This window comes from Stenotrophomonas sp. 21LCFQ19, from assembly GCF_056861425.1.
The window spans coordinates 233,343-288,590 of the sequence record NZ_JBSPUF010000002.1 but is presented as its reverse complement, the minus strand read 5'-3'; the positions used below and the strand labels follow the sequence as shown (position 1 = coordinate 288,590).

General features: G+C 64.2%; 58 protein-coding genes and 4 tRNA genes (1 of these 62 cut by a window edge). 20 read left to right on the top strand and 42 right to left on the bottom strand.

Going from position 1 to position 55,248, the window contains the following annotated elements; all coding sequences use genetic code 11:
- A protein-coding gene (gene rne / locus AC13FW_RS03525) for a ribonuclease E (protein WP_482988197.1) crosses the window boundary here: on the top strand, positions 1-99 show its 3' portion. Its footprint begins 3,144 nt before the window's first position; only the last 99 of its 3,243 coding nucleotides appear in the window; its start codon lies beyond the left edge, outside the window; its stop codon occupies positions 97-99.
- A gap of 717 nt (positions 100-816) precedes the next feature.
- On the opposite strand, the gene AC13FW_RS03520 is transcribed toward rne, so the two are convergent.
- The 3 genes from AC13FW_RS03520 to ispG form a co-directional block, all read right to left on the bottom strand.
- Positions 817-1,464, bottom strand: coding sequence for a response regulator (locus tag AC13FW_RS03520; protein WP_282268171.1), 648 nt, complete (start codon positions 1,462-1,464; stop codon positions 817-819).
- A gap of 316 nt (positions 1,465-1,780) precedes the next feature.
- Positions 1,781-2,470 (bottom strand): phosphatase PAP2 family protein, encoded by a 690-nt coding sequence (locus tag AC13FW_RS03515; RefSeq protein ID WP_482988196.1) that lies wholly within the window; start codon positions 2,468-2,470, stop codon positions 1,781-1,783.
- Positions 2,451-3,716 carry a flavodoxin-dependent (E)-4-hydroxy-3-methylbut-2-enyl-diphosphate synthase gene (ispG, locus tag AC13FW_RS03510; protein WP_482988276.1) on the bottom strand — a complete coding sequence of 422 codons (1,266 nt, stop codon included), beginning with the start codon at positions 3,714-3,716 and terminating at the stop codon, positions 2,451-2,453. Before ispG ends, AC13FW_RS03515 begins: the two co-directional genes overlap by 20 nt.
- A gap of 82 nt (positions 3,717-3,798) precedes the next feature.
- Between ispG and AC13FW_RS03505 the strand changes: the two genes are divergently transcribed.
- Positions 3,799-5,025 carry an ATP-binding protein gene (locus tag AC13FW_RS03505; protein WP_282268175.1) on the top strand — a complete coding sequence of 409 codons (1,227 nt, stop codon included), beginning with the start codon at positions 3,799-3,801 and terminating at the stop codon, positions 5,023-5,025.
- Positions 5,022-5,588, top strand: a complete 567-nt coding sequence (locus AC13FW_RS03500) for a response regulator transcription factor (RefSeq protein WP_282268178.1) — start codon at positions 5,022-5,024, stop codon at positions 5,586-5,588. Before AC13FW_RS03505 ends, AC13FW_RS03500 begins: the two co-directional genes overlap by 4 nt.
- 161 nt (positions 5,589-5,749) lie before the next feature.
- Here AC13FW_RS03500 and pgi read toward each other — a convergent pair whose 3' ends face one another.
- The 6 genes from pgi to pcnB all read right to left on the bottom strand — a co-directional run bounded on the left by pgi (position 5,750) and on the right by pcnB (position 11,382).
- Positions 5,750-7,261, bottom strand: coding sequence for a glucose-6-phosphate isomerase (pgi, locus tag AC13FW_RS03495; protein ID WP_482985494.1), 1,512 nt, complete (start codon positions 7,259-7,261; stop codon positions 5,750-5,752).
- Positions 7,258-7,638, bottom strand: a complete 381-nt coding sequence (panD, locus tag AC13FW_RS03490) for an aspartate 1-decarboxylase (protein ID WP_282268181.1) — start codon at positions 7,636-7,638, stop codon at positions 7,258-7,260. The genes pgi and panD overlap by 4 nt, the downstream gene beginning before the upstream one ends.
- Before the next feature lie 180 nt (positions 7,639-7,818).
- Complete coding sequence (panC, locus tag AC13FW_RS03485; RefSeq protein ID WP_482988195.1) at positions 7,819-8,661, bottom strand: pantoate--beta-alanine ligase; 843 nt, start codon at positions 8,659-8,661, stop codon at positions 7,819-7,821.
- On the bottom strand, positions 8,658-9,473 hold the full coding sequence (panB, locus tag AC13FW_RS03480) for a 3-methyl-2-oxobutanoate hydroxymethyltransferase (protein WP_482988194.1): 816 nt from the start codon (positions 9,471-9,473) through the stop codon (positions 8,658-8,660). Before panB ends, panC begins: the two co-directional genes overlap by 4 nt.
- 31 nt (positions 9,474-9,504) lie before the next feature.
- Complete coding sequence (gene folK / locus AC13FW_RS03475; RefSeq protein ID WP_482988193.1) at positions 9,505-9,993, bottom strand: 2-amino-4-hydroxy-6-hydroxymethyldihydropteridine diphosphokinase; 489 nt, start codon at positions 9,991-9,993, stop codon at positions 9,505-9,507.
- Between the two features lie 6 nt (positions 9,994-9,999).
- Entirely contained in the window at positions 10,000-11,382 is a 1,383-nt protein-coding gene (gene pcnB, locus AC13FW_RS03470; RefSeq protein WP_282268196.1) for a polynucleotide adenylyltransferase PcnB, read from the bottom strand.
- 41 nt (positions 11,383-11,423) lie between these two features.
- Between pcnB and AC13FW_RS03465 the strand changes: the two genes are divergently transcribed.
- Positions 11,424-11,498: transfer RNA gene (locus tag AC13FW_RS03465), tRNA-Glu, on the top strand.
- Positions 11,499-11,679: 181 nt separating this feature from the next.
- Positions 11,680-12,003 carry a ferredoxin FdxA gene (gene fdxA, locus AC13FW_RS03460; RefSeq protein ID WP_282268190.1) on the top strand — a complete coding sequence of 108 codons (324 nt, stop codon included), beginning with the start codon at positions 11,680-11,682 and terminating at the stop codon, positions 12,001-12,003.
- A gap of 86 nt (positions 12,004-12,089) precedes the next feature.
- Here fdxA and AC13FW_RS03455 read toward each other — a convergent pair whose 3' ends face one another.
- Together AC13FW_RS03455 and dapA are read right to left on the bottom strand one after the other, a co-directional pair.
- Positions 12,090-12,605, bottom strand: coding sequence for a hypothetical protein (locus tag AC13FW_RS03455; protein ID WP_482988192.1), 516 nt, complete (start codon positions 12,603-12,605; stop codon positions 12,090-12,092).
- Between the two features lie 32 nt (positions 12,606-12,637).
- A complete protein-coding gene (gene dapA, locus AC13FW_RS03450) occupies positions 12,638-13,531 on the bottom strand; it encodes a 4-hydroxy-tetrahydrodipicolinate synthase (RefSeq protein ID WP_481615187.1) in 894 nt (297 codons plus the stop codon).
- 95 nt (positions 13,532-13,626) lie between these two features.
- Here dapA and AC13FW_RS03445 point away from each other — a divergent pair, with 95 nt between their 5' ends.
- The 9 genes from AC13FW_RS03445 (at position 13,627) to AC13FW_RS03405 (ending at position 19,447) form a co-directional block, all read left to right on the top strand.
- Positions 13,627-14,253: a glycine cleavage system transcriptional repressor gene (locus tag AC13FW_RS03445; protein WP_481509109.1), complete on the top strand. Its 627-nt coding sequence runs from the start codon at positions 13,627-13,629 to the stop codon at positions 14,251-14,253.
- A gap of 77 nt (positions 14,254-14,330) precedes the next feature.
- Positions 14,331-14,810: a peroxiredoxin gene (locus tag AC13FW_RS03440; protein WP_481615188.1), complete on the top strand. Its 480-nt coding sequence runs from the start codon at positions 14,331-14,333 to the stop codon at positions 14,808-14,810.
- A gap of 82 nt (positions 14,811-14,892) precedes the next feature.
- Complete coding sequence (locus AC13FW_RS03435; protein WP_282267591.1) at positions 14,893-16,293, top strand: PhoH family protein; 1,401 nt, start codon at positions 14,893-14,895, stop codon at positions 16,291-16,293.
- Positions 16,294-16,298: 5 nt separating this feature from the next.
- On the top strand, positions 16,299-16,790 hold the full coding sequence (locus AC13FW_RS03430) for a hypothetical protein (protein WP_482988275.1): 492 nt from the start codon (positions 16,299-16,301) through the stop codon (positions 16,788-16,790).
- 12 nt (positions 16,791-16,802) lie between these two features.
- Positions 16,803-17,474, top strand: coding sequence for a YoaK family protein (locus AC13FW_RS03425; protein ID WP_482988191.1), 672 nt, complete (start codon positions 16,803-16,805; stop codon positions 17,472-17,474).
- Between the two features lie 34 nt (positions 17,475-17,508).
- Positions 17,509-18,318 carry a bifunctional hydroxymethylpyrimidine kinase/phosphomethylpyrimidine kinase gene (gene thiD / locus AC13FW_RS03420; protein WP_282267587.1) on the top strand — a complete coding sequence of 270 codons (810 nt, stop codon included), beginning with the start codon at positions 17,509-17,511 and terminating at the stop codon, positions 18,316-18,318.
- Complete coding sequence (locus tag AC13FW_RS03415) at positions 18,315-19,175, top strand: alpha/beta hydrolase family protein (protein ID WP_482988190.1); 861 nt, start codon at positions 18,315-18,317, stop codon at positions 19,173-19,175. Before thiD ends, AC13FW_RS03415 begins: the two co-directional genes overlap by 4 nt.
- 65 nt (positions 19,176-19,240) lie before the next feature.
- Positions 19,241-19,317, top strand: a tRNA-Arg gene (locus AC13FW_RS03410).
- Between the two features lie 53 nt (positions 19,318-19,370).
- Positions 19,371-19,447 (top strand) — tRNA-Arg (locus AC13FW_RS03405).
- Between the two features lie 639 nt (positions 19,448-20,086).
- Here the strand turns inward: AC13FW_RS03405 and AC13FW_RS03400 are convergent.
- The 15 genes from AC13FW_RS03400 to rlmE all read right to left on the bottom strand — a co-directional run bounded on the left by AC13FW_RS03400 (position 20,087) and on the right by rlmE (position 35,029).
- Positions 20,087-20,179: transfer RNA gene (locus AC13FW_RS03400), tRNA-Ser, on the bottom strand.
- Between the two features lie 76 nt (positions 20,180-20,255).
- Positions 20,256-20,459, bottom strand: coding sequence for a carbon storage regulator CsrA (gene csrA / locus AC13FW_RS03395; protein WP_057628248.1), 204 nt, complete (start codon positions 20,457-20,459; stop codon positions 20,256-20,258).
- 139 nt (positions 20,460-20,598) lie between these two features.
- Positions 20,599-23,250, bottom strand: a complete 2,652-nt coding sequence (gene alaS, locus AC13FW_RS03390) for an alanine--tRNA ligase (protein WP_482988189.1) — start codon at positions 23,248-23,250, stop codon at positions 20,599-20,601.
- Positions 23,251-23,359: 109 nt separating this feature from the next.
- Positions 23,360-23,842: a recombination regulator RecX gene (recX, locus tag AC13FW_RS03385; protein WP_482988274.1), complete on the bottom strand. Its 483-nt coding sequence runs from the start codon at positions 23,840-23,842 to the stop codon at positions 23,360-23,362.
- A 197-nt stretch (positions 23,843-24,039) separates the two neighbouring features.
- Entirely contained in the window at positions 24,040-25,077 is a 1,038-nt protein-coding gene (gene recA / locus AC13FW_RS03380; RefSeq protein WP_282271203.1) for a recombinase RecA, read from the bottom strand.
- 232 nt (positions 25,078-25,309) lie between these two features.
- Positions 25,310-25,957 (bottom strand): transcriptional repressor LexA, encoded by a 648-nt coding sequence (gene lexA, locus AC13FW_RS03375; RefSeq protein ID WP_482988188.1) that lies wholly within the window; start codon positions 25,955-25,957, stop codon positions 25,310-25,312.
- 51 nt (positions 25,958-26,008) lie between these two features.
- Positions 26,009-27,688 (bottom strand): 2-polyprenylphenol 6-hydroxylase, encoded by a 1,680-nt coding sequence (ubiB, locus tag AC13FW_RS03370; RefSeq protein WP_482988187.1) that lies wholly within the window; start codon positions 27,686-27,688, stop codon positions 26,009-26,011.
- Between the two features lie 35 nt (positions 27,689-27,723).
- On the bottom strand, positions 27,724-28,218 hold the full coding sequence (locus tag AC13FW_RS03365) for a CinA family protein (RefSeq protein WP_482988186.1): 495 nt from the start codon (positions 28,216-28,218) through the stop codon (positions 27,724-27,726).
- Positions 28,219-28,446: 228 nt separating this feature from the next.
- Entirely contained in the window at positions 28,447-29,757 is a 1,311-nt protein-coding gene (hflX, locus tag AC13FW_RS03360; RefSeq protein WP_482988185.1) for a ribosome rescue GTPase HflX, read from the bottom strand.
- 14 nt (positions 29,758-29,771) lie between these two features.
- Positions 29,772-30,059 carry an RNA chaperone Hfq gene (gene hfq, locus AC13FW_RS03355; RefSeq protein WP_282271171.1) on the bottom strand — a complete coding sequence of 96 codons (288 nt, stop codon included), beginning with the start codon at positions 30,057-30,059 and terminating at the stop codon, positions 29,772-29,774.
- A 92-nt stretch (positions 30,060-30,151) separates the two neighbouring features.
- Positions 30,152-31,105, bottom strand: coding sequence for a tRNA (adenosine(37)-N6)-dimethylallyltransferase MiaA (gene miaA / locus AC13FW_RS03350; RefSeq protein WP_482988184.1), 954 nt, complete (start codon positions 31,103-31,105; stop codon positions 30,152-30,154).
- On the bottom strand, positions 31,105-32,001 hold the full coding sequence (folP, locus tag AC13FW_RS03345; protein ID WP_482988183.1) for a dihydropteroate synthase: 897 nt from the start codon (positions 31,999-32,001) through the stop codon (positions 31,105-31,107). Before folP ends, miaA begins: the two co-directional genes overlap by 1 nt.
- A 108-nt stretch (positions 32,002-32,109) precedes the next feature.
- A complete protein-coding gene (locus AC13FW_RS03340) occupies positions 32,110-32,298 on the bottom strand; it encodes a hypothetical protein (RefSeq protein WP_482988182.1) in 189 nt (62 codons plus the stop codon).
- Between the two features lie 114 nt (positions 32,299-32,412).
- Entirely contained in the window at positions 32,413-34,338 is a 1,926-nt protein-coding gene (ftsH, locus tag AC13FW_RS03335; protein ID WP_481614480.1) for an ATP-dependent zinc metalloprotease FtsH, read from the bottom strand.
- Positions 34,339-34,396: 58 nt separating this feature from the next.
- Positions 34,397-35,029 carry a 23S rRNA (uridine(2552)-2'-O)-methyltransferase RlmE gene (rlmE, locus tag AC13FW_RS03330; protein WP_282271929.1) on the bottom strand — a complete coding sequence of 211 codons (633 nt, stop codon included), beginning with the start codon at positions 35,027-35,029 and terminating at the stop codon, positions 34,397-34,399.
- Between the two features lie 64 nt (positions 35,030-35,093).
- Between rlmE and yhbY the strand changes: the two genes are divergently transcribed.
- Positions 35,094-35,399, top strand: a complete 306-nt coding sequence (gene yhbY / locus AC13FW_RS03325; RefSeq protein WP_282271931.1) for a ribosome assembly RNA-binding protein YhbY — start codon at positions 35,094-35,096, stop codon at positions 35,397-35,399.
- A 16-nt stretch (positions 35,400-35,415) separates the two neighbouring features.
- Positions 35,416-35,796: an Mth938-like domain-containing protein gene (locus AC13FW_RS03320; protein WP_296249158.1), complete on the top strand. Its 381-nt coding sequence runs from the start codon at positions 35,416-35,418 to the stop codon at positions 35,794-35,796.
- A gap of 375 nt (positions 35,797-36,171) precedes the next feature.
- Here the strand turns inward: AC13FW_RS03320 and AC13FW_RS03315 are convergent, their stop codons facing one another.
- From AC13FW_RS03315 to surE, 5 genes are all read right to left on the bottom strand, one after another.
- Positions 36,172-36,432, bottom strand: a complete 261-nt coding sequence (locus AC13FW_RS03315; protein ID WP_482988181.1) for a hypothetical protein — start codon at positions 36,430-36,432, stop codon at positions 36,172-36,174.
- Positions 36,433-36,528: 96 nt separating this feature from the next.
- Positions 36,529-37,308, bottom strand: a complete 780-nt coding sequence (locus tag AC13FW_RS03310; protein WP_482988180.1) for a peptidoglycan DD-metalloendopeptidase family protein — start codon at positions 37,306-37,308, stop codon at positions 36,529-36,531.
- The gene (locus tag AC13FW_RS03305; RefSeq protein ID WP_282271935.1) at positions 37,305-37,919 is read right to left on the bottom strand and encodes a YqaA family protein; all 615 of its coding nucleotides are present in this window, start codon (positions 37,917-37,919) and stop codon (positions 37,305-37,307) included. The genes AC13FW_RS03310 and AC13FW_RS03305 overlap by 4 nt, the downstream gene beginning before the upstream one ends.
- 19 nt (positions 37,920-37,938) lie before the next feature.
- Positions 37,939-38,616, bottom strand: coding sequence for a protein-L-isoaspartate(D-aspartate) O-methyltransferase (locus AC13FW_RS03300; protein ID WP_282271936.1), 678 nt, complete (start codon positions 38,614-38,616; stop codon positions 37,939-37,941).
- A complete protein-coding gene (gene surE / locus AC13FW_RS03295; protein ID WP_282271937.1) occupies positions 38,613-39,392 on the bottom strand; it encodes a 5'/3'-nucleotidase SurE in 780 nt (259 codons plus the stop codon). The genes AC13FW_RS03300 and surE overlap by 4 nt, the downstream gene beginning before the upstream one ends.
- Before the next feature lie 181 nt (positions 39,393-39,573).
- Here surE and AC13FW_RS03290 point away from each other — a divergent pair, with 181 nt between their 5' ends.
- Positions 39,574-40,113 carry a Smr/MutS family protein gene (locus AC13FW_RS03290; protein WP_282271939.1) on the top strand — a complete coding sequence of 180 codons (540 nt, stop codon included), beginning with the start codon at positions 39,574-39,576 and terminating at the stop codon, positions 40,111-40,113.
- A 174-nt stretch (positions 40,114-40,287) separates the two neighbouring features.
- Here the strand turns inward: AC13FW_RS03290 and truD are convergent, their stop codons facing one another.
- From truD to AC13FW_RS03255, 7 genes are all read right to left on the bottom strand, one after another.
- Positions 40,288-41,379: a tRNA pseudouridine(13) synthase TruD gene (gene truD / locus AC13FW_RS03285; RefSeq protein WP_482988179.1), complete on the bottom strand. Its 1,092-nt coding sequence runs from the start codon at positions 41,377-41,379 to the stop codon at positions 40,288-40,290.
- Positions 41,376-41,876 carry a 2-C-methyl-D-erythritol 2,4-cyclodiphosphate synthase gene (gene ispF, locus AC13FW_RS03280; protein WP_482988178.1) on the bottom strand — a complete coding sequence of 167 codons (501 nt, stop codon included), beginning with the start codon at positions 41,874-41,876 and terminating at the stop codon, positions 41,376-41,378. The genes truD and ispF overlap by 4 nt, the downstream gene beginning before the upstream one ends.
- A gap of 45 nt (positions 41,877-41,921) precedes the next feature.
- Positions 41,922-42,620, bottom strand: coding sequence for a 2-C-methyl-D-erythritol 4-phosphate cytidylyltransferase (ispD, locus tag AC13FW_RS03275; protein ID WP_482988177.1), 699 nt, complete (start codon positions 42,618-42,620; stop codon positions 41,922-41,924).
- Positions 42,617-42,994, bottom strand: a complete 378-nt coding sequence (gene ftsB / locus AC13FW_RS03270; protein WP_296249134.1) for a cell division protein FtsB — start codon at positions 42,992-42,994, stop codon at positions 42,617-42,619. The genes ispD and ftsB overlap by 4 nt, the downstream gene beginning before the upstream one ends.
- Positions 42,995-42,999: 5 nt before the next feature.
- The gene (gene eno / locus AC13FW_RS03265; protein ID WP_282271948.1) at positions 43,000-44,292 is read right to left on the bottom strand and encodes a phosphopyruvate hydratase; all 1,293 of its coding nucleotides are present in this window, start codon (positions 44,290-44,292) and stop codon (positions 43,000-43,002) included.
- Between the two features lie 293 nt (positions 44,293-44,585).
- Positions 44,586-46,250: a CTP synthase gene (locus AC13FW_RS03260; RefSeq protein ID WP_482988176.1), complete on the bottom strand. Its 1,665-nt coding sequence runs from the start codon at positions 46,248-46,250 to the stop codon at positions 44,586-44,588.
- 129 nt (positions 46,251-46,379) lie between these two features.
- Positions 46,380-46,631, bottom strand: a complete 252-nt coding sequence (locus AC13FW_RS03255; RefSeq protein ID WP_296249128.1) for a hypothetical protein — start codon at positions 46,629-46,631, stop codon at positions 46,380-46,382.
- A 157-nt stretch (positions 46,632-46,788) separates the two neighbouring features.
- Between AC13FW_RS03255 and parE the strand changes: the two genes are divergently transcribed.
- On the top strand, positions 46,789-48,678 hold the full coding sequence (parE, locus tag AC13FW_RS03250) for a DNA topoisomerase IV subunit B (protein WP_282273023.1): 1,890 nt from the start codon (positions 46,789-46,791) through the stop codon (positions 48,676-48,678).
- Positions 48,679-48,942: 264 nt separating this feature from the next.
- Here the strand turns inward: parE and AC13FW_RS03245 are convergent, their stop codons facing one another.
- A complete protein-coding gene (locus tag AC13FW_RS03245; RefSeq protein WP_482986446.1) occupies positions 48,943-50,064 on the bottom strand; it encodes an inorganic phosphate transporter in 1,122 nt (373 codons plus the stop codon).
- A gap of 12 nt (positions 50,065-50,076) precedes the next feature.
- Positions 50,077-50,703, bottom strand: a complete 627-nt coding sequence (locus AC13FW_RS03240; protein ID WP_057628278.1) for a DUF47 domain-containing protein — start codon at positions 50,701-50,703, stop codon at positions 50,077-50,079.
- A 276-nt stretch (positions 50,704-50,979) separates the two neighbouring features.
- Between AC13FW_RS03240 and AC13FW_RS03235 the strand changes: the two genes are divergently transcribed.
- Entirely contained in the window at positions 50,980-52,323 is a 1,344-nt protein-coding gene (locus tag AC13FW_RS03235; protein ID WP_282272630.1) for a hemolysin family protein, read from the top strand.
- Entirely contained in the window at positions 52,307-52,981 is a 675-nt protein-coding gene (locus AC13FW_RS03230; protein ID WP_482988175.1) for an exopolysaccharide biosynthesis protein, read from the top strand. Before AC13FW_RS03235 ends, AC13FW_RS03230 begins: the two co-directional genes overlap by 17 nt.
- A gap of 209 nt (positions 52,982-53,190) precedes the next feature.
- On the opposite strand, the gene AC13FW_RS03225 is transcribed toward AC13FW_RS03230, so the two are convergent.
- Positions 53,191-54,186, bottom strand: a complete 996-nt coding sequence (locus AC13FW_RS03225) for an LLM class flavin-dependent oxidoreductase (protein WP_482988174.1) — start codon at positions 54,184-54,186, stop codon at positions 53,191-53,193.
- Positions 54,187-54,295: 109 nt separating this feature from the next.
- A complete protein-coding gene (locus tag AC13FW_RS03220; RefSeq protein ID WP_482988273.1) occupies positions 54,296-55,051 on the bottom strand; it encodes a sulfurtransferase in 756 nt (251 codons plus the stop codon).
- Positions 55,052-55,248 lie beyond the last annotated feature (197 nt).

Genomic DNA, 55,248 nt, shown 5'->3' with positions numbered 1-55,248 from the left:
GTTGTCGCTCCCGCAGTAGACGCGGAAAGCGTCGCAGTCGAAGCGAATGCCGAGGCCAAGGCCGAGAAGCAGGAAGACGATCAGCCGCGCAGCGTCTGATCCGACCAAGCAGCTTGAAAGCAGAAAGCGGCCTCAGGGCCGCTTTCTGCTTTTCTGGGCCACGCATCACAGCGGCGAATGTTCCCCTTGTAGGAGCGGCGTGAGCCGCGAAACAAGAAGATCATCAGATGGCACAGACCTTTGCCGCTTCAGCAACGCCAGCCTCGCGGCTTACGCCGCCCCTAAAACACCAGGGTCGGCATCTGATTTTTTGTAGGAGCGGCGTAAGCCGCGAAGCACGTAGATCATCAGATGGCATTGGCCTTTGATGCCTCAGCAACGCCAGCTTCGCGGCTTACGCCGCTCCTACAACACCAGGATCGGCATCTGATTTTTGTAGGAGCGGCGTAAGCCGCGAAGCACATAAATCATCAGGTGGCACGGACCTTTGACGCTTCAGCCACGCCAGCCTCGCGGCTTACGCCGCTCCTACAACACCAGGGTCGGCATCTGTTTTTTGTGGGAGCGGCGTGAGCCGCGAAGCACATAGATCATCAGATGGCATAAGGCTTGGGGACTTCAGTAGTGCCAGCTTCGCGGCTCACACCGCTCCCACAAACAGACGAACGCCAAGCGGTTACCTGCAAGGTCGAGTCGCATGTGACCATCGTGCGCTCAAACAAAAGGAGCACAGCGTTGTCGCTGTGCTCCTTTTGATTAGACTGTAGTTGACGGGCGCTGCTCTGCAAAACGGCGACTGCGAGAAACCCTCCAGGCTCAAATCGCCTTGGTGGGATCACCAACGCCATATTGCGCGGCGAGCCTGGCCAGGGCGATGTTGTCCTGCACCCCCAGCTTCTGGAACAAACGCGCCTTGTGGGTGTTCACAGTCTTGGCGCTGAGGCTCAGGCGACGGGCGATCTCTTCCTGACGGTGGCCCTGGATCAGCAGCAAGGCCACTTCCAACTCGCGTGGCGAGAGCAGGTCGAACGGCGATTCGCCGCCTTCCAGATTGGACAGCGCCAGATTCTGCGCAATGCTGGTAGCCAGATAACGCTTGCCGATGGCAACGTCATGCACGGCACGAATCAGCTCTTTCGAATCCCCGCCCTTGCCCACATAACCGGAAGCACCTGCTTCCAGCAAACGCTTGGGCATCGGCCCATCTTCCAGCACGGAGACGATGATGACCTTGGTGCCGTGATCGCCTTTGACGATGCGCTCGGTGATCTCCAGCCCACTGAGGCCCGGCAGATGCAGGTCACACAGGACCACGTCCGGCTTCAGCCGGCGGATCAGCGGCAGCGCGACGTCACCGCTATCCGCTTCACCGACGACTTCTATATCGGTTTGCCCCGAAAGAATCATCCGAATGCCCGTGCGCACTAGCGCGTGGTCATCGATAAGAAAAACGCTGATGGTCATGAAGGATTCCTCGCGGCGAGGTGACAGTTGAGGCCTTGGGCGCGGCAAAATCCGAGCATGCGAGGCGACGGCCCTCCCCCGTCCCTCATGGCAAGGCCATGTGTATTATCAAGCAGAAGTGGCCCAACTGGGCTCTATCGGACACCCGCTCGCAGGAAATGTATCTGTAGTTTTGAGCATCAGGATGATGCGGTTTATGTGCCTGCGGCTGGCGAGCTCACTATGCCGTCGCAGCCAATACTGTATCCATCAGGTCAATTCGTCCAATGACTTAGGACTTCTCTTACCTTTTGGACACTACCAATTGCAGTGCACGTCAGGGCGCTGGCAAGGACCAGCGTCGACGGAACATCACCATGTACACGCCTGTTACCCAGATCGTTGCGGCACACCAGCCGCCGAGGATGTCCGAGGGGTAATGCACCCCCAGATAGACCCGTGACAGGCCAACCGAAACGACAAAACCGCTGACCAATGCCACCACCGGCCATCGCCAGCGCGTGCGCCAGGTCAGAAACACCAGGGTCAGGGCCAACGTCATCGAGCCCATCGCGTGCCCACTGGGGAAACTGAACGTGCTTTCCGGTGCAATCGATTCCCACAGGCTCGGGCGCTCGCGCTGGAATATCTGCTTGCTCCCCAGGTTCAACAGCGCCGAGCCAATGAATGCTGTCGCCGCGAACGCAGCCTTGCGCCAGCGTCGCCACAGCAGCAACACCACCACGATCACGATATCCAAGGGGATGACGCCCCACTGATAGCCAAGCTTGGACATCAGCACGAAGAAGCCGTTGAGGCCAGGCGAGGCGATGGCATGCATGCGCAGCAGCAGGGCTGCGTCGAAGTGGAAAGCTTCGGCTTCATGGATATCATCGGCCAGGGCCACAAAGCCCGCCAACGGCAGCAGCACGCCGATGAACAACACCACCAGCCGCCACGCATTGTGGGCGAGCCAGCGGCGCAGACCGGCAGCTTCGCTCCGGGAATCAACCGGAGCTTCGGGCATACCGGGTCTCGACATAGTCATCGATCAGCGCGACGAACTCATGGGCGATGTTCTCGCCACGCAGGGTGACCTTCTTTTCGCCGTCGACGAACACCGGCGCGGCCGGGGTTTCGCCGGTACCCGGCAGGGAAATGCCGATGTTGGCGTGACGCGACTCGCCGGGTCCATTGACGATGCAGCCCATCACCGCAAGCGTCATGTTCTCCGCACCGGGATGGCTGACACGCCACACCGGCATCTTTTCGCGCACGTGGTTCTGCACCACCTTGGCCAGCTCCTGGAAAAATTCGGAGGTGGTACGGCCGCAGCCCGGGCAGGCGGTGACCAGCGGTGTGAAAGCGCGCTGGCCGGTGGTCTGCAGCAACTCCTGGGCAACGATGACTTCCTGCGTGCGCGACTGGCCCGGTTCGGGCGTCAACGAGATGCGGATGGTGTCACCGATACCTTCCTGCATCAGCACCGCCAGCGCCGCCGACGAAGCGACGATGCCCTTGCTGCCGATGCCAGCCTCGGTCAGGCCCAGGTGCAGGGCAAAGTCCGAACGCTGCGCCAGATCGCGGTACACGGCGATGAGTTCCTGCACGCCGCTGACCTTGGCCGACAGCACGATGCGATCGCGCGGCAAGCCCAGGTCAACCGCAGTCTCGGCCGAATCCAGCGCCGAGCGGATCAAGGCCTCGCGCAGCACGCGACCGGCATCCCACGGCTGCGCACGCTGGCTGTTCTCGTCCATCAGCTTGGCGGCGAGCGCCTGGTCCAACGAGCCCCAGTTGGCGCCGATGCGCACCGGCTTGTTGTACTTGATGGCGAATTCGATCAACTGCGCGAACTGGGTGTCTTTCTTCTTGCCGAAGCCGACGTTGCCCGGATTGATGCGGTACTTGGCCAGTGCCTCGGCGCAGGCCGGTTCGCCAGTCAGCAGTTGATGGCCGTTGTAATGGAAGTCGCCGATCAGCGGCACATCGATGCCCATCATCGCCAGCTTCTCGACGATGCGCGGAATGGCCGCGGCCGATTCGGGATTGTTGACGGTCAGTCGCACCATCTCCGAACCCGCGCGCCAGAGGTCGGCCACCTGCTTGACGCTGGCAGCCACATCGGCGGTATCGGTATTGGTCATCGACTGCACGACCACGGGATTGCCTCCGCCCACCTTGACGCCGCCGATGGCGACGGACTGGGTGATGCGGCGGGGCCACGCGGTAGCGTCGGTGGGCGGTGTTGGGCGGGTCACGGCGTCATGCATGGCCCATTTTAGCGCGCCAGCCACCCGTGCGGCATGAACCTTGGATTGCATGGCAGCCACCGCGACAGCATACGATTGCAGCATGGAAACCCGAGATACCTCTTTTCTACGCACCTTGTGCAGCCTCCGCTGGCTGGCCACTGCCGGTCAGGCAGCCACCATCCTTGTAGCCACCTGGCTGCTGGGGCTGGAACTGCCGCAGGAGCCGTTGTGGGCCGGCGTCGCCGTGCTGGCCTTGTTCAACCTGTACGTGCAGCTGCGCGTGCATGACACCGACCCGGCACCGGTTACCGCCTTCGGCCATATCCTGGTCGACGTCACGGTACTGACCTGGATGGTGGGTTGGAGCGGCGGCATCGCCAACCCGTTCGGCTCGCTGTTCCTGATCCTGATCGCGCTGGCCGCGCTTGCCCTGCCGCTACGCTGGACCCATGCCGTCGCCGCTGCCTGCGTGGCAGGCTACGCACTGAGCGCCGTGTTCGGGCTGCCGTTGAAGGGCGGCTACTTCGACACGATGAGCCTGCACCTGTGGGGCGCGGCGGCCAACTTCCTGCTGTCCAGCGTGGTGGTGCTGGTGTTCTCGACCCGCCTGGCGGCTGCGCTGCGCGAGCGTGAGAACCAGCTGGCGATGCTGCGCGAACGCTTCGTCCGCAATGAAGGCATTGTCGCCTTGGCCACCCATGCCGCATCCGTTGCCCATGAACTCAACACGCCGTTGGCGACCATGACCCTGCTTACCGACGACATCGTCGAGCAGGGCGCCGCCACCCCGGAAATGCGCGATGACCTGGAAACCCTGCGCGAGCTGCTGGTGCAATGCCGGGAGAAGGTACTGGCGCTGGCCGCCCCCGCCCAAGGCGCAGGCAGCCGCGCACCGGTATCCATCGCCAGCGTGTTGGAACAATGGCGACTGGTGCGCCCGACCATCCAGTTGCGACGCAACCCCGATGCGCCGCTGCAGCTGAAGCTGGACCCCGGCATCGGTCATCTGCTGCAGGTACTGCTGAACAATGCCGCCGACGCGGGCGAGCATGCCGGACGTGCACAGATCGACCTGGATATCCGCATCCATGAGGGCCAGCTTTACGGCGAGGTCCGCGATTACGGGCCCGGCTTCAATGCCAATGACGCGGCCCTGCCCGGCACCTTGTTCAACAGCGGCAAAAGCAATGGCATGGGTGTCGGCCTGGCACTGTCGCATGCCACCATTGAGCGTCTGCACGGCGAACTGTGGATGCGCCCGGCCGAAGGCCAGGGTGCACGCGTCGGCTTTCGCCTGCCGTTGAACAACATCGAGGTAAGTCCATGAATGCTGCTGCCACCCACGGCCTGCTGGTCGATGACGACCCGCTCTACCTGCGCACCCTGCAGCGCACGCTGGCCCGCCGTGGCATCGAAGCCATCACCGCCACCGACATCTCCAGCGCCATGCAGCTGGCCACGCAGACGCCGCCAGCGTTCGCACTGATCGACCTGAAGCTGGGCAGCGAGTCCGGCTTGAATCTGATCCAGCCGCTGCGCGAGTTGCGCCAGGACATGCGCATCCTGCTGGTTACTGGCTATGCCTCCATCGCCACCGCGGTGGAAGCGATCAAGCTGGGCGCGGATGACTACCTGCCGAAGCCGGCGACTGTGCAGATGATCCTGCGCGCGCTTGGCGAGGAGGACGAGGGCGGCGAAGAGCCGGAGGATGTTGAGCCGCCAGATGCGATGACGCCGATCAGCCGCCTGCAGTGGGAGCACATCCAGCAGGCGCTACATGAAACCGGCGGCAATGTGTCCGCGGCCGCGCGCCTGCTGGGCATGCATCGCCGCTCACTGCAGCGCAAGTTGACCAAACGACCTAGCCCGGAACGTGACCCGAACCGCTAACCCTGCTTCCTGTAGTGCCGAGCCATGCTCGGCCGGGGCCTTCACCCGTAGCGCGAAGGGCTTACCCCTCCCCAGCCCTCCCCTTGCCTTCGGCAAAGGGAGGGAGCAAAGCAAAAGCCGCGCATCTCTGCGCGGCTTTTTTTTCAACCAACAATCTGCAATCAGCGCAGGCGCGCCAACAGCTCCCGGGTCATCGGGTCTGCAATTTCCACCGCTTCGCCCTGCACGGCCGGCAACAACTGGCTGGCCAGTTGCTTGCCCAGTTCAACGCCAAACTGGTCGAAGGCATTGATGTCCCAGATCAAGGACTGCACGTAGACCGCGTGTTCGTACATGGCGATCAACGCGCCCAGCGACTGCGGGGTCAACGCATCCAGCAGGATCATCGTGCTCGGGCGACCGCCCGGATACTGGCGATGCGGGTCCTCGCTGTCCTGGCCGTTGGCCAGCGCTTCGGTCTGCGCCAGCAGGTTGGCCAGCAGGGCCTGATGGTTGATTTCGTAGGGATCGTCGTTGTGCACGCAGCCGATGAAATCGGCCGGCACGATACTGGTGCCCTGGTGCAGGGCCTGGAAGAAGCTGTGCTGTACGTCGGTGCCAGCACCACCCCACCACACCGACACCGTGTCGCCATCGACCGGGCTGCCGTCGCGCTTGACCCGCTTGCCCAGGCTTTCCATCACCAGCTGCTGCAGATACGCCGGCAGCAGCGCCATGCGCTGGTCATAGGTCATCACCGCGTGGGTGGCATAGCCCAGCACATTGCGATTCCAGATATCGGTCAGTGCATGCAGCACCGGCAGATTGCTCGCCAGTGGTGCAGTGGCCGCGTGCGCATCCATCTGCGCCGCGCCTTCCAGCAACTGCCCGAAGCGTTCGAAACCGATTGCCAGGGCAATCGGGAAGCCCACCGCTGACCACAGCGAGTAACGACCGCCCACCCAGTCCCACATCGGCAGCACGCGCTCGGCGGCAATGTCGAAGGCCTTGGCGGCGCGCTCGGGGTTGGCACTGACGGCGTACAGACGCTCGCTGCCGCCCAGCCAGTCGCAGAGGATGCGGCCGTTGAGCAGGGTTTCCTGGGTACCGAAGGTCTTGGAGATCAGGATGCCCGCAGTGGTCGCCGGGTCCAGCGTCGCCAGGGTGCGCTGCATTGCCGCGCCGTCGACATTGGAAACGAAATGCACGCGGAAACGCGCGCCAGACGCCGGACGCAGCGCGTCAGCAACCAGGCGCGGGCCCAGATCCGAACCGCCGATGCCGACACTGACGATATCGGTGACGTTGCTGGCTTCCAGCGCCTTGATCAAGCCGCCCATCTGCGCCTGCACCGCCACCGCTTCAGCGCGCGCAGCCACTGCAACCGGCGCATCGCTGGCGTCGCCGCGCAGCGCGCTGTGCAGCACCGCGCGATCTTCGGTGTGGTTGATCTTCTGGCCAGCGAACAGACGCTGGAAGCCGCCGGCGACATCACGCGCGGCGGCCAGTTCCAGCAGGGCATCCAAGGCCGCGCGGTCGTATTTCTGCCGCGCGAAGTTCACATACAACGGACCGACTTTCAGCGCCAGGCGCTGCACCCGGTCAGGCTCTGCAGCCATCAGCGAGGGAATGCCGGTGCCCTGCAGACGCTGGGCGTGGGCGTGCAATACGTCGAATCCGTTGTTGGTGATCATGCGGCCTGTGTGGGGATGCTGTCGTTGGTGTGGGAAATGCGGTTGTCGCCGTCAACGTAGACCAGCTTCGGCTTGAACGTGCTGGCTTCTTCTTCGCTCATACCGGCGAAGGCGGCGATGATGATGATGTCGCCCACCTGCACGTGGCGCGCTGCGCCGCCGTTGAGCGAGATCACGCCGCTGCCGGCTTCCGCGCGCAGGGCGTAGGTGGTGAAACGGGCACCGTTGGTCACGTCCCAGATGTGCACCTGTTCGAACTCGCGGATGCCGGTGGCCTGCAGCAGGTTGTCGTCGATCGCGATGGAGCCTTCGTAGTTCAGCTCCGAATGGGTGACGGTGGCGCGGTGAATCTTGGTCTTGAGCAGGGAGAGTTGCATGACAATGCCGAAACTGCGTGAGAAAGGGCGCAGTCTAGCACCGGCGCGCGCCCTTGCCCGCACCGCAACATGACCTTTCCCATGGCGTTTGCCCGGATACAGCAATGGCGCCACAAGGGCGCCATTGGCTGTCATTCAGGAGTCTACCGACAGACAGCTCAAGTCCGCCGGGTGCCCTGTTCAGAACTCGATATTGTCGATCAGGCGGGTCGTGCCCAGCTTGGCCGCCACCAGCGCCACGCGAGCACCTTCATGGCTGGCACCCGGCTCGCTCAGGTCGGGCATGCGAACCACCGCGTAATCCACCAGGTAGCCGGCAGCCTGAAGCTGTGCTGCGGCCTGCTGCTCCACCACGACACGCTCGGCGCCGCCCAGGTAGGCATCGCGCGCAGCCAGCAGCACCTTGCGGATCACCGTGGCCTGCGGCCGGACATCGGGCGTCAGGTACTGGTTGCGCGAGCTCATCGCCAGGCCATCGGCCTCGCGCACGATCTCGCCACCGACGATCTGGATCGGGAACGCCAGGTCCACCACCATCTGCTGGATCACCGCCAGCTGCTGGTAGTCCTTGCGCCCGAACGCCGCCACATCCGGCTGCACCTGGTTGAACAGGCGGCTGACCACCGTGCACACGCCGTCGAAGTGACCCGGACGGTGCGCGCCTTCCAGCAGCGAGCTCACGCCCGGCACATGGACCTTGGCAGCCAGGTCCACGCCAAACGGGTACATGGATTCGACTGTGGGCAGCCAGAGCACGTCACAGCCAGCCTGCTCCAGGCCACTGGTGTCGGCCTCGGGCGTGCGCGGGTAGCGGGTGAAATCCTCGTTCGGGCCGAACTGGGTCGGGTTGACGAAGACGCTGGAGACCACCTTGTCGGCGTGCTCACGCGCCAGCTTCACCAACGAGTAGTGGCCAGCGTGCAGATTGCCCATGGTCGGCACCAGCGCAACGCGCAGGCCCTCGCGCTTCCAGCCGCTGACAATGGCGCGCAGCCGGGAAAGTTCGGTAACGGTTTCGATCATGATGCGTAAGCGTGTTCTGCGTCGGGGAAGATGCCAGCGCGCACGGCGTCGGCATAGGCACGGACCGCACCGGCCACCGAGCCGCCTTCGGCAAGGAAATCCTTGACGAACTTGGGACGCCGGTGACCGCTGTCCAGACCGAGGAAGTCATGCAGCACCAGCACCTGTCCGTCGCAATCGGGACCGGCGCCAATACCGATGGTGGGAATCGTGATTTCAGCGGTGACGCGGCCGGCAATCGGAGTCGGCACGCATTCCAGCACCAGCAGGCTGGCACCGGCTTCGGCCACGGCCTTGGCATCGTCGAGCAGCTGCTTGGCAGCATCGCCACGACCCTGCACGCGGTAACCGCCCAGACGCAATACCGACTGCGGGGTCAGGCCCAGATGCGAGCAGACCGGGATTTCACGCTCGACCAGGTGACGGATGATGTCCAGCTTGAAGCCAGCACCTTCGATCTTGACCATCTCCGCGCCGGCCTGCAGCAGCTTGAGCGAAGCATCCAGCGCGCGCTCCGCAGTAGCGTCGGCGCCGAACGGCAGGTCCGAGACCAGCAGCGCGCGCTCAAGAACGCGGGCGACCGCACGGGTGTGATAGACCATGTCGTCAACGCTGACCGGCAGCGTCGAGTCGTGCCCCTGCACCACCATGCCCAGCGAATCGCCGACCAGGATCAGGTCAACGCCATTGGCATCGAAGGCACGGGCGAAGCCGGCGTCGTAAGCGGTCAACATGACCAGCTTCTGGCCATTGCGCTTGGCCTCGGCCAATGCGGGGACGGTCCAGGGCTTGCTATCTGCGTGTGTGCTCATGTGGTCATAACGGTGGCTTATGAGCCGACCATTATCCCCCTATCGGGTCGATACCGCAGGTATTGATGCCTACCAATACGTCCCGCACTGTTCCATGGCTCGGAATCAGGGCGTCTGGCGCCACCTCGGCCAAGGGCAGCAAGGCGAAGCCGCGCTGGTGCAGGAAGGGATGCGGCACCTGCAGCTGCGGCAGGTCGATCACCTGCTCGCCGTACAGCAACAGGTCCAGGTCCAGCAAGCGCGGCCCCCAATGCTGGCCCGGCTCGCGCACCCGCCCGAACTGCTGCTCGATCGCCAGCAGCTGCTCCAGCAGCTGTGGCGCCGGCAGACCGGTCTGCAGCGCAACGGCGGCATTGATGAAATCCGGCTGCGCCTCGTTGCCCCAGGCCGGTGTGCGATACAGGCGCGAGCTGGCCAGCAGCTGCACACCCGGCAGCTGCGCCAGCACATCGATCGCCGAGCGCAGGGTGGCAGGCGCGTCCCCAAGGTTCGCGCCCAGCCCGATACACGCTACAACCATTGCTGCTTACTCGCCCGCGGTCGCGCTGCCACCGCCGCTACGGCGACGACGGCGACGACGACGCGGCGCCGTGCCCTCCTCCGCCTCGCCATCGGTATGCACTGAATCCAGCCCGGCGCCCACTGCGTGCCCGGCCTCGGCCTGGGCCTCGCGCCAGAACGCGATGTCTTCCTGGTGCTCGCTGGAAGCCGCCTGGCGCAGGGCCAGGAAATCGAAGGCCGCGCGGAAGCGCGGATGGCTCAAGGTGCGCAGCACGCGCTTGCGCTGACGGGTACTGAAACGCGACTGCAGCAGCCAGATTTCCTGCATCGGCAGCGAGAAGCGGCGCGGCAGGGCAATCGTGCTCAGCTGATGCAGGGTCACCCGGTCGGCGGCACGGCGTTGCGCCTCTTCTGGCGCCAGACCCTGCTTCTGCAGGCCGATCAGCGCGCGGCAGAAGGCAGGCCACAGCAGCAGCGCGAACAGGAAGGCCGGCGACACCGGCTCCTCGTTGGCGACCCGTTCGTCGGTATTGCGCAGGCCTTCGATCAGGATGCGGCGCAAGGCGCCAGTGCGGTTGCTCTTCAGCGCGGCAGCGCTTTCCGGGAACAACACAGCCAGCAGACCGTAGCGCTCCAGGCCTTCAAAACTGGCCACGCCATGCCCGGACAGGAACAGCTTGAGCACTTCTTCGAACAGACGGGCCGGCGCAGCCTCACCCAGCAAGGAAGCCAGGCGCGGAATCGGCTCGGCGGTAGCCGCTTCGATCTCGAAGTTGAGCTTGGCCGCCAGCCGCACCGCGCGCAGCATGCGCACCGGGTCTTCACGGTAGCGCTGCTCCGGATCGCCGATCAGCTTCATCCGGCGCTCCAGCACATCTTCAAAGCCGCCCGTGTAGTCACGCACCGAGAAATCCTCGATGGCGTAATACAGCGCGTTGCAGGTGAAGTCGCGGCGGACCGCATCGTCCTCGATGGTGCCGTAGACGTTGTCACGGACCAGCATGCCGTTCTCGACCTCGCGGTCGCCGCTGCCGTCATCGCTGTTGGCGCGGAACGTGGCTACTTCGATGATCTCGCGGCCGAACACCACATGCGCAAGGCGGAAGCGGCGGCCAATCAGGCGGCAATTGCGGAACAACTGCTTGACCTGCTCCGGCGTGGCGTCGGTGGCCACGTCGAAATCCTTGGGGCGTCCACCTACCAGCAGGTCGCGCACCGCGCCACCAACAAGATAGGCGCCGAAGCCGGATTCGCGCAGACGGTAGAGCACCCGCAGCGCATTGGGACTGATATCCCGGCGCGAGATGGTGTGCTGGTCGCGCGGGATCACGCGGACGGTGAACGGCGTTGTAACTATGGAATTGATGTTGGCGCTTCCAGTTGGGTTTACGGGATTGCCGAGCGGCAACCAGATGCATATACTAGCGCGCTCGCCAGACGCGACCAAACGCTCCCTTCGTCTAGTGGTTAGGACGTGGCCCTCTCAAGGCTAAAACAGGGGTTCGAGTCCCCTAGGGAGCGCCAACTCCGTCTGCGAATGCAAAAGCCCCGCCCTGCGGGGTTTTTTGCTTTTTACACCTGCCAGCGCCCCAGGGCATTGGCTCCGGTACGTTTCCTTGCGCCTGCAGCCCTGGCCAATGAGAATGCCCCCGCCCAGCCCCTGCATCCTGATCTAGAATTGCAGGGTTCAAAGCCGGACCCCACCATGCCTTTTGTCGTTACCGAAAACTGCATCAAGTGCAAACACACCGATTGCGTCGAAGTCTGCCCCGTGGATTGCTTCCACGAAGGCCCCAACTTCCTCGTCATCGACCCTGATGAATGCATCGACTGCACGCTGTGCGAGCCCGAATGCCCGGTCAACGCGATCTTCCCGGAAGATGACGTCCCCGCCGGCCAGGAAGGTTATGTCGCGCTCAATGCCGAGCTGGCCAAGGCCTGGCCGGTGCTGACCATCCGCAAGGACCCGCCGGCCGATGCGGCCGAATGGGACGGCAAGCCAGACAAGCTGAAGCTGCTGGAACGCTGAGCCGCCGCATAGCCAGCCCAACAGCCAGCCAATGAAAAGGGCGCCCGCTTACGCAGGCGCCCTTTTTTATTGCCCCGCCAGTGCAATCAACCGACCAGCTTGGCCTTCAGCGTTGCGATCAGCTTGGTTGCAGCGGCGTCAGTGGCCGGCATGCCGCGCGGATCGACCGCCGACACATAGGCGCCAGCGTCGGTTGCGACCACGCGCACCAGGAAGTTGCTGCCTTCGTAGGCGACATCGTAGCTGCCCAGCAGCTGCGCACGGCTGGCAATGGTCAGGCCTTCGACGCCGGCAAGCGCGTCGCCGACCTTGCCGAACACGTCGTCACGGCTGCCGCTGACGGTAAAACCGCTCTGCGACGAGGCCACGGTAGCGGCCTGGGCAGCCGCCGGCTTGGCCGCCGACGCCAGTGCCGGGATCGGCGCCGAGCCGGAGGTGTTGGGCAGGTTCAGATCCGGCGGAACTTCCAGCGGGCGTGCTTCCGGGGCCAACGCGTAGTCGCCGCGCGCACCGCGCTTGAAGAAACAGCCAGAGGTGGCGACGGCGGTGACCACGCCCAGCAGCACCAGCGAGAACACGCGAACGGTAGAGGTTTGACGCATGGGTGAATCTCCAGAGTTCAAAGGCCGCCGGATCAGCGGCTGGATAGTTCTTCCAACGCACCCACGTCAGCGGCCAGATGATCGGCATGTGCGTGGTATTGCGCGGAAAGCGGGAGCAGCGGCAAGCGCAGCCCATCACCGATGCCGATGCGCTGCAGCAGCGCCTTGACCGGAATGGGGTTGGACTCGACACCGCAGAAATCGTGGTACGGCTCAAGGCGGGCATCCCAGGCCTCGGCCGCCTCGTGCTGACCGGCGCGGGCCAGGTCACACAGGGTGCGGTACGCACCCGGCAGCACGTTGGAGCCGACCGAGATCAGGCCATCGGCGCCGGACAACATGGAACGGGCTGCCGAGCCGTCATCGCCACTGAGGATGGCGAAGCTGTCGCTGCGCAGCTCCAGCAGGGCCTTCAGGCGGGTGGTATCGCCCACCGCCTCCTTGATGCCGATGATGTTCGGATGCGTGGCCAGTTCGGCGACAGTCTCCGGCAGCAGGTCGCAGCCAGTGCGCCCGGGCACGTTGTACAACAGCACCGGCAGGCCACCGTGCTCGGCCACGGCCAGGTAATGCTGACGCAGGCCTTCCTGGGTGGGCCGCACATAGGGCGGTGTAACCACCAGCGCATGGGTCGCGCCATTGGCGGCCGCGCGTTTGGTCAGAGCAATCGTCCTGGCGGTGCCGGACAGGCCGGTCCCGGCCAGCACCGGCACCTTGCCGCCAAAGGCGGCAACGGCGCTGCGCAGCAGGCCATCGTATTCATCGTCGGACAGGGTGGAGGCTTCGCCGGTGGAGCCAGCTACCACCACACCCTGGACGCCGCCCTTGAGCTGCTGCGCCAGCAGGCGCTGCCAGCCGTCGGGATCGAGTGCGCCGTCAGCCTTGAAAGGCGTCGCCAGCGCGGTGATGAGACCAGATATGGACAAAGGGTCAGTCGCTCTTCGTGGGGGTAAAGAAGCCCGCCGAGCGGCGGGTTCGTGACCGAAGGCATGTTACTTGCCGGTCGAAAGCACGGGCAAGTATGCTGGACACCAGCGAACAACCCCCAAACGGTGTTGTTCAGACTTATCTAGCACCCGGAACCACCTTGACCGACACCACGCCGCGGCCGCTGCCGACCGAAAACCACCTCCTGATCAACGCCTATACGACGCATCCGGAGTCCCCCCTGCTGTCCGTCACCCGTCGAATTGCCGACAGCGGCTGCAACCTGGTCGATGCCCGCCTGTCCACGGTCGGCCGCGATGTCTCGGTGACCACACTGGCCACCGGTTCCTGGGATGCCGTCGCCAAACTCGAAGCCATGCTGACCCGCCTCGAGCGCGAAGAGAACCTGAAGCTGGTCTGGTACCGCACCGCCGCCAAGCAGGCGCAGTCCAACCTGCTGCCGTATATCGTGGAAGTCGTTGCCGCCGACAAGCCGGGCATCCTGTTCCAGCTGGCGGATTTCTTCGACCGCCAGGGCATCACCATCGAGAACCTGCAGAGCACCCGTTACCAGGCCATGCAGACCGGCGCGGAAATGTTCTCTGCGCAGATCACCATTGGCGTACCCTCCAACATGCACATCGCCGCCCTGCGCGACGATTTCCTCGAGTTCTGCGACCACCTCAACCTGGACGCGATCATGGACCCGATGAAGTTCTGAAATTCGCGCGCCCATCACAGGCGCGCGGCGTTTCATGTAATTGCAATCGAACTACCCCAGGCTCCGGAAAGGATCTGATGAACATCGGCGATACCCTGGACCGAAACACCCTAGCACTGCCACTGGCCCTGTCCGGCGGCACCACCAGCAGCCTCGGCGAACTCGCCGGCCAGTGGCTGGTGTTGTACTTCTACCCGAAGGACAGCACCCCCGGTTGCACCACCGAAGGCCTGGACTTCAACGCCCTGCTTCCCAGGTTCAAGCGTGCGGGCGCGCAGGTGTTCGGCATCTCCCGCGACTCCGTGAAGTCGCACGACAACTTCTGCGCCAAGCAGGGTTTCAAGTTTCCACTGATCAGTGACGCCGACGAAGCGCTATGCAGCGCCTTCGACGTGATCAAGATGAAGAACATGTACGGCAAGCAGGTGCGAGGCATCGAACGCAGCACCTTCCTGATCTCTCCTGACAGCCAGCTCGTGCAGGAATGGCGTAAGGTCAAAGTCGCCGGCCATGCCGATGCCGTGCTTGAAGCACTGAAGGCCGCTCAAACCAAGTGACCCACATCCCGTTCCAACCCACGTCATCGCCCTGCCCTGCAGGTGCGATGGCGTGACCCTGTCCCGCCACCAGGAATAGACGATGACCCGAGGCAAGCGCATCTACGTACTGGATACCAACGTGCTGATGCACGATCCGACCGCGCTGTTCAAATTCGAGGAACATGATGTCTACCTGCCCATGCAGGTGATCGAGGAGCTGGACAACGGCAAGAAGGGCACCACCGAAGCGAGCCGCAATGCCCGCCAGGTGAGCCGCTTCCTCAATGAGCTGATCGAACAAGCCGGCATCGGCAGCGTGCAGAACGGCGTGCCGCTGGCACGCCCCAAGGGTCTGCAGCTGCGCGGCGCGCAGAGTGCCGGCAACCTCTACTTCCAGACCAGCCACTTCGAGGCCGGCAAGAGCTTTGGCAAGGTGATCCCGGACAACGCCATCCTCGGCGCGATCCTGGCCTTGAAGGAAGAGCACCCGGAAACACCGGTGGTGTTCATTTCCAAGGACATCAACCTGCGGATCAAGGCCGCCATCGCCGGCATCGATTCGGAGGACTACGAGAACGATCGCGCGCTGGACGACTTCAGCCTGCTCTACACCGGCGCCACGGTGCTGCCGGAGGATTTCTGGAAGAAGCACAGCGAAAGCCTGCGCAGCTGGAGCGACAAGGGCCGCACCAGCTACGAGATCCAGGCCGCCGACGACGAGGACTGGCATCCCAACCAGTACGCCTACCTGGCCGGCGATGACGAAGTGGAGCTCAAGGTCAGCAAGGTCGAGGGCGATGGCCGCATCACCTTGTCGGTGGTCAACGACTTCCGCCACGGCTCACATTCGGTCTGGGGCATCACCGCGCGCAACCGCGAGCAGAACTTTGCCCTCAATGCGCTGATGGACCCGGAAATCGACTTTGTCACCCTGCTCGGCACCGCCGGCACCGGCAAGACCCTGCTCGCCCTGGCCGCCGGCCTGGCGCAGACCATGGACACGCAGCGTTACCGCGAGATCATCATGACCCGCGCCACCGTCAGCGTGGGCGAGGACATCGGCTTCCTGCCCGGCACCGAAGAAGAAAAGATGACGCCGTGGATGGGCGCGCTCACCGACAACCTGGAAGTACTCACCCACAACCAGGACGGCGGCGCCTGGGGCCGTGCGGCCACCAATGACCTGCTGGCCAGCCGCATCAAGATCCGCTCGATGAACTTCATGCGCGGGCGCACCTTTCTGTCGCGCTACCTGATCCTGGACGAGGCACAGAACCTCACCCCGAAGCAGATGAAGACCCTGATCACCCGCGCCGGCCCCGGCACCAAGATCGTCTGCCTGGGCAACGTCGAGCAGATCGATACGCCCTACCTCACCGAAACCACCTCCGGCCTCACCTATGCGGTGGACCGTTTCAAGAATTGGCCGCACAGTGCACACATCACACTGCGCCGGGGCGAACGCTCGCGTCTGGCCGATTATGCTTCGGAGGTTCTGTGAAACATCTGCACACGCTGTCCCTGCTGGCTGCAGCAACACTCACGCTGGCAGCCTGCACGCCGTCGAACACGCGCCCCGGCAGCGTGCCGACGGCGGTCAAGACCGGACAGTCCTGGGTCGTCACCCGCCCCGTGGTCGCCGCGCAGGTGCTGGACACCTGCTCGCGCGACAGCCCCGCCAAACATGCCGGTGAAGTCACCGGCTATTGGGCACCCAGCCGCGCCGATATCGACGCACTGGAGAGCCGGCTGGCACAACTGCAGCCCAGCATTGCCGAGCCGGCCCTGTCCGGCCGGCAGTACGTGGGCTTCGAGTCCAGCGGCAAGCGCCTGATCTACATCAACGCCTTTACCCTGCCCGACCACAGCGACATCAACCCGGCCCGCGAGGCGATCCGTGTCTGCGATGGCGGCGCGCAGTTCTGGGGCGCGGTGTACGACCCACAAGCCGGCACGTTCTCCAGCATCGAACGCAACGGCGCGCGGTCCAAGCCCTGATCCGGCGTCGGCATGAAGGTTCGCCTGCCCACCTGGGTCTGGATTGGCGCCATCGTGCTGTCCTGCGTGGCCGGCATCGTCAACGTTGTCGGTTTCCTGGGGTTTGAACACCAGGCCGTCAGCCACCTCACCGGCAGCACCAGCCAGCTCGGCATCGCCCTAGCGCATGCCGACTGGCGCTCGGTCGGGCATCTGTGGGGGCTGTTGATCGCCTTTGCCCTTGGGGCAGTGCTCAGCGGCCTGATCATCCAGGACAGCACCCTTCAGCTCGGCCGCCGTTACGGCATCGCACTGGCGCTGGAATCGGCCTTGTTGCTGCTGGCCATCCCGCTGTTCAAACAGCAGCAGATCTGGGGCGCACTGGCTGCCGCCATGGCCTGCGGGCTGCAGAACGCGATGGTCACCACCTTCAGTGGCGCCGTCGTTCGCACCACCCACCTGAGTGGCATGTTCACCGACCTGGGTATCGGCCTGGGCCACCTGCTGCGCGGCCTGCCAGTGCCGATGCACCGATTGACCCTGAGCGGCCTGATCATCAGTGGCTTCCTGGCGGGCGGCATCCTCGGCGCCTGGCTGTTCGCGCGCTGGCAGTACGACGCGCTGCTAGTCCCCGCTGTACTGACCGGACTCACCGGCCTGGGCTACGTGCTGTACCGGCAATGGGTAGCACGCCGCCACGCCTGAGGCAGGCGACGGGCAAACCCTGCACAATCGACGCATGAGTCCTTCAACGCCCGTTTCCGCCCTCACCATTGCCGGCTCCGACTCCGGCGGCGGTGCCGGCATCCAAGCCGACCTCAAGGCCTTTGCCGCCCACCGCGTGCACGGCCTGTCGGCGATCGCCGCCCTCACTGCACAGCACACCCGCGGCGTAACCGCCGTGCACGTGCCACCGTTGCCGTTCCTGCAGGCGCAGCTGGACGCCTGCTTCGACGATTTCGACATCCATGCGGTCAAGCTGGGCATGCTCGCCAACGCCGATGTGATCCACCTGGTTGCCGATGTACTGGAGCAGCGATGCCCCACCCATATCGTGCTCGATCCGGTGATGGTCGCCACCAGCGGCGCCAAGCTGCTTGAGGACAGCGCCCTGCGCGCGATGCGCGAACGCCTGCTGCCACTTGCCACCCTGCTGACACCCAACACACCCGAAGCAGAACTCCTGCTTGGGCGCAGCATCGGCAATGGCGACGAGGCCGAAGATGCAGCTGCCGCATTGATCGAGATGGGCGCTGGCGCAGTGCTGCTCAAAGGCGGCCATCTACTGGAAGGCAACCGCGTCGTTGATCGTTACTTCGACGGTGTCAGCCGCGAGGAATTCAGCCATGTCCGCCTGCCGGTGGATGCCCACGGCACCGGCTGCACGCTGGCCTCGGCCATCGCGGCGCAGCTGTGCTGCGGACTGTCGCTGGCCAATGCCTGCGAAGCAGCGATCGACTATGTCGCACGCGGCCTGCAGGGTGGCTATCACCCGGGCCGCAGCGAAGTGATGGTGCTGGATCATTTTGGCGCGGCACCTTCGGCATGAGTACGAACTCCCCGCCTTTCAAGACAATGGCGGTTCCAGTCAACTGCACCGATGGCCACAGCTTCGAACTGCTGGCCTACCTGCCCGCTCAGCCCCGCGCCTGCCTGTTGTGGCTGCCGGCGCTGGGCGTGGCTGCGCGCCATTACCAACTTTTCGCCGAGGCCCTCGCTGTCCGCGGCATTGCGGTCTTCCTGCACGAATGGCGCGGCAACGGCAGTAGCACTCTGCGCCCGGACTGCAGCCACGACTGGGGCTACATGGAACTGCTGCAGATCGACCTGCCAGCAGCCGAAGCGGCCGTGCATGAAGTGCTGCCCGGATTGCCGTTCCGGCTTGGCGGCCACAGCCTTGGCGGCCAGCTCAGCTGCTGCTATGCCGGCCTGCGCGATGCCGAGCTCGATGCATTGTGGCTGGTTGCCAGCGGCACGCCATGGTGGCGCAGCTTTCCGCCGCCGCGTGGCTGGCTGTTGCCGCTGGCCTATCGCTTCCTGCCATGGCTTGCACAACGCAATGGCACCCTGCCCGGCCGACGCGTCGGTTTCGGCGGTACCGAAGCGCGTGGACTGATACGCGACTGGGCGCGCGTGGGCCTGAGCAATCATTACGCCGCACAGGGAATGCCAATCGACCTTGAAGCCGGCATGCGTCGTATCAGTGCACCGACGCGCGCCGTGGTACTGGACAGTGATTGGCTGGCGCCGGTCAGTTCGATGCAGCAGCTGCTGGCCAAACTTCCAGCGTCGGCACGCAGCCTGAAAGTACTGTCATCACGCGACCTGGATGCCCGCGCCGACCACTTTCATTGGATGAAATCACCACAGAACGTGGCTTCGGCACTGATTCATCCCGAAGATTAAGAAATTTTCACAAAAGCGTTGACGCAAACGTCTCAAATCCGCATAATCTCGCTCCTGGCAACGACGCGCTCGTAGCTCAGTTGGATAGAGTACCTGGCTACGAACCAGGTGGTCGGGAGTTCGAATCTCTCCGAGCGCACCATGTCAGAACGCAGATTCAATCTGCACCGCTTCAAACTACAACAGCAATGTTGAGCGCTCGTAGCTCAGTTGGATAGAGTACCTGGCTACGAACCAGGTGGTCGGGAGTTCGAATCTCTCCGAGCGCACCAATACCAAAAACAGCAGGCATTGCCTGCTGTTTTTTTATGCGTGTTTTTTAACAGACATTCCGTAGTGCCGAGCCATGCTCGGCAGAGGCGTTACCGGGAAAGCTCCAGCCGAGCAGGGCTCGACTCTACAGCGGCACCTCACCGTACCCTATACGCCCTTCAGCGCGCACCAGCGACGCGCAGGAGCACGAGCACTGTAGTGCCCAGCCACGCTCGACAGAGGCTTTCCCAGCAGTGCATCAGCACAGCAGGCCCCCGCCCTACACACCTCCAGAGGCGCATCAGCACCTGCAGGAGCGGCGCAAGCCGCGAAGCTGACACCATTGAAATCCCCCACAGGCCCGCAACCTGATCGAGCATCAGCTTCGCGGCTTACGCCGCTCCCACAAAGAAGCGAATGCGCTTCGGCGCAAGTAGCACTGCGCCGAGCCATGCTCGGCACAGGCATTATCGGGAGGGCTCCTGCCGAGCATGGCTCGGCACTACAGTGTGACCATCCGGCACTCACTCGCCGCTCCCCACAGTCGCGCAGCACCATTGCACGCACCACGCGCGACACCCCCAAAGAGAAACTCAAAGAGACTGCAAATAAAAACCTGCAGACACAAAAAAGCCCCGATAAAGGGGCTTTTTTGAAACTGGCGGAGTGAGAGGGATTCGAACCCTCGATAGAGCTTTTAACCCTATACTCCCTTAGCAGGGGAGCCCCTTCAGCCACTCGGGCATCACTCCGTTTCTCTTGCCCCGCTGCGTGTATTCCTAAGCGGGGCGCGAAGAATAACGTTAAACGAGGTGAAAGGTAAACCCCTTATTCGGAAGTTTCTTCACTTCCGGGAGTTGCAGGCTCATCGCCACGCTGGATACGCTGAAAAATCTCCTCGCGATGGACAGCAACGTCCTTCGGCGCGGTGATACCGATACGTACCTGGTTGCCCTTGACGCCGAGCACGGTCACGCTGACCGAGTCGCCGATCATCAAGGTTTCGCCTACTCGGCGAGTCAGGATCAACATTGTGTAAATCTCCATGGAACCGGTGGGTTTCCCACCGGCATTGGCGCGCTTCGAGCTATGCGCCCCACGACAAAGGGGAAAAGACTCCCAATGTTACCGTCAGGGCGCGAACACCTTCAAGGTGCGTGACTTGTCACATTCAGGCCAGATGCGGCTTGACCCAGGCCAGGACGCCTTCAAGGGCCTCCACAAGCTTGGGACCGTCTTCACCGCCACCCTGGGCCATGTCCGGACGACCGCCGCCCTTGCCGCCGATCTGGGACGCAACGTGGGCCAGCAGCTCGCCCGCCTTGACCTTGCCCAGCGCCGCACCATTCACGCCCGCCACAAGGGCGGCCTTGCCGTCCTGCACACCGGCCAGCACGATGATGGCGTCGCCCAGCTGCTGCTTCAGGCGATCCATCGCGTCGCGCAGCGCCTTGGCATCAAAACCTTCCAGGCGCACCGCCAGCACCTTCACGCCGGCCACATCGACCGCCGAGCCGCCGAGATCGGCAGTGGCACCAGAGGCAACCTTGGCCTTGAGGGCTTCCAGTTCGCGCTCCAGCTTCTTCTGGCGCTCACCAAGCTGGCGGATCTTGTCCACCACGTCGCCAGCACTGCCGCCGAGCAGCTGCGCAGCTTCGTGCAGGCGCGCCTCCTCGTCAGCCACATAGTCCAGCGCACCCTGCCCGGTCACCGCCTCGATACGACGCACGCCCGAGGACACACCGCCCTCGGAGGTGATCTTGAACAGGCCGATATCGCCGGTCCGCGAAACGTGGGTGCCGCCGCACAGCTCGGTGGAGTACTCGCCCATCTTCAGCACGCGCACGTTCTCGCCGTACTTCTCGCCGAACAGTGCCATCGCACCGAAATCCAGCGCTTCCTGCATGCCCATGTTGTGCACTTCGGCAGCGTTGTTGGCACGTACCTGTTCGTTGACCTTGCGCTCGATGACGGCAAGCTCTTCGGCAGTGATCGGCTGGAAGTGCGAGAAGTCGAAACGCAGGCGATCCGGCGCCACCAGCGAGCCCTTCTGCTGCACGTGGGTGCCCAGCACTTCGCGCAGGGCGGCGTGCAACAGGTGGGTAGCCGAGTGATTGAGGATTGTGGCGCTGCGACGCGCGGCATCAACCGCACCAGCCAGCACATCGCCGACCTTCAGCGTGCCCTGCTCCAGCTTGCCGACATGGCCGTGGAACTGCCCGGCGAACTTCTGCGTGTCGCCCACCGCCAGCGTGACGCCACTGGCCGACAGCACGCCGGTATCGCCGACCTGGCCACCGGACTCTGCGTAGAACGGGGTCTGCGCGGTGAACACGATGACCTCATCCCCCGCCTGCACGGCGTCGACCGAACGACCGTCCTTGATCAGCGCGACAACCTTCAGACCATCGGCCTGCAGACGGTCGTAGCCGAGGAACACCGTCGGGCTGAGGCTGGCAACGAGTTCGGCGGAAAGCGTCACGCCGCCGCCGAACTTGCCGGCCGCACGCGCGGTTTCGCGCTGGTGCTCCATCGAGGCATCAAAGCCGGCCATGTCCACGGTCATGCCGCGTTCGCGGGCGATGTCCGCGGTCAGGTCGACCGGGAAGCCGTAGGTGTCATACAGACGGAACGCGTCGACACCCGGAATGACGCCATCGCTGACCTTGGCAGCAACGTCATCGAAGATCTTCATGCCCGAATCGAGGGTTTCAGCGAAACGCTCTTCTTCAGCCAGCAAAGCGCGTACTACGGTGTCAGCCTGTGCGGGCAGTTCCGGGTAGGCCTCGCCCATCTGCTCGATCAGGGTCGGTACCAGCTTGTTGAAGAACGGCTGGCGCACGCCCAGCATCCAGCCATGGCGCAGGGCGCGGCGGATGATTCGGCGCAGGACGTAACCGCGGCCTTCGTTGGACGGCAGTACGCCATCGACGATCAGGAAGGAACAGGCGCGGATGTGGTCGGCGATGACCCGCAGCGACTTGTTCTCCAGATCGGCCATGCCGGTCAGCTCGGACGCCTTGCGGATCAGCGCCTGGAACAGATCGATCTCGTAGTTGGTGTGCACGTGCTGCAGGATCGCAGCCAGGCGCTCCAGGCCCATGCCGGTGTCCACGCACGGTGCCGGCAGCGGCTGCAGCGAACCGTCTGGCTGGCGGTCGAACTGCATGAACACCAGGTTCCAGATTTCGATGAAGCGATCGCCATCTTCATCCGGCGAGCCCGGCGGGCCACCGGCAATATGGTCGCCATGGTCATAGAAGATCTCGGTGCAGGGACCGCAGGGGCCGGTATCGGCCATCTGCCAGAAGTTGTCCGACGCGAACGGCGCCCCCTTGTTGTCACCGATGCGTACGATGCGCGACTCCGGGATGCCGATCATGTCGCGCCACAGCGCGTAGGCTTCGTCATCGGTCTGGTAAACGGTGACCAGCAGGCGATCGGCCGGAAGCTTCCAGACCTGGGTCAGCAGCTCCCATGCCCAGGCAATGGCGTCCTTCTTGAAGTAATCGCCGAACGACCAGTTGCCCAGCATTTCGAAGAAGGTGTGGTGGCGCGCGGTGTAACCGACCTGGTCCAGATCGTTGTGCTTGCCGCCAGCGCGCAGGCAGCGCTGGACGTCGGCTGCGCGCACATAGCTGCGCTTTTCCGCGCCCAGGAACACGTCCTTGAACTGGACCATGCCCGAGTTGGTGAACAGCAGGGTCGGGTCATTGCCCGGCACCAAGGGTGCCGACGGCACGATGGTGTGGCCTTTGCCCTTGAAGAATTCGAGGAAGTCAGCGCGGATCTGGGAAGTAGTAAATTTGGCAGGTGTATTCATGGGGACTGGCGGTAAGCTGGCAAGCGGGTCCCGGCAGCCTTTGCGGGCGCGGGAATTCGGGACAACCGAAACCCTGAAAGGGTATCAGGCCCAGCCCGCCCAGTCCTGTTCAGTCCTCTGGATCGTAGCGACTGGCCTGGCGGATGCAGTTGCCGTCAAAGCCTCGCCGGGCCAATAGATCCGCGGCTTTGCGCCGTTGCGCCAGATCTTCCGGGCCACTGGCACCAAAACGGCGGCATACCAGGTCGCGGGCGTTTTCAGTCCAATCGCCCTCAAACGACGCCATCGCGGCCTCGATCTGCTCGCTGTCCAGTCCATGGGTGCCCAGCTCCGCGCGGATATGCAGCGGCCCATAGCCACTACCTGCGCGGTTGCGGACCAGCGACTGGGCAAAACGGGTGTCGTCCTGCCAGCCACCCTCGGCCAGCTTGGCCACCGCCGCATCCACCGCCTCCGGGTCCACGCCGCGCGACTTGAGCTTGCGACCGAGCTCCTTGCGCGAGTGCTCGCGCCTGACCAGCAGGCCCAGTGCACGTTGCAGCGGCGTCTGCTGGCGACCGCGCTTGGTTTTGCCCGCAGGCTGGTCATCCATCTCGGTCATCACGCCACCACACTCGTTTCAGCCAGGCACGTTCCAGCCCGACTTGATTCCGGCGAGCCCGATTCCTCCAAGCCCAGCCAGAGGCAATACCCAACCCCGCGCCATCCCTGCCGCGGGGTCTTCATGGACAAAATGCCGCAGGAGCGGACGACGTCACTGACGATGCGCCGCCCGCCCCCGCGGGAAACTCACTCCTCGCCGTCTTCGTCGTCGCCCTCTTCGCGCGCCGCTTCGGTGGGTTGGAACTTCTCGCGCAGCTCGGCCTCGAGGCGGGCTGCAACCTGCGGGTTGTCACGCAGATAGCCGCGGGCGTTGTCCTTGCCCTGGCCGATGCGCTCCTCGCCGTAGCTGTACCAGGCACCAGCCTTGTCGACCAGCTTGGCATCCACGCCCATGTCGATCAGCTCGCCTTCACGGGAGATGCCTTCGCCATAGAGGATTTCGGTGATGACCTGCTTGAACGGAGGCGCCAACTTGTTCTTGACGACCTTGATCTTGGTCTGGTTGCCGATGATCTCGTCGCCCTTCTTGATCGCACCGATACGGCGGATGTCCAGGCGCACCGAGGCGTAGAACTTCAGCGCGTTGCCACCGGTGGTGGTTTCCGGGCTCTGGCCCGGCATCATCACGCCGATCTTCATGCGCAACTGGTTGATGAAGATGACCAGCGTATTGGAGCGCTTGATGTTGCCGGTCAGCTTGCGCAGCGCCTGGCTCATCAGGCGGGCCTGCAGGCCAGGCAGCTGGTCGCCCATTTCGCCTTCGATTTCAGCACGCGGGGTCAGCGCGGCGACCGAGTCGACCACCACGATGTCGACCGAGCCAGAACGCACCAGCATGTCGGCGATTTCCAGCGCCTGCTCACCGGTGTCCGGCTGCGACAGCAGCAGGTCGTCTACATTGACGCCCAGCTTGGCGGCGTAGATCGGGTCCAGTGCGTGCTCGGCGTCGATGAAGGCAGCGGTGCCGCCCAGCTTCTGGCATTCGGCAATGGCCTGCAGGGTCAGGGTTGTCTTGCCGGAGGATTCCGGACCGTAGATCTCGACCACGCGGCCCTTGGGCAAGCCGCCAATGCCCAGTGCGATGTCCAGCATCAACGAGCCCGTGGGGATGATCTCGACGGGCTCGACAACGCGGTCGCCCATACGCATCACCGAGCCTTTGCCGAACTGCTTTTCGATCTGACTCAGTGCGGCGGTAAGTGCGCGCTTCTTGTTCTCGTCCATCGTGTTCGTCCTCGGGGTTGATTTCGTTGATTTCGTCATGGGGTCCACTGTAGGGGCGTCGTATCGCACAGGCTGAGACTGCAACCGAGACGACAAAATTATTTGGCCGACAAGGATACCGACAGCAGCCCAAACGCCCGCCCTACGTAAGGAAAACAGTCAGTTGCGGCTGCGAAATGCGCAGATCCGAGCTCAGTTGGTTTCAATTCCGCGAGCCTCAAACCGGCCGGTTTCAGCGATTTGGCCTGAGCAGGCCGCAATACAACCCTTCGATGGAGAAATCCTGATCGGGCAGGACTTCGATCGGCGCATAGTCGGGGTTGCGTGGCAGCAGACGGATCCGGTCCTTGGCGATCTTCAGCAGCTTGACCGTGATTTCGTCGTCGATGCGCGCCACCACGATCTGCCCGGAGGTCGCATCGCGAGTGCGGTGCACGCCGATCAGGTCACCATTGAAAATGCCTTCGTCGATCATCGAGTCGCCCTGCACTTTCAGCAGGTAATCCGGCGCCGGCGAGAAGAACACCTTGTCCAGCACCACGTAGTCATCCGAACCGATGTCGGCACCGATCGGCAGGCCAGCAGCCACCCGGCCCAGGATCGGCAGGCGCAGCACATCGTCGTTGGCGGCCTGCGCAGGCGCCTGCGACTCCACATCGCCCTCGCCTTCCTGGCGCACCAGGCGGATGCCGCGCGCACGACCAGGAACGCGCTCGATGGCGCCGGCCGCTTCCAGGGCATCCAGGTGGTATTGGGCCGAGCGCACACCCTTGAAACCAAAGGCGCGGGCGATCTCGGTCTGCGATGGCGGCATGCCCTCGGCCTCGATGCGCTCAGCGATCAAGTCGAGGATGGCCTGCTGGGTGTCGGTGAGGTTCATGGTTAGTAGTATTACTACTAACAAAAAGATCTGCAAGCCCCTCAGCGAAAATCAGTGGTGGCGACCGCTGCGCCAGATCGAGAACAGTATCCACACCCCGCAGATGCCCGCGCCCACGAAGCCGCACAGGCCCAGCGCCAGGAACCAGCGGCTGGAAAGCCCGCCTACGCTGTGCATCACGATCGACGAGCCAATGATCAAGGCAGCGGTGATTACGCCAACCACCAGGCGGTTGGCGGCGCGGTTCACCTGATCGCCGAAGCCCTGCAGCGCAGTGGTTTCCACGCGCAACTTCAGCTGCCCGCGCCGCGCTGCCTGCACCAGCCGGCGCAGATCACGTGGCAACTCTCCTGCGAGATCCAACATCCCCAGCAGGCTGCGCCGGCCACGCTTGAGCAGCGCCTTGGGCGCATAGCGCTGCAGCACCACCCGCTCCAGGAATGGGCGCGCCGCACTGGCCATGTCGAAGTCCGGATCCAGTTGCCGGCCCATGCCTTCCAGGGTCAGGAAGGCCTTGATCATCAGCGCCAGGTCGGCCGGCAAGGTCAGGCTGTAGCTGCGCAGCAACTGGGTGATGTCGCCAAGCATCAGGCCGATGCGCAGGTCCTTCAACGGCACGCCGCGGTATTGATCGACGAATTGGCTGATGTCCTGTTGCAGGCGACCTTCGTCCACCTCCACGCCACCGGCCCAGTCCAGCAGTACGTCGGCAACCACCTGCGGCTCCTGCTCGACCAGCCCGTGCAGTAGCTGCGCGACCTGGAAACGCCGCGTTTCGGACAGCGCACCGACCATGCCGAAGTCGATCACGCCGATGCGGCCGTCGCGCATGTAGAAAATATTGCCGGGATGCGGATCGGCATGGAAATAGCCGTCTTCCAACACCATTTTCAGCACGATATCGGCGCCACGCCGGGCCAGCGCTGCACGATCCAGACCGGCGTCGTCGACGGCCTCCAGCTTGCGGCCGGGAATGCCATCAACGAAGTCCTGCACGTTGAGGCTCTCGCAGGTCCACTGCCAGTGCACGCCGGGAATCAGGATGTCATCGCGGCCATCGAAGTTGCGTGCGATGCGCTCGGAATTGCGGCATTCGGCGGCGAAATCCATCTCGCTGCGCAGCGAGATGGTGAACTGCTGCACCACTTCAGCTGGTCGATAGCGGCGCAGATCGGGCAGCCGCGCCTCGACGATTTCAGCCAGCCGCGCCAGCAAGCGCAGATCGGCTTCAACCACATCGCGGATGCCTGGCCGGCGTATTTTCAGTACCACCTCGCGGCCATCATGCAGACGAGCGCGGTGCGCCTGCGCCAAGGAGGCGGCAGCCATCGGGGTTTCATCCAGGAAGGCGAATACCTGCGCTGGCGGCGCGCCGAGATCAGCCTCCAGCTGCTCGCGGATCGCGGCATAAGGCAACGCGGGCACTGCGTTCTGCAGCTCGGACAGCTCGGCGATCCACTCCGGCGGCAACAGGTCCACGCGCGTGGCCAGTACCTGGCCAAGCTTGACGAAGGTCGGCCCCAGTTCCTGCATCGCGCTGCGCACGCGCACCGGCGCGGTCATCCGCAGCATCTGCTGGCTGTCGTTCCAACGCACCAGCCGACCCGCGCGTTCCAGCACCGAGGCCAGCCCGGTCCGGCGCACCACGTCGCCGAAACCATAGCGGATCAGAACTGCGGCTATTTCCTGCAAGCGGCCCAGATCACGGACCGTGCCCAGTGTTTCCCACATCGCGACTCATCCCGGTTGCTGGCCGGGCCAGCATGTCATAGATGGTCGTGGATGCCGCGCAATGCCGCATCCACGGTTTGCCTGCGTACCGCATCGCGGTCGCCATCGAACTGGAACAGCTGCGCGCGCGCATAGCCGCCGCGGCGCTTCCAGCCAATCCAGACGCTGCCGACCGGCTTGTCCGGACTGCCGCCGCCGGGGCCGGCGATGCCGGTCACCGCCACCGCCACACCTGCGCCGGAATTGATCAGCGCGCCGGCCACCATTTCCAGCACGGTTTCGCGACTGACCGCACCAAACTGCTCCAAGGTCTGCGCGCGGACGCCGAGCAGGCGCTGCTTGGCTTCATAGCTGTAGACCACCATGCCGCAGTCGAAGAACGCAGATGAGCCGGCGATATCGGTCATGCTCTTGGCGATCCAGCCGCCACTGCAGCTTTCCGCGGTCACCAGCTGCAGCGTGGCCTGCTGCAGGCGTTCGCCGAGCGCGGCGGCCAGGGCATTGAGATCGGCATCGGTTGGATTGGACATTGCGGTAAAGGGGGCTGGGAGGAGAACCCTTACGTTTTACCGCAGATGACGCCCGCGTGTCAGGGCACAGCCCAGCTGCGAGAGTTGTAGGAGCGGCGTAAGCCGCGAAGCTGATGATGCTGAAGTGGCTGGCAGCTGTGCCATCTGATGACGCATCTGCTTCGCGGCTTACGCCGCTCCCACAAACAAGACAGCCGGCACGGGGCCGGCTGTCTCTTTCCACCCGAATCACCATTCGGGCATTTTTTCCGGCAACAGCGGGCGTATCACCGCACCATCCTCGCTTGCTGCCAGCTTCTCGGCTTCGGCAATCGGGATATCCACGTCGATCAGCCAACCTTCTTCATCGGCCTGTTCACTGCGGATGACCTCCAGCTGGTGCAGGCGTGCGCGCAGGCGGCCAGCACTTGGCGGCAGACGGATCTGGCCGGTGACATGTTGCAGGCCCAGGCGCTTGCCCAATACCGATTGCAGCAGTTCCAGCCCGCGGCCATCACGCGCAGAAATCCATACCCGCTCGCGCCGTGACTCGTCCGGCACGCCATCCTGCGCGTCGTGGCGCACTTCAGCACCTTCGATGCGATCGATCTTGTTGAACACCAGCAGCTGCGGCAGGTCACCCGCGCCGACGGCTTCCAACACTTCGTCGACCTGGGCGATACGCTCCTCGCGCAGCGGATCGGCGGCATCGACCAGATGCAACAGGAAATCCGCCTCACGCGCTTCGGACAAGGTAGAGCGGAACGCCGCCACCAGGTCATGTGGCAGGTCGCGCACGAAACCGACGGTGTCGGCCAGCATCGCGTTGCCACCCGGCAAGGTGATACGCCGCACGGTGGGGTCCAGCGTCGCAAACAGCAGGTCCGCGGCGTAGGCACCGGCGCCGGTCAAGGCATTGAACAAGGTGGACTTGCCGGCATTGGTATAGCCGACCAGCGCGATGCGCGGCATTTCGCTGCGCACGCGCGCGCGGCGCATCTGGGTGCGCTGCACCTCGACCTTCTCCAGCCGCTTCTGCAGCTGCTCCACCCGCTTCTGCAGCAGGCGGCGGTCGGTCTCCAGCTGGGTTTCACCCGGGCCACGCAGGCCGATGGAACCACCGCGTTGGCGCTCAAGGTGGGTCCAGCCGCGGACCAGTCGCGTGGCGATATGCCGCAGCTGGGCAAGCTCCACCTGCAACTTGCCTTCATGGCTATGCGCACGCTGGGCGAAGATGTCCAGGATCAGGCCGGTACGATCAATGACCCGGCGTTCCAGGTAGCGCTCAAGATTGCGCTCCTGCACCGGACTGAGCTGATGGTTGACCAGCACCAGATCCGCGCCAGTGGCATCGGCCGCAGCCTTCACCTCTTCCAGCTTGCCGCTGCCGATCAGCGTGGAGGGGTTCGGCCTGTCCATGCGCGCAGTGATGGTCGCGGCAACACTTGCCCCGGCCGAGCGCGCCAGATCGGTGAATTCCTCCAGTACATCTTCTTCCAGCCGGCCAACATGCGGCTGGATCAACAGCGCATGTTCGCCCTTTTTAGAGCGGTCAAACATGCGCCGCCACCTGCTTATTCGTTGTCGTTGTCGATATCGTCATCAGCTGCCTGACTTCCGTCGCCCGATTGCACGTAGCCGCCACCCGGCCCCACGCGCACATTGCGCGCCGGCACCACGGTGGAAATGGCGTGCTTGTAGACCATCTGGCTGACCGTATTGCGCAGGAGCACCACGAACTGGTCGAACGACTCAATCGTGCCCTGCAATTTGATGCCATTTACCAGGTAGACCGAAACAGGCACGCGCTCGCGACGCAACGCATTCAGAAACGGATCCTGCAAAGACTGCCCCTTGGACATCGTCTACTCCTCGTTATTGTTTTTATGGACCGGACCGATGGCGGCATCCCCTGCCCGTCCGGAACCCTGATGGTACACCGCCGCGCGCTCGCTCAGCCTTGCAGAAAGCGGGAAACCGCGTTCTGCACACCGGACATGTCCCGAACCGGGTCGAACCAGCGGGCATCCAGCTCGCCGCGCAGCCAGGTGAGCTGACGCTTGGCCAGCTGGCGGGTGGCGAACACCCCCTTGTCACGGAACTCGGCGGCCGTGCCCAGCCCGTCCAGATACTGCCAGGCCTGCCGGTAACCGACCGCACGTACCGCCGGCAGATCCAAGGGTGCGGCCACCGCTGTCATCTCTGGCAAGGCCCGCAACGCCCGCACTTCCTCCAGGAAACCACGCTCCAGCATCAGGTCGAAGCGTCGCTCGATGCGCTGATGCAGTACCGCACGGTCGGCCGGAGCCAGCACCAGCTTCAGTACCCGCGCCGGCAGGCGCGCGATGCCTGGCAGGCCTTGCCAATAGCTGATCGGCTTGCCGGTCAGCCGGTACACCTCAAGCGCCCGCTGGATGCGTTGCGGGTCGGTGGAATGGATGCGCGCCGCAGCGATCGGGTCGACTTGCGCCAACTGTGCATGCAGAGCCGGCCAGCCACATGTCTCGGCCTCGGCAGCAATCGCTACGCGTGTCACCGGATCGGCCTCCGGCATCGGCGACAACCCCTGCAGCAAGGCACGGAAATACAACCCGGTACCGCCAGCCAGGATCGGCAACTTGCCACGCGCAACGATGTCACGCACGGCCTCGGTGGCGTCAGCGGAGAACTCGGCCGCCGAATAGGTCTGCCAGGGGTCGCGCAGGTCCAGCAGGTGATGGCGGATACCATCCTGCTCGGCGGCATCCGGCTTGGCCGCGCCAATGTCCAGGCCACGGTAGACCAGCGCCGAATCGACGCTGACGATCTCACCCTCATAGGCTTTGGCCAGCGCGATGGCCGCGGCCGTCTTGCCCGAGGCGGTCGGCCCCATCAGGGCGATGGCCAAGGGGCGTTGATCGATGCTCATCAATCCTCGTCCGGCCAGCGCAGCATGTCCGGCTTGGCGGCGCGCGGCGCCGGCACCGCATCGAATGCAGCCAGCACCTTGAGCGCGTCAACCGTCGCGGCCACGTCGTGCACACGCACCATCATCGCCCCCTTCTGCACCGCCAGCAGATGCGCGGCCAGCGAACCGGCCATGCGCTCGGCAGCCACCGTCCGCCCGGTGACATCACCAATGCAGCGCTTGCGCGAGAAGCCCGCCAGCACCGGCGCGCCCAGATCGTTCAAGCGATCCTGTGCGGCCAGCAAGGCAAAGTTCTGCGCGGTGTCCTTGTTGAACCCGTAGCCCGGATCGATCAGCAGGCGCTTGCGTCCGATACCGGCCATTTCCGCGGAGAAAACACGCTCAGCCAGAAAGCGCTGCACATCGCCGGCTATATCAACATAGGCCTGGGCGAGGCCTGCATCGTAAGGGCCGCCCACTGCGTGCATCAGCACCACTGCCGCCTTGGATGCAGCCACCACCTCCAGCGCGCCAGGCTGCCGCAATGCCTGCACGTCATTGATCATGTGCGCGCCAGCCGCCAGCGCGGCGCGCATCACTTCCGGCTTGAAGGTATCCACGCTCAGCGGCACGGCGACCTGTGGAAGCAAAGCCTCGATTACCGGCACGACGCGGTCAATCTCCTCCTGCACCGACACCGGGCTTGCACCCGGACGGGTGGATTCACCACCGATGTCGAGCAGATCCGCGCCCTGCTCGACCAGCGCCAGGGCATGCGCGACGGCAGCAGCGGTGTCTGCATGCTGGCCACCATCGGAAAACGAATCCGGGGTGACATTGACGATGCCCATCACCTGCGGCCGATCCAGCCGCAGCGTACGGTCGCCACATTCCAGGGTGGGGAAAACATCAAACATGGGCGCTCCGGTGGACTGCAACAGCGCCTAGTTTAAGCCACCGCAACGGCGCGCCAGCGAAGCCGGCGGCACACTCTCAACCAACAGAAGACAGCGCAATGCCGGCGATCAGTCCTTGTTGCGGGCGCGGATACGGCTGCCAATCAGGCTCAGGATCACGCCCAGCACCACGCCGATGAAGATACCGGCGAGGAAGTTGTTGGTCTTCACCCCGAAACCAACACCGGCCACGGTGGCGATGATCATCTCCGGCACGTTGGCCGAGGGCGCCTTTGGCGGCGGCGTGGAATCACTCATGGGACACAACCAGGGAAAATCAAAGTACCGCTATTCTCGCCCAGCACGACGGCTGGCGCATAAAAACGGGCCGGAAAACCGGCCCGTTCTGTTTGTATCGATGCTGCTGTCGGCTCAGTGCTGGCCGGCAGGATCGGTGATCGGCGTCACCGGCTGCGGAGCGTCGCCACCCTTGCCGTCGTCGGCACGGTCGTTGTTGCCGCCCTTGTCCACCCAGCCTGCGGGCGGCGACGGCTTGCGACCTTCCATGATCGCCTTGACCTGCTCGGCGTCGATGGTTTCCCAGTCCAGCAGCGCGGCAGTCATCGCTTCGACGATGTCGCGCTTTTCGTCCAGGATCCGGTACGCAACGTTGTACTGCTCGTCGAGGATGCGACGGATTTCCGCGTCCACCTTCTGCTGGGTAGCCTCGGAAATGGTCTTGCTGTGCATGCCATAGCCGCCTTCTTCGTCGGCGTAGACCATGATGCCCAGCACATCGGACATGCCGTACTTGGTGACCATGCCTCGGGCCAGCTTGGTAGCGCGCTCGAAGTCGTTGGAGGCACCGGTCGACATCTCGCCGACGAAGATCTCCTCGGCGATGCGGCCGCCGAACAGGATCGCCAGCTCTTCCAGCATGCGCTCCTTGTACTTGCTGATGTGGTCGTGCTCCGGCAGCTGCCAGGTCAGGCCCAGCGCCCAACCGCGCGGCATGATGGTGACCTTGTGCACCGGGTCGGCCTTGGGCAGCGACATGGCGACGACGGCATGGCCAGACTCGTGATAAGCGGTATTACGACGCTCTTCCTCACGCATGACCATGCTGCGGCGCTCAGGACCCATGTAGATCTTGTCCTTGGCGTCCTCGAAGTCCTTCATGTCGACTTCCTGCTTGTTGCGACGAGCCGCAAACAGGGCGCCTTCATTGATCAGGTTGGCCAGATCGGCACCGGAGAAACCCGGGGTACCGCGTGCCAGCACTTCCGGACGCACGTCGTCGGCGGCCGGCACCTTGCGCAGGTGCACGCGCAGGATCTGCTCGCGGCCCTTGATGTCCGGCAGGCCGACCATGACCTGGCGGTCAAAACGGCCCGGACGCAGCAGCGCCTTGTCCAGCACGTCAGGACGGTTGGTGGCAGCGATCACGATCACGCCTTCGCCGCCTTCAAAGCCGTCCATCTCGACCAGCATCTGGTTCAGGGTCTGCTCGCGCTCGTCGTGGCCACCGCCGGTGCCGGAGCCGCGGTGACGGCCAACGGCATCGATTTCGTCGATGAAGATGATGCACGGCGCATGCTTCTTGGCCTGCTCGAACATGTCGCGCACGCGGCTGGCGCCGACGCCGACGAACATCTCGACGAAGTCCGAGCCGGAGATCGCGAAGAACGGGACCTTGGCCTCGCCGGCAATGGCGCGGGCCAGCAAGGTCTTGCCGGTACCCGGCGGACCAACCATCAATACGCCGCGCGGGATCTTGCCGCCCAGCTTGGTGAACCTGGAGGGGTCACGCAGGAACTCGACCAGCTCGCCAACTTCTTCCTTGGCCTCATCGCAGCCAGCGACATCGGCAAAGGTGACCTTGATCTGGTCTTCGCCCTGCAGCTTGGCGCGGGATTTACCGAAGGACATCGCGCCCTTGGCACCGCCGCCACCGCCCTGCATCTGGCGCATCATGAAGATCCAGAAGCCGATCAGCAGCAGTATCGGCAGGAACTGCAGCACGATGCCCCAGAAACTCGGGCCAGCCGGTTCCTGACGGGCAACTTCAACGTTCTTGGAATACAGCTGGTCCAGCAGCTTCGGGTCAGCCGGTGCGTACAACGCGCCGTCGGAGCCATCAGCACGCTTGAAGCGCAGGTGGTTGGTGGTCAGCGTGGTCTTGTCGGTGTACTCGACCGACTTGATCCGGCCCGCATCCACTTCCTGCAGGAACTGCGTGTAATTGCGTGCATCGCCAGCGGCGGCTGCCCCACTGCGTGGAGCAAAGCTCTGGAACACCACCATCAGCACGACGGCGACAACCACCCATAAAAGGAGGTTCTTGGTCAGGTCGTTCATCCTCATCGGCTCCGGTGTCCCTCTAGATACTAATTACAGAAAAGTCGTATGGCTGAGCTTACTTTATCTGGGTGCGCTTGCCCTGCCCGAGGGCATAAACCTCAGGTGAACGCTTGCGCGAGGCATCCGGCTTGCGAATGGCGACTTTTTCATAACGACGGCGCAGTTCACGCACGTAGTCGTCAAAGCCGACGCCCTGGAACAACTTGATCAGGAACGCCCCACCCGGCTTGAGATGGTTATCGGCAAAATCCATCGCCAACTCCGCCAGGTGCATCATCCGCGGCTGGTCAACCGCATCCATACCACTCTTATTGGGGGCCATATCCGACAGCACAAGGTCTACCGGCTGGTCGCCAACCATGGCTTCGAACTGCGATAGGACCGTTTCTTCCCTGAAGTCCCCGTGAAGGAACTCCACGCCAGCCAAAGGCGGCATCTCCAGGATATCCAGCGCCAAGACACGACCGGTGTCGCCCATCTGCCTGCGCACCTGCTGCGACCAGCCACCCGGCGCGGCCCCCAGATCGACCACCACCATATGCGGCTTCAGCAGGCGGTCACGCTCCAGCAGCTCCTCCAGTTTGTAGGCCGCGCGCGAGCGCATGCCCTCCTTCTGGGCCTTTTTCACAAAGGGATCGGAGAAATGTTCTTTCAGCCAGCGCTGGCTACTTTTGCTACGGGAAGGCATTGGCAATGGGGCTCACAGGGGTGGTCATGATACCCTGAACCCCCTTGATTACCTGTAGTCCTGCATGTCCATCGTCCTGACCTCGGCCCAGAACCGATTCCTGCGCGGCATCGCGCACGACCTGAAAGCACTGCTGCAGATCGGTGGCAAAGGGGTCACCCCGGCCTTTTTGGCCGAACTGGACGAGGTGCTGGAGCGCCATGAACTGGTCAAGGTGAAGGTTGCCGCCGAAGACCGCGAAGCCCGTGACACCCTGATCGGTGAACTGATCCAGGCCAGCGGCGCCGCCCTGGTACAGCGCATCGGCCACGTCGCCGTGCTGTATCGCCCGGCCAAGGAAAAGCGCCAGATCGTGCTGCCGCGCGGCTGATCGCCGAGGAACACCCATGCAGTTCAGCCGCGAGCTTCCCGATTACATCTATTCCCTGCGCTCGGCCGATGGCCGCCATGCGCAGGTGAACGACCGCGCACTGAGCCGCAGCTTCATCCTTGCACCGAACAGCTTGATTGAAGACTGGCCGGTTGCATCGGTGGCCGAGCTGCGCGCCGAAGATCTGGACGCCGCGCTGGAACTGAATCCGGCGCTGGTGATCCTTGGCACCGGCGACAAGCAGATTTTCCCGCCAGCGGCGATCATGGCCGCCTGCCTGACCCGCGGCATCGGCATCGAGGTGATGAACAACGCCTCGGCCGCACGCACGTACAACGTGCTGGCCGGCGAAAACCGCCGCGTGGTGATGGCCATCATCCTGGAAAGCACCCCGTAGCGCGCAGCCACGCTGCGTCGGGGCATTTTTGCGTGAGCGGCGTAAGCCGCGAAGCTGACGGTTTAGTAGCCCGCAGACATGCCGGCAATCCCGACGACACCTGATTCGGTCCCTGCTGGCAAGGTCGAATGCCTCCCTGTAGTGCCGAGCCATGCTCGGCAAGGGCCTTACAGGCAATGCATCAGATGGTTCATCAGCTTCGCGACTTACACCGCTCCCACAGGCCGGTGCGTGCTGGCGCATCACTGGGCAAGCCGCTGCCGAGCATGGCTCGGCACTACGGGAAAAGCTGCAACCCCGGCAACACCTGCCGGATTTCCTGCCACACCTGCAGATATCAAGAACCCGGTGACACCGGATCCTTCATCTTGCTCTCTAGCGGGCCAGCGGCTCACCTTTCAGCCAACACACCAGCAGCATCGACACCGCCACGCAAGCATGGAAGCCGGCGAACGCGACCGGACTGGTCGTGGGCGGAAACAACAGGAACCCCGTCGGCAACAGTACCGCCACCAACGCATACACCACCCAGCCCTGCCAGGCCAAGGGCCAGCTCCACCCCTGCCCGTGACTTGCAGCCTGGAACCAGTACCTCGGCTTCTGCATCTGCCCACCCTCTTCAAACATGGATGCCATCACGGCACCGAAGCAATCCCGGCACTGCCCTCGACTATTGGGTCTGACACATCTGCTGCAGGTCCCGCCCGATGATCAGGACGGGACCGCAGACATCTAGCGGCTTGGCAGATAGACCAGCGGATCGACCGGCTTGCCGTTGTAACGGATCTCGAAGTGCAGCATGTCGCGTGAGGTGCCGGTACGGCCCATCTCGGCGATCTGGTCGCCGGCCTTGACGCTCTGGCCCTCGTTGACCAGACGCTTGCGGTTGTGGCCGTAGGCCGACAGCCACTGGTCGTTGTGCTTGATGATGATCAGCTCGCCATAACCAACCAGGCCAGCGCCGGAATACACCACCACACCAGGGCCCGCGGCACGTACCGCCTGGCCGCTGCTGCCAGCGATATCCACGCCCTGCTTGGTGGCTTCACCCGCGACAAAACGGCCCACCAGGGCACCCTCAGCAGGCCAGCGCCAGCCGATGCCGCTATTGACCGGCGTGGGTGTAACCACCGTTGGCTGCGTTACCGGACGGGTAGTGGTAGTCGTTGAACCCCCAGCAGCCGGTGGCCGGCTGGCAGTCGCCCCGCCCGGATACAGCCGCAGCGCCTGCCCCGGATAGATGGTGTATGGCTCGGACAGGCCGTTCCAGGCAGCCAGATCACGCGGGGTGATGTTGTTTATCCGGGCTATGCCGAACAAGGTATCGCCACGACGCACGATGGCCGTCTGTCCCGGCTTGGGGACAGAGGTGCGCGGCGTGGTCGAGGCAGATGAACCCGAACTGCCGCCCGAGGGCTTCACCACCGTGGCAGTTCCGCACGCCGCCAACGAGACCACCGCCAGAACGGCCAGCGCCCTGCTCAAGCTCTTGCCCACCATCAATGCATTCATGCGAATTTAGCCCTCCAGACCAGCCACGCCACCAGGCCCACCACCAATGCGGTGGCAATCCAGCCCAATGGCTCAATCCAGCGCCGCAACCGCTCAGCCGCCTGTGCGCCGCCGAAGCGGATCACCGCCGCCAACAAATAAACCCGCTTGCCGCGCCCAACCAGCATGCTCAACACATACTGCGGCATCGGCACGCCGACGATACCCGAGGCCCACGTGAAGACCTTCATCGGGATGGGCATGAAGCCACCCAGCACCAGGAAGGTGAACACCGCCCATGGCGACTCCGCCATCTTGGCTTGCAGGGTAGCGATACCGCTTTCAATCGCCGGCAGCATGCCCATCGCCTCGAACAGCGGCTTGATCACCTCGAAGGCGTAATGGCCCAGCGCATAACCCACCATCGCGCCGGCCATGGAACCAATCAGGCTCAGGGTCGCAAAGCGCCAACCCTTGCGCGGCTGTGCCACGCACATCGGCATCAGCATCACTTCCGGCATCACCGGGAAGATGATGGCCTCGATGAAACTGAGCACGGTCAAATAAGTGGGCGCACGCTCATTGGCAGCCCAAACCATGGCGCGGTCGTATAACGGCCCGAAAATCTTCATTCAGAGAGTAGTCCTGTTCTCAGTCCAGCATGCCCGGCAACAACGGCACGAAGCTCACCGGCGCCAGCTCTTCCTGGACAATGGTGCCATCGGCCTGCCGGGTCAGTTGCAACAGCACCTGTCCGCCCGGCCCGCCAACCGGTGCCACCAAGCGGCCGCCGACGGCCAACTGGTCGATCAAGGCATCCACCAGCGCCGGTGCAGCAGCTGTCACCACGATGGCATCGTACGGGCCGTGCTCTGGCCAGCCGATACGGCCGTCGTCATGCTTGGTGCGGATGTTCATACCCAGATGCCGGAAGCGCTTGCGCGCCTGTCGCAGCAGGTCGCCGATGCGTTCGACGGTGAACACCTCAAGGCCCAGCGCGCCAAGGATGGCGGCCTGGTAACCCGAGCCAGTGCCGACTTCCAGCACCTTTTTCGGCGCGACCGCCAACACCACTTCGGTCATGCGCGCCACGACCCAGGGCTGGGAGATGGTCTGGCCATGGCCGATCGGCAGTGCGGTGTCCTCGTAGGCGCGTGAGGCCAGCGCCTCATCAATGAACAGGTGCCGTGGCACCACGCGCACAGCGTTGAGCGTGGCCTCATCGGCAATGCCCACTTCGCGCAGGCGGTCGACCAGACGGTCGCGCACCCGCTGCGAGGTCATGCCGATACCCACGGCCTCCGGCTGCAGGCGCAGGCGCGGCGTCATTCAGGCTTCCCCAGGGTTTCGGTCAGCCCACCCACCCAGCTGGCGACCTTTTCCAGCGCCGAATAGCGGGTCAGGTCGACCTGGATCGGGGTGATCGAAATATGCCCGGTACGCACGGCGTGGAAGTCGGTGCCGGGACCTGCGTCCTGTTCACTGCCGGCCGGGCCGATCCAGTACACGGTATTGCCGCGTGGATCGGTCGCCGGAACACAGGCTTCGGCGCGATGACGATTGCCAAGCCGGGTGACCTCGAAGCCTCGGATCTGCTCCCATGGCAGGTCCGGCACATTGACGTTGAGGATGGTGTCGGCCGGCAATGGATCAGCGATCAGCCGCGACACGATCTCCACCGCGGCACGTGCTGCGGTGACGAAGTTCTTGGCTTCGTGCTTGTGGGTGACCAGCGACACCGCCACCGAGGGCAGGCCGAGGTGGCGCCCTTCCATCGCCGCCGACACCGTGCCCGAATAGATCACGTCATCGCCGAGGTTGGCGGCATTGTTGATGCCTGACACCACGATGTCCGGCTCGAATTCGAGCATGCCGGTCAGCGCCAGATGCACGCAGTCGGTAGGCGTACCCGCCACCGCGCAGGTGTAGTGGTCAATGCGGCGCAGACGCACCGGTTGATCCAGCGTGAGTGAGTTGGATGCACCGGAGCGATCACGGTCCGGTGCCACCACGGTGACTTCGTGTCCGGCGTTGCGAAGCTCCTCGGCCAACATCTTGATGCCGGGGGCGTCCACACCATCGTCATTTGATACAAGTACGCGCATTAAAGGCCTGGGTTACTGGATCAACACGCGACGCTCCCACTCAGCGCCGCAATCGCCGGAACCTCCGGTTAGTACATCACCGTGACGGACCGACCTGAGCGACCATGATACCGGAATGCACCGCGGCACTTTCCACCCACCCGGGGCTTGCCTGCGATCGTGCGCACGTTACGCTGTAGGAATGTCGTACCCAGATGAAGAAGATGACGCCGCCCTGTTCCGCTCGGCCATTGGCGAAGTGACGCCGATGCGCCCGGTGGAGGCACCGGCTACCGGCAAGCCACGGCCCAAGCCGCGCGCGCGCATGGCAGAACAGGATGAATCCCAGGCCCTGGGCGAATTTGCGCGCCTGCTACGTTCCAGCAAGCCTCTGGAAGCCGGCGACAACGCCAGCTACCGGCGCGACAACCTGCCACCTCAGATGTTCCAGCGGCTCAAGCGTGGCCAGTATTCAGTGCAGGACGAACTGGACCTGCACGGCGCCACCGCCGCCCAGGCCGAGAACCTGCTGCGCCAGTTCCTGCTGGAGGCACGCGCACATGAACACGGCTGCGTGCGCATCATCCACGGCAAAGGCCTGCAGTCAGATGGCGGTGCGCCAGTGCTGAAGAACCTGGTCGACCGCATGCTGCGCCAGCGCAATGACGTGCTGGCATTCCATTCCGCGCCGCCCACCCAGGGCGGCACCGGTGCGGTTCTGGTGTTGCTGGCCAATCGCTGAGCGATCCGCTCGGCCAGTCGATTCGCATGGACGGCGCGGCATTGCAGTCTCTGTAGCCCGGGTAAGCGCAGCGCACCCGGGGCTGTTCGCGACGCATGACGCATGCTGAAGTACCACTGGATCCTGTTTCCCCGGGTGCGCTGCGCTTACCCGGGCTACAACCTTGCCAACCACTCAGCCGGCGGCGCCTTCCTCGCTCGATGCTTCGGCTTCAGCTGCCGGAGCGCCCGCGATCTCATTGCGACTGGCGTCGGTCACTTCACCCAGTTCATGCAGTACTGCGGTGGCGTAGCAGCCCGGCGGCAACGCAAACGACACCTCCAGCACGTCATCGGCCAACCACTGGTGCTGCATCAACATGGGCTTGAGGCGCAACGAACGGCGCTCCTGCTTGAGCCCGGCCTGCTCCAACCCGGTACGCAGCGCCAAGGCCTGCTCATCACTCAGGGCCTGATCTTCCAATGCCCGCGCGGCATCGGTCGCGCGCAGCTCACCAACGCCCCACAACGGCGCGCTGGGGTGGATATCGAAACGCGCCAGGCGCTCCGCCAGCACCTCGTTCATCGGCTCCGGGCCAAACACCGAACGGCTGCCGTCCAGCATCCACACCTCGCCATCCAGCGCGGTGTCCCAGTTGCCCTGCTCCACGCGTGCGGCCAGCACGCGGTTGAACAATGCAGAGCGCGCGGCGGACAGCAGCATCGAACGCTGGTCCTTGCGCACCCGACGGCCAGCAAACATCTGCAGCGCCGCCGGCACATTGCCGCCATCGCGGCCAAAGCGCTGTTCGCCAAACCAGTTTGGCAGGCCGCGTGCAGCGACAATCTGCAGGCGTTCCTCGATGGCCGCCTTGTCACCTTGCACACCACGCAGCACCAGCTTGAAGCGGTTGCCCGCCAATGCGCCGCGCTGCAGCTTGCGGTTGTGCCAGGTCGACGCCAGCACATGCAGCTCGTCCGACTCCAGCAGCGCCAGATCCGGCGCAACGCGCTTGGGCAGGTGCACGCTGAAGCGCTGCGTGGTCACCGCATGCCGATCTTTCTGCCCGGCATAGCTGACGCCCATTTCCGGCACGCCTGCCCATTGCGCCAACTGCTTGGCAATCGCCACGGTATTGGCGCCGCGCTTGCGGATATCGAGCAACAGGTGCTCACCCTCGCCGGTCGCTTCAAAGGCGGGGATTTCATCAACCTGGAAGTCTTCGGGCACGCTGCGGATGGCCGCAGTCAGCACCGGCGCACCAAAGGCCAGCGGCAACGCGATCATGCGCCCACCAACAGGGCCACGGCCTGCGCGGCGATGCCTTCTTCGCGGCCGGTGAATCCCAGCTTTTCACTGGTGGTGGCCTTGATGCTGACCCGATCCAGATCGATCTGCAGCAACTGCGCGACCTTCTCGCGCATCGCCAGTGCATGCGGACCCACCTTGGGCCGCTCACAGATCACGGTGATGTCGACATTGCCGACCAGCCAGCCGCGCTCGCGCAGCAGTTCATTGCAATGACTGACGAAGCGGCTGCTGTCCGCACCTTTCCAGCGATCGTCGGACGGCGGGAAGTGCACGCCGATGTCACCCAGCGCCAGCGCACCGAGCATTGCGTCACACAGCGCATGCAGGGCGACATCGCCATCACTGTGCGCGAGCACGCCGCGGCTGTGCGGCACGCGCACGCCGGCCAGCATGATGTGGTCGCCCTCACCAAAGGCATGCACGTCATAGCCTTGGCCGATACGGATGGGAGGGAAGGAAACAGAAGAGTTCATGGCAGTACTTCTTGGCAGAGCCGGCGCCAACGCGCCGACAAGGGATCAGCTGCCGCGCCGCGACAGCTCGAATTCGAAACGGGCCAGATCGGCCGGCGTGGTGACCTTGAAATTGCTCTCGGCGCCTTCAACCAGCAACGGGCGCACGCCTTGGCGCTCCATCGCCATCGCCTCGTCGGTGACGTCGACACCTGCAGCCGCCGCATCGAGCAGCGCGCGGGTGAGTTGATGGCGGCGGAACAACTGCGGGGTCAGCGCGCGCCACAGGCGCTCACGCGGCTCCGTGCCGTCAATGCCACCATCATCGCCAGCACGCTTGAGCGTGTCGCGCACCGGCGCGGCGAGAATGCCACCGACCGGATCAGCACGCCCCACTTCCAGCAAACGGCTCAGATCGGTCGCCGCCAGATTTGGCCGCGCGGCGTCGTGGACCAGCACGAAGTCATCGGCACGCACGCTCTCCGGCAGCGCCTGCAGGCCTGCCAATACCGACGCCGCGCGGGTCTCTCCTCCCACGCAGGTCAGCACCGGCTTGTCGGCAAACGAAGTCCAACCTGGCCAATCGGCATCGTTCTCGGCAATGGCCACCATCACCCCGGCCACGCCGGGATGCGCGAGCAAGGACTGCAGGGCGTGCGCGAGCAGCGGCTCACCGTCGGCCAGCAGGTATTGCTTGGGCACCGGGCCGCCAAAACGCGCGCCGCGCCCAGCCGCGGGAACCACCGCCCAGGTCTGCACGATCACGGGATGTTCTCCGATGGCGACTGCTGGTTACCCTGCCCGGCCGACGGTTCCGTCGCCGCGGCAGGCGCAGGCACCACGGGCGCAGCCACCGGGGCGTCCTCGACGACCCGGTAGAACTTCTCACCCGGCTTGATCATGCCCAGTTCGCTGCGCGCACGTTCCTCGATGGCAGCCTCGCCATCCTTGAGGTCCTGGACTTCCGCCGCCAGGGAATCATTGCGCTGCTGCAGACCGTCGTTGTCACGCTTCTGGTTGGCCACCTGCGCCTCGAGCATCATCACTTCGCCCGAGTTGCCCTGGCCAAACCAGAAGCGGTACTGCAGCAATCCCAGCAGTACCGCCAGCACCAGCAGCAGCCAGCGCCAATTACGCATGACGATCAGCGCTTGAGCGAGACAAACGCGTCACGGCCGGCATAACGCGCGCCGCTGCCGAGGGCTTCCTCGATACGCAGCAGCTGGTTGTACTTGGCCACGCGATCGCTGCGGCACAGCGAGCCGGTCTTGATCTGGGTGGCAGTGGTGGCCACGGCGATGTCGGCGATGGTGGTGTCTTCGGTTTCGCCCGAGCGGTGCGAGACGATGGCCGCATAACCGGCCTTGTCGGCCATGGCGATGGCTTCCAGGGTCTCGGTCAGGGTGCCGATCTGATTGACCTTGATCAGGATGGCATTGGCGGTGCCCGACTCGATGCCTTCGGCGAAGATCTTCGGGTTGGTGACGAACAGATCGTCGCCGACCAGCTGCACCTTGTTGCCGACGCGCTGGGTCAGCAGCTTCCAACCGGCCCAGTCGTTCTCGGCCAGGCCGTCCTCGATGCTGATGATCGGGTACTGCGCGCTCCAGTCGGCCAGGAAGTCGACGAACTGCTCGGAGGTCAGGCGCTTGTTCTCGCCAACCAGGTTGTACTTGCCGTTCTCGTAGAACTCGCTGGAAGCGACGTCCAGGCCGAGCAGGATGTCTTCGCCGGCGGTGTAACCGGCCTTGCCGATGGCTTCCAGAATGGTGTCCAGCGCCTCGACGTTGCTGCGGAAGTCCGGCGCGAAGCCGCCTTCATCGCCCACCGCCGTGCTCAGGCCGTGGCCCTTCAGCACCGACTTCAGCGCGTGGAAGATTTCGGTGCCGGCGCGCAGCGATTCGCTGAACGAGCTGAAGCCGACCGGCAACACCATGAACTCCTGGAAGTCGACGTTGTTATCGGCATGTGCGCCACCGTTGATGATGTTCATCATCGGCACCGGCAGCGACGGGGTGGCGCCGGTCTTGGCGGCCAGGTACTGCCACAGCGCCTGCTTCTTGGAAGCGGCGACGGCGTGGGCGGCGGCCATGGAAACACCGAGCAGCGCATTGGCGCCCAGGCGGCCCTTGTTCTCGGTGCCGTCCAGATCGATCAGGCGGCGATCCAGGCCTTCCTGGTCTTCGGCATTGAAGCCGGCCAGTGCGGTGGCGATCGCACCATTAATGTTGCCCACGGCATTGCGCACGCCCTTGCCCAGGTAACGGGTCTTGTCGCCATCGCGCAGCTCCACGGCCTCCTTGGTGCCGGTCGAAGCGCCGGACGGGACGGCGGCGCGGCCGAACGAGCCGTCGGCCAGGGTGACTTCGGCTTCCAGCGTGGGGTTGCCACGGCTGTCGAGGATTTCACGGGCGTGGATCTTGGCGATGTTGGTCATGTCTGGGGGCTAGGCTCGTTCAGGAGAGTCTGTTATCGACGGGAAACACAAATACCAGCCGGGAGTTTAAACGAAGCGCAGGCTGGCGCGGCCGTTGCTTTCGCCTGAAAGCGGCGCGGGCCGCTGAAACGCACAAGGCCCGCACTGGGCGGGCCTTGTTTGGGTAGCACCTTGCCCTTCTCCCTGTGGGAGAAGGTGCCCGAAGGGCGGATGAGGGTAAGGAGAGCGAAGCTCGCCTTCATTCACACGCCACGGGTAACGCCCCCTGCCGAGCATGGCTCGGCACTACCCTTTCAGGCGCGGGCTTCCTGCAACAGCTTGCCGCCGGCCTTCTTCTCGCGCGCGGCGCGGATGAAGCCGATGAACAGCGGGTGGCCGCCACGCGGGGTGGACAGAAACTCCGGGTGTGCCTGGCAGGCCAGGAACCACGGGTGCTGGTCACGCGGCAGCTCGACCACTTCCACCAGCGTGTCATCCATCGACTTGCCGGCAATCACCAGACCTGCGTCTTCCAACTGGGTGCGGTAGCGGTTGTTGAACTCGTAGCGGTGACGGTGACGCTCGGCCACCACGTCCTTGCCGTACAGCTCGCGGGCCAGGGTGCCCGGCTTCAGGCGCTGCTCCTGCAGGCCCAGGCGCATGGTGCCGCCCAGATCGGACTTCTCGTCGCGCTTCTCGACTTCACCGGTGGCGGTACGCCATTCGGTGATCAGGCCGATCACCGGATTCGGCGACTGGCGGTCGTTCTCGGTGCTGTTGGCGCCTTCCAGGCCAGCCACATGGCGGGCGTAGTCCACCACTGCCGCCTGCATGCCATAGCAGATGCCGAAATACGGCACCTTGTGCTCACGGGCGTACTGCGAGGTCAGCACCTTGCCCTCGAAACCACGGTCACCGAAGCCGCCCGGCACCAGGATGCCGTCGACGCCGTCCAGCGCGGACAGGCCGGATTCCTCCAGTTCCTGCGCTTCCAGCCACTTCAGGTTGACCTTGGTGCGCTGGCGCAGGCCGCCGTGCTTGAGCGCCTCGCCCACCGACTTGTACGCATCCTGATGGTCGACGTACTTGCCGACCACGGCGATGGTGACCTCGTCCAGCGGATGCAGCGCCGCATCCAGCACCGACTCCCACTCGGACAGGTCGGCCGGACCAGCCTTGTCACCGAGCTTGAGCTGGTTGACCACGATCTCGTCCAGACCCTGCGCATGCAGGCCCATCGGCACGCGGTACAGGACTTCCACGTCCGGCACGCTGATCACGGCGCGCTCGGAAACATTGGTGAACAGCGAAATCTTGCGGCGCTCCGAGTCCGGGATTGCATGCTCGGAACGGCACAGCAACACGTCCGGCTGGATGCCGATCGAGCGCAGTTCCTTGACCGAGTGCTGGGTCGGCTTGGTCTTCAGCTCGCCGGCTGCACCGATGTACGGCACCAGGGTGAGATGCATGAACAGCGCCTTCTCCGGGCCACGCTCGGTGCGCACCTGGCGGATCGCCTCCAGGAACGGCAGCGACTCGATGTCGCCAACGGTGCCGCCGATCTCCACCAGCGCCACGTCGAAGCCAGCAGTGGCCTCGTCGATGCAGCGGCGGATTTCATCGGTGATGTGCGGAATGACCTGCACGGTCGCGCCCAGGTAATCACCACGGCGCTCCTTGCGGATCACGTTCTCGTAGATACGCCCGGTGGTCACCGAGTTCTTGCGACTCAGGCGGTTATGGACGAAACGCTCGTAATGGCCCAGATCGAGGTCGGTCTCGGCACCGTCGTCGGTGACATAGACCTCGCCATGCTGGAAGGGGCTCATCGTGCCTGGATCGACGTTGATGTACGGATCCAGCTTCATCATGGTGACCTTCAGGCCACGCGCCTCGAGAATCGAGGCCAGGGACGCGGCTGCGATGCCCTTGCCTAGCGAGGACACCACACCACCGGTAACAAAAATAAGGGGGGTCACGGCTCACTGCCTCCCGGAAAGCCCTAGTTTAAAGGTTGTCGCCAAAACACCCAAGCACTGGATGCGGCGGATTAAAAAAAAGACGCCCCGACCTGCGCCGGGGCGTCCTTGAAACTCAGCAAAAGCGCGTCAGCGACGGCGACGGGCTTCCTCTTCCTCTTCTTCACGCGGCGCCGGCTGGTCAGCCTTGGCCTTGTCCTGGGCAGCGGCGGCAGCGCGGCGCTTGGCCTTCTGCTCGGCCTCGCTCTGCGCCTTGTCGACCGGGGCAGCCTGCGCGGCCTCGGCAGCCTTGGCCTTGTCAGCGCTCTGCGCCATCACGAAGGGAACGGCGGCAACGGCAGCGACAACAACACCCAGGGCCAGCAATTTTGATGTTTTCATCCAAAACCTCCTCGGCTTGCCCCGCCTGGAATGGCGGGCCTTTTTGGAACCGGATACAGGATACCTCGTCGCAGCTGCCCCGGCCCTGAATGCCCTGCGTGCAAAAATCGCCGCCAGACCGCACACTCCCACGTCGATTTGCGCCCTACCGAGATCCATGAACGCCCGTTACAACGCCGCTGACATCGAAGTCCTCTCTGGCCTGGACCCGGTCAAACGCCGTCCTGGCATGTATACCGACACTGCCCGCCCGAACCATCTGGCGCAGGAAGTGATCGACAACTCGGTCGATGAGGCCCTGGCCGGCCACGCCAAGACCGTGGAAGTCACCCTGTTCAAGGATGGCAGCTGCGAGGTCAGCGATGACGGCCGCGGCATGCCGGTGGACATCCACCCGGAAGAGAAAATCCCGGGCGTCGAACTGATCCTGACCAGGCTGCACGCCGGCGGCAAGTTCAACAACCGCAACTACACCTTCTCCGGCGGTCTGCACGGCGTCGGCGTATCGGTGGTCAACGCCCTGTCCACGCTGGTGGAGATCCATATCCGCCGCGACGGCAGCGAGCACCGCATCACCTTCCGCGATGGCGACCGCGCCAGTCCGCTGGAAGTGGTCGGCAGCGTCGGCAAGAAGAACACCGGCACCCGCGTGCGCTTCTGGGCCGACCCCAAGTACTTCGACACACCCAAGTTCAATGTGCGCGCACTGCGCCACCTGCTGCGTGCCAAGGCCGTGCTGTGCCCGGGCCTGACCGTGAAGCTGACCGACGAAGCCACCGGCGAAGTCGACACCTGGTATTACGAGGACGGCCTGCGCGACTACCTGAAGGCCGAGCTGGGCGAGCGTGAAATGCTGCCAGCCGACCTGTTTGCCGGCTCACTGAAAAAGGAAACCGAGATCGTTGACTGGGCCGTGGCCTGGCTGCCGGAAGGCGAGCTGGTACAGGAAAGCTACGTGAACCTGATCCCGACCGCCCAGCACGGCACCCATGCCAACGGCCTGCGCACCGGCCTGACCGAGGCGCTGCGTGAGTTCTGCGACTTCCGCAACCTGCTGCCGCGCGGCGTCAAGCTGGCCCCGGAAGATGTCTGGGACCGCGTCTCCTTCGTGCTGTCACTGAAGATGACCGATCCGCAGTTCAGCGGCCAGACCAAGGAACGCCTGTCCTCGCGCCAGGCCGCCGGCTTCGTCGAAGGCGCCGCCCATGACGCCTTCAGCCTGCTGCTGAACCAGAACGTGGAACTGGGCGAGAAGATCGCGCAGATCGCCATCGAGCGCGCCAGCGCGCGCCTGAAGACCGAGAAGCTGGTCACCCGCAAGAAGGTCACCCAGGGCCCGGCCCTGCCCGGCAAGCTGGCCGACTGCATCAGCCAGGACCTGTCGCGCACCGAGCTGTTCCTGGTGGAGGGCGACTCGGCAGGCGGCAGCGCCAAGCAGGCACGCGACAAGGACTTCCAGGCCATCCTGCCGCTGCGCGGCAAGATCCTGAATACCTGGGAAGTCGCCTCGGGCAGCGTGCTGGCCTCGGAAGAAGTGCATAACCTGGCCATCGCCATCGGCTGCGACCCGGGCAAGGACGACCTGTCCGGCCTGCGTTACGGCAAGATCGTGATCCTGGCCGACGCCGACTCCGACGGCCTGCACATCGCTACCTTGCTGACCGCCCTGTTCCTGCGCCACTTCCCGTCGCTGGTGGACGCTGGCCACGTGTTCGTAGCGATGCCGCCGCTGTTCCGTGTCGACGTGGGCAAGCAGGTGTTCTATGCGCTGGACGAGGAAGAGAAGCGCTCGCTGCTGGACAAGATCGAGCGCGAGAAGATCCGCGGCCAGGTCAGCGTCACCCGCTTCAAGGGCCTGGGCGAGATGAATCCCTCGCAGCTGCGCGAATCCACCATCCATCCGGATACGCGCCGTCTGGTGCAGCTGACCGTGGACGACAGCGAGCAGACCTCGGCCTTGATGGACATGCTGCTGGCCAAGAAGCGCGCCCCGGACCGCAAGGGCTGGCTGGAGAGCAAAGGCGACCTGGCCTCGCTGGAAGCCTGACCCCAAGCAATCGCATTGCACCGAAAGCCCGCCCTCACCGGCAGGCTTTTTGTTGGCCGCGCGCCGCGATTTTCTCTTTTGCGGGAGCGGCATAAGCCGCGAAGCTGGCATTGCCGACAAGACAGGGGCCTTTTGCCACCTGATGATGTGCGAACTTCGCGACTCACGCCACTCCTACAAACAACACAACAACACCCCGCTCCACCCAACAAGAAACCCGCCATCGCTGGCGGGTTTTTGTTTGCAGACTGCGAACCGACTGACTCAGTTCCAACCCACCATTTCGAACAGACGCAGGATCAGGTAAGCACAACCACCTGCCGCCGGGATCGTCAGGATCCACGCCCACAGGATGCGCTCGATCACACCCAGGCGCAGCGAACGCGGGTTCTTGGCGAAGCCAACGCCCATGATCGCGGTGGAGATGCTGTGGGTGGTCGAGACCGGCATGCCGAAGTGCGCAGCCAGGGTCAGGATGGTGGCCGAGCTGGTCTCCGCGGCAAAGCCGTGGATCGGGTGCAGCTTGACCATCTTGTGGCCCAGGGTCTTGATGATCTTCCAGCCGCCCGAAGCGGTACCGGCCGCCATCACCACTGCACAGGTCAGCACGATCCACATGGCGATACCGTCGCCAGCGTGAGCATCCGGGTGCATGAAGGCCAGCCACGACGGCAGGTCATTCAACGCGCCGGTTGCCTCGGCACCAATCAGGGTCATGGCGATGATGCCCATGGTCTTCTGCGCATCGTTGTGACCGTGGGCAAAGCCCATGTACGCCGCCGACACGATCTGTGCCTTGCCGAAGAAGGCATTGACCCAACGCGGGCGCGCCAACCGACCGAGCATGCCGCCAACGCGGGCCATGCCGGCGATGATGGCCCACAACAGGCACATCACCACCACGCCGAGCAGGAAGCCGGCGATCGGCGAGGTGATCATCGGCACGAACACCTTCCACAACAGGCCCTTGTTCTGCGCCCAGTTGCCGAGGTTCTGCGACCAGATCAGCGCATCCCAGTTGTTATGCGCAGCGGCCAGACCGGCACCGCACAGGCCGCCAATCAGGGCATGCGAGGACGAGGACGGCAGGCCCTTCCACCAGGTGATCAGGTTCCAGACGATGCCGCCCAGCAGCGCGCACAGGATCACCTGCGGGGTCACATCGACCACATCGGTGTTGAGCAGGCCATTGGCAATGGTCAGCGCGACGGCGGTGCCGGTGAGCGCGCCGATCAGGTTCATGAAAGCGGCCAACATCACCGCCCAACCGGGCGACAGGACCTTGGTTGCCACCACGGTGGCAATTGAATTGGCGGTGTCGTGGAAGCCGTTGATGAACTCGAAGACGAGCGCGGCCAGAATCACCACCAGGACGAGGGTGAGCATAGAGCGTCCCCGTCAGCTGTTCTTGAGCACGATCTGGTAAGCCACCACGCCGGCTTCGCGGCAACGGTCGATGGCCTTTTCCAGGATCTCGAAGAATTCCTTGAGCAGGAACATCTGCAGGTTGTCCAGGCGACCGGAGTAGATGTCGCGGTACAGCTCCAACATCAGGCGGTCAGCTTCGTTTTCCAGTGAACGCAGCTTCTCATTGAGCGCGGTCATGCGGTCCAGGTTCATGTGGCGCAGGTCGTTGACCATTTCCACCACCACGCCTGCGGCCTGCTCCAGCATCGCCGCGCGCGGGGCGAAGTCGATCTGGTCCAGATGCTGCACGGCCAGCGAGTAGCGGTCGGCGAACTTCTCGATCTGCTTGGGGATCTTGTACAGCGCCGAACCCAGCGCTTCGATGTCCTCGCGCTCGATCGGGGTCATGAAACTGTCAACCAGTGCCTGGCTGATCTTGTCCGAGGCGGCGCGCTCGCGCAGACGGGCGAGCTTGAACGCATCCAGCGCCGGCTGACGATCGGCCTCGCGCATCATGCTGTGCAGTGCCTTGGCACCGTCATAGGCGGCCTGCGCGGCCTCGTCGAGGTAGGTATAGAACTGCTTGCCGGAGCCAAAGATGGTCTGCAACGAAAACATGGGGAGCCTATTCGCCGTCGCGGGAGGGACGGCACCAAGGGCGAATTATGACGGCTAGATGGCATTCAGGGTATTCCTGACGTCTTTTTTACATCTGAAATGTGAACGGCCGGCCGTGCCAGAGCCCCGGGGGTTTGCTAATATCGCCAAGCGCCCTCGCGGCGCACCCTATGGACGACGACCCTTATCCCCCGCCACAGCGCCGGATTCCGCCCCTGAGCGGCCGCCGCCACTGCAAGCACCCGCCCTCCCTGTCACCAACCCGGGGAGAGACCCGTGTTTGAATTTTTCATCGTACTGGCCTTGATTCTGCTCAACGGCTTCTTTGCCATGTCCGAAATGTCGGTCATGACCTCGCGCAAGAGCCGCCTCAAGCAGCTGGCCAGCTCGAGCAAGCGTGCCGCCCGCGCCCTGGCCCTGTCCGAGAAGCCCGAGAATTTCCTGTCCACGGTGCAGATCGGCATCACCCTGATCGGCATCCTGACCGGTGTTTACGGCGGTGACGCCATCGGCGGCGCCATTGCCCAGCACCTGCAGGCTCTCTTCCCAGCACTGTCGGCGAACTTCTCGCTGTTTGGCGCCACCCAGCCCTGGTCGGAGTTCATCGGCAAGACCCTGGCCGTTGCCCTGATCACCTACCTGACGCTGATCTTCGGCGAACTGGTGCCAAAACGTGTCGCCTTGACCCGTTCCGAGGACATCGCCGGCATTGTCGCGGTGCCAATGAGCTGGCTGGCCCGTATCGCCGCCCCCGGCGTCTGGCTGCTCTCGCACTCCACCCGGCTGGTGCTGCGCCTGCTCGGCCTGGGCAAGACCGAGTCGGCCTCGGTCAGTGAAGAGGAGATCCGCATGCTGGTGGCCGAGAGCCATGAGCAGGGCGTGATCGACAGCCACGAGCGCGACATGATGAACCGCGTCATGCGCCTGGGCGACCGCACCGCCGACAGCCTGATGACCCCGCGCAACCGCATCGCCTGGCTGGACACCAACGCCGACCCGGAGAAGAACCTGTCCGCCATGCGTGACCACTCGTTCTCGCGCTACCCGGTGTATCGCGGCAACGACCAGGACATCGCCGGCATCCTCGAGGTCAAGAGCCTGGTGACCCGCCTCAGCGGCGGCAGCCACAGCCTGTTCGAGAACCTCCGCGAGACCCTGTATGTCTCCGAGTCCACCCACGCGATGAAGCTGCTGGAGATCTTCCGCGAGGAACACCAGTCAATGGCACTGGTGGTGGACGAGTACGGCGAGATCCAGGGCCTGGTGACCATCTCCGACCTGATGGGCGCCGTGGTTGGCCGCCTGCAGGCAACCGAGAACACCGACGACGACGCCTTGGTTGTCACCCGCGAAGACGGCTCGTTGCTGGTCGACGGCTCGCTGCCGGTGGACGACCTGCAGGAGCTGATGAACGGCGCCGAGCTGCCGGATGCGGAGGAAGGCGATTACTACACCATCGCCGGCATGTGCATGCATTACTTCGGCCGCATTCCGCACGCGGGCGAATACTTCGACTGGGCCGGCTGGCGCATCGAGATCGTCGACCTCGACGGTGCCCGCATCGACAAGCTGCTGCTGCGCAGGCTGCCGGAAGAAGATGCCGATGACACCACCGGTTGACCCGGACGGCACCACGCCGGACGCCAGCAGGACGGAGACCGGCGGCTATCGCAACGAAGGCATCCGCACGCTACTGGCGATGTTCGAACGCGGCGACCCGGATGAACACCTGCCGCTTGGCAAGGTCCTGCAAGGCCTGGAACAGAGCGCCTTCGGCGTATTCCTGTTCATCGCCATCCTGCCCGCCTTCATCCCGATCCCGGGTATAGGCGGTGCGGTCAGTAGTCCGCTGGTGTTCCTGATCGGCAGCCAGTTGTTGTTTGGCATGTCGCGGCCGTGGCTGCCGGGCTTCATTGCCAGACGCGGCCCCAAGCGCAGCACCGTGCACAGGTTTCTGAGCAAGATCAGCCGACCGCTGCAACGCCTGGACCGGATGCTGCAACCGCGGCTGGCAGTGCTGATCGTGCCACTGCCGGCGCGCATGCTCACCGGCGTGCTGTTGTTGCTGGTCGGTCTGCTGCTGTCGCTACCGATTCCATTCACCAACTACCTGTTCGGCTTCCAGCTGCTGTTGTTCGCACTGGCACTGATCGAGCGCGATGGCGCGCTGATGCTGTTCAACTGGTTGGCAGCGATTGCTGCCGGCCTGTTCTTCGGCTTCGGCTCCGGCCAGCTGATCAGCGAGAGCATCGCGCTGTTCGAGCGCCTGACCAGTTGACGGCCCACGGCAGGCGGTAGTGCCGAGCCATGCTCGGCAAGAAGCTTTACCAGCAAAAGCAAACCCCTCCCCAACCCTCCCCTTCGCTACGCGAAAGGGAGGGAGCAGAAGCGTAGTGCCGAGCCATGCTCGGCAAGAGGCTTTACCAGCAAAAGCACACCCCTCCCCAGCCCTCCCCTTCGCTGCGCGAAAGGGAGGGGGCAAACGGCTTACGCCACGCCCACTCGCTGCCAGGCCTGCATCGCCAGATCGAACGAACGCAGCCGCGCTGCTGGATCATAGATATTGGCGGCCAGCATCATTTCATCCGGGCGATGGCGCTCGACAAAGGCCGCCAAGCCTTCGGCGACCTGCCTCGGATCACCGACGATGCTGCAGGCCAAGGCACGCTCGACACCGGCCTTTTCATGCGGCGCCCAGAACGCCTCGATGTCATCCACCGGCGGCGGGATGCGCCCCGGCGTACCGCGTCGCAGATTGACGAAGGTCTGCTGCAGGCTGGTGAACAAGCGCTTCGATTCGGCCTCCGATTCGCTGGCCACCACATTCAAGGCCAGAATCGCGTAAGGCGCCTGCAAGTGCTCGGAAGGACGGAAGTCGCGGCGATAGAGCGCCAGCGCCTCATCCATGGAATCCGGGGCGAAGTGCGAGGCAAACGCAAACGGCAGGCCCATCGCCGCCGCCAGGCGCGCACTGAACAGACTCGAGCCCAGCAGCCAGACCGGCACTGGGATGCCGCCGCCGGGCACGGCCTGCACCGACTGCCCGGGCTGTACCGGCGCGAAGTAGTGCAGCAGTTCGGCGACATCCTGCGGGAACTGGTCGGCGCTGTCGAAGTAACGGCGCAAGGCGCGCGCGGTGGGCTGGTCGGTGCCGGGCGCCCGGCCCAGCCCCAGATCGATACGGTCCGGGTACAGCGAGGCCAAGGTGCCGAACTGTTCGGCGACTTGCAACGGCGAATGATTGGGCAGCATCACCCCACCCGAACCCACGCGGATGCGCGAAGTGCCACCGGCCACATGCCCGATCAGCACCGCGGTCGCGGCGCTGGCGATGCCGGGCATGTTGTGGTGCTCGGCCAGCCAATAGCGGTGATAGCCCCAGCGATCGGCGTGCTGGGCCAACTCCAGCATGTTGGCAAACGCCTGCTGCGGGGTTGAGCCCTCGCAGACCGGGGCCAGGTCAAGGATGGAAAGGGGGATCATTCTGCGGTCTCCGTGGACAATACGAAGGACATGGGGTTCGTCCTCGCATTCTCCATGCAGTCACCACGACTTCCACCGGGACACTGTTTCCCACCCTGTCGGTGCGGGATCAGGCCTGGGCGTCGTCCCGCCGGTCCACCAGCGGCTGCAGCTGCGCATCCAGCGCCACGCGTTCATCAAACACGAAACAGCGGCCGTCATAGCCTTCACCACCGACTTCCTCGAAGTAACCGAGGATGCCGCCTTCCAGCTGCAGCACGTTGTGCATGCCATCGTTCTGCATCCACAGCGCTGCCTTCTCACAGCGGATGCCGCCGGTGCAGAAGCTGACCACGGTGGCATCGGCCAGCGACTCGCGGTGCGGCTCCAGTGCGGCCGGCAGATCGGTGAACTTGGCGATCGGCAGGGTCAACGCACCCTCGAACGTGCCATGCGCGAATTCCTGCCAGTTGCGCGTATCCAGCATCACCACGCGTTTGCCGTCGTCGTCGTGGCCCTGCCGCAGCCAACGCTGCACGGTGGCCGGGGCCACGCTGGGTGCGCGCGGGTAATCCAGCGGCTGGCCGTCTTCGCGGCGGAAGCTGATGATTTCCGGCTTGAACTTGGCCTTCAGCCTGGCGAACGGCTGCATCTGGCTGTGGCTGTACTTGATCCGCATGTCAGCGAAGCGGGCGTCGGCCTTGAGCTGGCTGTAGAAGCTCTCGATACCTTCACTGCTACCGGCGAGGAACAGGTTGATGCCCTCCTCCGCGATCAGGATGGTGCCACGCAGCTCCAGCGCCTTTGCGCGTTCATGCAGGGTGGCGGTCAAGGCTTCGGCATCAGCCAGCGGAACGAAGAGGTAGGCAGCGGTATTGACGATCATGCGCATAGTTTAAACGACCGGCCCCACGGCCGTTGTGGGAGCGGCGTAAGCCGCGAAGCTGGCAACGCCTGAAAGGCCAAAGAGCCACCCCAACCCTGCCCTTGCCTGCGGCAAGGGACCGGAGTGTAGTGGGGGGGGGCGGGGGGCGGGCGGGGGGGGGGGGGCCCCGCAGCCCCCGCCAGCGGCGCCCCCACCCA

Bases quoted from the DNA above. Each gene is read 5' to 3' on its own strand.
- lexA (WP_482988188.1), bottom strand. From the start codon at position 25,957: ATGAACCTCACCGACACCCAGCAGGCCATCCTCGACTTGATCGCTGAG.
- recX (WP_482988274.1), bottom strand. From the start codon at position 23,842: ATGGATGACCAGCCTGCGGGCAAAACCAAGCGCGGTCGCCAGCAGACG.
- ftsH (WP_481614480.1), bottom strand. From the start codon at position 34,338: ATGAACGACCTGACCAAGAACCTCCTTTTATGGGTGGTTGTCGCCGTC.
- eno (WP_282271948.1), bottom strand. From the start codon at position 44,292: ATGACCAACATCGCCAAGATCCACGCCCGTGAAATCCTCGACAGCCGT.
- panC (WP_482988195.1), bottom strand. From the start codon at position 8,661: ATGATCGAAACCGTTACCGAACTTTCCCGGCTGCGCGCCATTGTCAGC.
- AC13FW_RS03445 (WP_481509109.1), top strand. From the start codon at position 13,627: ATGCTGGACACCAGCGAACAACCCCCAAACGGTGTTGTTCAGACTTAT.
- folK (WP_482988193.1), bottom strand. From the start codon at position 9,993: ATGGTTGTAGCGTGTATCGGGCTGGGCGCGAACCTTGGGGACGCGCCT.
- AC13FW_RS03225 (WP_482988174.1), bottom strand. From the start codon at position 54,186: ATGATCCCCCTTTCCATCCTTGACCTGGCCCCGGTCTGCGAGGGCTCA.
- recA (WP_282271203.1), bottom strand. From the start codon at position 25,077: ATGGACGAGAACAAGAAGCGCGCACTTACCGCCGCACTGAGTCAGATC.
- AC13FW_RS03240 (WP_057628278.1), bottom strand. From the start codon at position 50,703: ATGTTTTCGTTGCAGACCATCTTTGGCTCCGGCAAGCAGTTCTATACC.
- AC13FW_RS03220 (WP_482988273.1), bottom strand. From the start codon at position 55,051: ATGATCGTCAATACCGCTGCCTACCTCTTCGTTCCGCTGGCTGATGCC.
- panB (WP_482988194.1), bottom strand. From the start codon at position 9,473: ATGAGCACACACGCAGATAGCAAGCCCTGGACCGTCCCCGCATTGGCC.
- AC13FW_RS03305 (WP_282271935.1), bottom strand. From the start codon at position 37,919: ATGAAGATTTTCGGGCCGTTATACGACCGCGCCATGGTTTGGGCTGCC.
- surE (WP_282271937.1), bottom strand. From the start codon at position 39,392: ATGCGCGTACTTGTATCAAATGACGATGGTGTGGACGCCCCCGGCATC.
- ispF (WP_482988178.1), bottom strand. From the start codon at position 41,876: ATGAACTCTTCTGTTTCCTTCCCTCCCATCCGTATCGGCCAAGGCTAT.
- AC13FW_RS03415 (WP_482988190.1), top strand. From the start codon at position 18,315: ATGAGTACGAACTCCCCGCCTTTCAAGACAATGGCGGTTCCAGTCAAC.
- AC13FW_RS03315 (WP_482988181.1), bottom strand. From the start codon at position 36,432: ATGGCATCCATGTTTGAAGAGGGTGGGCAGATGCAGAAGCCGAGGTAC.
- AC13FW_RS03520 (WP_282268171.1), bottom strand. From the start codon at position 1,464: ATGACCATCAGCGTTTTTCTTATCGATGACCACGCGCTAGTGCGCACG.
- AC13FW_RS03320 (WP_296249158.1), top strand. From the start codon at position 35,416: ATGCAGTTCAGCCGCGAGCTTCCCGATTACATCTATTCCCTGCGCTCG.
- thiD (WP_282267587.1), top strand. From the start codon at position 17,509: ATGAGTCCTTCAACGCCCGTTTCCGCCCTCACCATTGCCGGCTCCGAC.
- AC13FW_RS03455 (WP_482988192.1), bottom strand. From the start codon at position 12,605: ATGCGTCAAACCTCTACCGTTCGCGTGTTCTCGCTGGTGCTGCTGGGC.
- ftsB (WP_296249134.1), bottom strand. From the start codon at position 42,994: ATGCGTAATTGGCGCTGGCTGCTGCTGGTGCTGGCGGTACTGCTGGGA.
- panD (WP_282268181.1), bottom strand. From the start codon at position 7,638: ATGCAACTCTCCCTGCTCAAGACCAAGATTCACCGCGCCACCGTCACC.
- fdxA (WP_282268190.1), top strand. From the start codon at position 11,680: ATGCCTTTTGTCGTTACCGAAAACTGCATCAAGTGCAAACACACCGAT.
- yhbY (WP_282271931.1), top strand. From the start codon at position 35,094: ATGTCCATCGTCCTGACCTCGGCCCAGAACCGATTCCTGCGCGGCATC.
- AC13FW_RS03500 (WP_282268178.1), top strand. From the start codon at position 5,022: ATGAATGCTGCTGCCACCCACGGCCTGCTGGTCGATGACGACCCGCTC.
- ispG (WP_482988276.1), bottom strand. From the start codon at position 3,716: ATGCATGACGCCGTGACCCGCCCAACACCGCCCACCGACGCTACCGCG.
- AC13FW_RS03515 (WP_482988196.1), bottom strand. From the start codon at position 2,470: ATGCCCGAAGCTCCGGTTGATTCCCGGAGCGAAGCTGCCGGTCTGCGC.
- csrA (WP_057628248.1), bottom strand. From the start codon at position 20,459: ATGTTGATCCTGACTCGCCGAGTAGGCGAAACCTTGATGATCGGCGAC.
- AC13FW_RS03255 (WP_296249128.1), bottom strand. From the start codon at position 46,631: ATGAAAACATCAAAATTGCTGGCCCTGGGTGTTGTTGTCGCTGCCGTT.
- AC13FW_RS03425 (WP_482988191.1), top strand. From the start codon at position 16,803: ATGAAGGTTCGCCTGCCCACCTGGGTCTGGATTGGCGCCATCGTGCTG.
- miaA (WP_482988184.1), bottom strand. From the start codon at position 31,105: ATGAGCATCGATCAACGCCCCTTGGCCATCGCCCTGATGGGGCCGACC.
- hflX (WP_482988185.1), bottom strand. From the start codon at position 29,757: ATGTTTGACCGCTCTAAAAAGGGCGAACATGCGCTGTTGATCCAGCCG.
- AC13FW_RS03245 (WP_482986446.1), bottom strand. From the start codon at position 50,064: ATGCTCACCCTCGTCCTGGTGGTGATTCTGGCCGCGCTCGTCTTCGAG.
- alaS (WP_482988189.1), bottom strand. From the start codon at position 23,250: ATGAATACACCTGCCAAATTTACTACTTCCCAGATCCGCGCTGACTTC.
- AC13FW_RS03300 (WP_282271936.1), bottom strand. From the start codon at position 38,616: ATGACGCCGCGCCTGCGCCTGCAGCCGGAGGCCGTGGGTATCGGCATG.
- pgi (WP_482985494.1), bottom strand. From the start codon at position 7,261: ATGATCACCAACAACGGATTCGACGTATTGCACGCCCACGCCCAGCGT.
- AC13FW_RS03440 (WP_481615188.1), top strand. From the start codon at position 14,331: ATGAACATCGGCGATACCCTGGACCGAAACACCCTAGCACTGCCACTG.
- AC13FW_RS03505 (WP_282268175.1), top strand. From the start codon at position 3,799: ATGGAAACCCGAGATACCTCTTTTCTACGCACCTTGTGCAGCCTCCGC.
- AC13FW_RS03310 (WP_482988180.1), bottom strand. From the start codon at position 37,308: ATGAATGCATTGATGGTGGGCAAGAGCTTGAGCAGGGCGCTGGCCGTT.
- AC13FW_RS03290 (WP_282271939.1), top strand. From the start codon at position 39,574: ATGTCGTACCCAGATGAAGAAGATGACGCCGCCCTGTTCCGCTCGGCC.
- AC13FW_RS03365 (WP_482988186.1), bottom strand. From the start codon at position 28,218: ATGTCCAATCCAACCGATGCCGATCTCAATGCCCTGGCCGCCGCGCTC.
- ubiB (WP_482988187.1), bottom strand. From the start codon at position 27,688: ATGTGGGAAACACTGGGCACGGTCCGTGATCTGGGCCGCTTGCAGGAA.
- folP (WP_482988183.1), bottom strand. From the start codon at position 32,001: ATGTTTGATGTTTTCCCCACCCTGGAATGTGGCGACCGTACGCTGCGG.
- rlmE (WP_282271929.1), bottom strand. From the start codon at position 35,029: ATGCCTTCCCGTAGCAAAAGTAGCCAGCGCTGGCTGAAAGAACATTTC.
- parE (WP_282273023.1), top strand. From the start codon at position 46,789: ATGAACGCCCGTTACAACGCCGCTGACATCGAAGTCCTCTCTGGCCTG.
- truD (WP_482988179.1), bottom strand. From the start codon at position 41,379: ATGATCGCGTTGCCGCTGGCCTTTGGTGCGCCGGTGCTGACTGCGGCC.
- AC13FW_RS03230 (WP_482988175.1), top strand. From the start codon at position 52,307: ATGACACCACCGGTTGACCCGGACGGCACCACGCCGGACGCCAGCAGG.
- AC13FW_RS03340 (WP_482988182.1), bottom strand. From the start codon at position 32,298: ATGAGTGATTCCACGCCGCCGCCAAAGGCGCCCTCGGCCAACGTGCCG.
- hfq (WP_282271171.1), bottom strand. From the start codon at position 30,059: ATGTCCAAGGGGCAGTCTTTGCAGGATCCGTTTCTGAATGCGTTGCGT.
- AC13FW_RS03435 (WP_282267591.1), top strand. From the start codon at position 14,893: ATGACCCGAGGCAAGCGCATCTACGTACTGGATACCAACGTGCTGATG.